Consider the following 57182-nt stretch of genomic DNA (forward strand, 5'->3'; position numbering starts at 1 on the left):
GGTGCGGGGGCGCGGGCGGGGCGGCGGGCCGCCCGCGGCGACCGTTGCGCCTAGTTCGCCATCCCGGAACCGGAGCGTCAGATGGCCCGCCTCCGCCGCCTGCGCGCGGCCGGTCAGGGTGCGGCCCGCATCGTCCATGACCCGTATGAAGCCCCGTTGCAGCACGGCGTCGGGGTTGAGCGAGCGCATCACCCGGGCGAGCGCGTCGAGGCGCTGCCTCCCTTGCGCCGCCTGGCGAAGCGCAAGGTCCGCGAGCGCCGGCTGCGCCGCCAGCTGCCCCCGGGCCTCGCGCAGGTGGCGCTGCAGATAGGCCGGCGAAAGGCGCTGGCGCGAGAGCCTGTCGCGCCCACTGGCCGCCCGGTCGAGCAAGCCGCGGCGCAACCGCTCTGCGAGATCGTCGAGCCTCTGGCGATGGCTTTGCAGCAGAGCATCGGGGCGCGGCAGACGTCCGGCGCGGGCATCAAGCCGCTCCCGCCCGGTGGCGACCGGGCGCAAGGCATAGCGGCGCTGGCGGTGGCGATAATCCGCCAGCGTCGCGGCAAGATCGGCCAGCACGGGAACCGCTATCTCGGCGGCGGCCGTCGGCGTCGGTGCGCGGTGGTCGGCGGCATGGTCTGCCAGGGTCGTATCGGTTTCGTGCCCGACGGCGGAAATTGTCGGGATGGAGCACGCCGCGATCGCGCGAACGACCGCTTCCTCGTTGAAGCTCCACAGATCCTCGATCGAGCCGCCCCCACGGGCGACGATGAGGAGGTCGGGCCGTTGAGGATGACCGGGGGGCAGGGCGCTGAACCCCTCGATCGCCGCAGTGACCTGGCCGGCCGCGCCGGGCCCCTGGACCAGCACCGGCCAGACGATGACCCTGCTCGGAAACCGGTCGGCCAAGCGGTGAAGGATGTCGCGGATGACCGCCCCTGTGGGTGACGTCACGACGCCGATGGTCGCCGGCAGATAGGGCAAGGGGCGTTTGCGCGAGCGATCGAACAGCCCTTCGGCGGCAAGCCGGGCACGGGTCTTTTCGAGCAACGCCAGCAACGCTCCTTCGCCGGCAAGCTCCATCCGGTCGATCACGATCTGGTATTTCGAGCGCCCGGGATAGGTCGTCAGCTTGCCGCTGGCGACGACCTCGAGCCCGTCCTCTGGCAGGAACGGCAGCACCTGCGCCGCGCTGCGCCACATGACCCCGTCGATCACCGCCGCATCGTCCTTGAGACAGGTGTAGAGGTGCCCGCTCGCCGCGCGTTTCACCCCCGACAATTCGCCGCGCAGCCGGACGAAGCCGAAGCGTTCCTCGACCGAGCGCTTGAGCAGGGCGGAAATCTCGCTGACCGTGAGCGGGGCGGCGTTGTCGCCGGGATAGCCCTTCGCTACCAATCCCTGATCTCGATCACCGGACGGACCATCGATTGCCATGAATATCCTTTTGCTGGGCGGGGGCGGACGCGAACATGCGCTTGCCTGGAAGCTGGCGCAATCGCCGCGTTGCGACAAATTGTGGGCCAGCCCGGGCAATCCGGGCATCGCCGAACACGCGGAAGTCGTGGCGCTGGACCTGGCCGATCACGCGGCGGTGACCGCCTTCTGCGGCGAACATGGCGTCGATCTCGTCGTCATCGGCCCGGAAGCCCCGCTGGTGGATGGCCTCGCCGACAGTCTGCGGGCGGCAGGCGTCGCTGTCTTCGGACCGTCGGCAGCGGCGGCGCGGCTCGAGGGGAGCAAGGGCTTCACCAAGGCTCTGTGCGAGCGGGCCGGCATTCCCACCGCGCGTTTCGTCCAGTGCCGCACGCTTGACGAGGCACAGCCCGCGCTGGCCGGCTTTGCGCCGCCCTATGTCCTCAAGGCCGACGGGCTTGCGGCGGGCAAGGGGGTGGTCATAGCCGAGAGCCGCGCGGAGGCGGAGCGCGCGTTGGTTGACATGTTCGGGGGCCAGTTCGGCGAGGCCGGCAGCGAGGTCGTCATCGAGGAGTTCCTGACCGGCGAGGAAGCCAGCCTGTTCGTGCTGACCGATGGCAAGGCCATCGTCCCGCTGGGCTCGGCGCAGGATCACAAGCGGGTGGGCGATGGCGATACCGGTCCCAACACCGGGGGGATGGGCGCCTATTCGCCCGCCCCGGTGCTGACCCCGGCGCTGACCGAAGAAGCGCTGCGCCGGATCGTCGAACCCACGGTGCGCACGATGCGCGAGGAGGGCATGCCCTATTCGGGCATCCTCTATGCCGGCCTCATGCTGACCGACAGCGGCCCCCAGCTGATCGAATACAATGCGCGGTTCGGCGATCCCGAATGCCAGGTCCTGATGATGCGGCTGGAAAGCGATCTTGCCGAGGTGATGCTCGCTTGTGCGCAGGGGCGGCTGGCCGAAGTGCCCGCCCCGGTCATGTCCGATGATGTCGCCCTCACCGTGGTGGTGGCAGCCAGGGGCTACCCTGGCACACCGGTTGCCGGCGGCGGGATCGAACTTCGCGGAGCGGAGGCGGACGGTGTCCGGGTCTTCCAGGCGGGAACCCGATCGGAAGGCGGCCGGTTGGTGGCGAGCGGCGGGCGGGTCCTCAACGTGACTGCACTGGGCGCCAGCGTCGGCGAAGCGCATCGCCGGGCCTATGTTGCCCTCGACGGAATCGACTTTGCCGACGGGTTTTGCCGCCGCGACATCGGCGCCCGCGAAATCCGCCGCGAACAGGGGTCGGCCTAGTCCACCCAGCGCCAGATCCCGGCAGGAATGCCGCCGGCCCGGATATGCCACCAGGTCATGCCGAGCCAACCCACCAGAGCGATCAGCCACAGCCCGATGCCGACGCCGCGAAATCCGGACAGCTGCGGCCAATAGGTGGTCCGCGCCTCCCAGCCGGACCAGTCCGCGCCCATCAGGACCTCCTTCTTGCGATCCTGCAGGCGTGCGCCGACCAGCGCAAGGACAAGCACGGCGAGTGCCACGATGGTCGTCCGCCAGCTCCACAGGAGCACGAGATGGGCCAGAGCCCACAAGGCAAAGCCCCACATCATCGGGTGACGGGTGATCCGGAACACGCCGTGCGGCTCGGCCGCGGCAAGCCTGCCCGCGCCCGGAGCAGGGAAGGCAGGGTTGCGGCGAAGCGAGCCTGCGAACAGCACCAGCGCCGGAATGGTCAGCAGGCTGGCGATGATCCACCCACCCTCGCCCGAACCCGGCAGATCGGCCGCCGGAGCCGCAGTAAAAGCAAGATACATCCAGGTGATACAGCCGAGCGCGACCAGGCTGTAGACCAAGGTAAAGCCCGTTTCACACAGGCTCCGCACCAGCGGGCTGCGCAAGGGATGCGACAGCGCGAAATGGGTGCCGACCAGCGCGATCGACGCCGCCGCGAGCGAAAGCAGGGCACTGTCCTCGGTCATCGCCGGACCCTTCAGCAGGCGTGCGAACCTGCGGCGTCAGTATCAGAGCGGCGCTGCCGCCACAATCAGTCTGCGCGCGGCCCGATCGCGATCAGCTGGACCTTGAACAGCAGGGTCGCGCCGCCCGGGATCGGCCCCTTGCCGACCGGACCATAGGCAAGGCCCGCCGGCGCGGCGATCTCGATCGTGTCGCCCACCCCCATTTGCGGAATGGCCAGTTGCCAGGCCTTGATCAGTCTGCCCAGCGGGAAGGTCGCCGGCTCACCCCGCTCGAACGAGCTGTCGAAGGTTTCGCCGTCGATGAAAGTTCCGGCGTAATGCACCGTTACCGTATCCTCGACACGCGGGTGCGGGCCCGCGCCATCGCCGGCCACGCGCCGCCATGCGCCGCCGCCGGGCAGGGGCTGCCACCCGGCTTCGCTCTTCAGCCCTGACAGGTAGGCTTGCTGCGCACTCATCCAGGCCAGATCCTGCGACCGGTCCGGCCCCCGCTCCTGGGCGGTTGCGGCGTAAAGGCCGACCGTGGCGAAGGCACCGAGAAGCGCAAGACCCGTCCCCCGCATCTCGCGTGCGAAACTCACCAGTCGTAGGCCTTGGGCAGTGTGCTTTCGTCAAGATCGCGGTAGCGTTCCTTGAGGCGGCTCTGATGGTTGTCGAGCGGCTGTTCGATGCCATCGATGAACACCCGCACCGGCATCGAGCCCGCCTCGAGCGGATCGCCGTCCCACAGCACGACGTCCCCGGCCGCCCCTGCTGCAAGCGATCCGGCCCGTCCACGAAGGCCGCTGATCTCGGCCGGGACCGAGGTGATCGTGGCGAACGCCTGCCCCCAGGTCAGCCCGTCTGCCCCGGGCAACCGGGCGAGAGCGACGAGATTGCCGGCGTACTGGTTGAGGTTGCGCGGGTTCTCCATCGCCGAAGCGTTGATGGCGACCTTGACGCCGGCCTTGACCATGCGGCCGATGTTGCTCTGCGTGGCGGCGAGCTGCTCGAAGCTTTGCGGCAGGTCGTCGAGCCCATCGGCGATAACCGGGATACCGGCGGCCGCGATTTCGTTCGCCACCAGCCAGCCTTCGCTGGCGCCGACAAGCACCATGTCCAGCCGGGGGAACTCCTGCTTCAGCGCCAGCACGCTGCGGATGTCCGAGGCGCGCTCCACCATGACATAGAGCCGCTGGGTCCCGCGCACGACCGGCACCAGCGCCGCGGCATCGAACCGGGTGAGCAGGACGTCAGTCCCGCGATCTTCCGGCCCGCGCAGGAGGCGGCTGTCGATGGCGATATCGTCACCAAGGCTGACATCGCCGCCGCGCATGCCGGCCCCGCTGATCGCCTGGTTGCGATCGTAGTCCAGCGCCTCGCGCAAGGCATTGCGGAACAGCGCATGGGCCGAAGCGCGGCTGCCGCCCGACAAGCGGGCACCATCCTCGCCGAGAGCGACGATCTGGAATGCCCGCGCCCGGGTGATCGGCTGGCCATCGGCGCCAAGGTCGATGATCGCCCCCTGCCCGCCGAAGATCGACGAGGACGGCATCGTCGCCGTCGCCGCGCGGGTGATCCCGGCCGCCCGGTGAACGAGAATATGCTGCGAGTTGGGATTGACCACCGGGGCGGCATCGAGCGCCGCGCTGAACGGCGAGCTGCCGGCCCGGATATCGTTGGATTCGCTCACGGCGGAGACATCGTAGAGGCCGAGCGAGGTGACGCTGGCGACCAGCCCCGGCGTCACCCACATGCCGGTGCCGTCGATCCGCTGGAGGCCTTCGGCGGCAACCGTGCTGCCGACGGCGGCGATCCGTCCGCCGCGCACGACCACGCTGGCGTTCTCGACCGGTTCGCTGCCATCGCCGGCGGCGACGGTGGCATTCTCGATGACGAAGTCCTGCGCGGCGACCGGCGCCGCGAGGGCACCGGCACCGATCATGCAGGCCATGGCGAAGAGGCGGCGGCGGGGCGCAGCGGGGCGGTTCATTTCACGTCTCCTTCGCCGGGCTGGCCGAGTTCGAAATCGCTGACCGGTCGCCGCTTGGGATCGAGCGCATCGAACAGCAGCGCGCCATCGACCCACACTTTCTCCGGACGGGAATAGACGCTCAGCGGATCGCCGTTCCACAGCACCACATCCGCCATCTTGCCCGGCTCGAGGCTGCCGGTCACGTCACCGATGCCCATAGCCTTGGCAGCGTTGAGCGTGAACCAGCTGACCACCTCGGCATCGGGAATGTTCATCCCCATGCGCTGGCCGGCGGCCTGTGCCTTGGCGGCTTCCTGGTTCAGGCGCTGGATCCCGTTGGCATCGTCGGAGTGGATGACGACGCAGGCGCCGGCCTTCTGCAAGAGCGCGGCGTTCTCAAGGATGCCATCATAGGATTCCATCTTGAAGCCGTACCAGTCGGCCCAGATCGCGCTGCACACGCCGTTTTCGCGCAGCAGGTCGCCAATCTTGTAAGCTTCGACCGCGTGGTGGAATGCGGCGACCTTGTAGCCGAACTCCTTCGCCATATCGAGGACCAGGGCCATCTCGTCGGCACGATAGCAATGGTTCTGGATCAGGATTTCACCGTCCAGCACGCCGGCCAGCGTTTCCTTGCCCAAATCGCGCTCGGAGCGGTCGCCGTCAGCATATTTGCGCGCGTCGAGCCAGGTCTGGCGATTGACCGCGAAGTTACCCATCCGGGTCGACGGCATCCGGCCCTTGCCGCCATAGACGCGCTTGGGGTTTTCGCCGCAGGCCATCTTGAGGCCATAGGGCGCACCGGGAAACTTCATTCCCTGAACCGTGCGTGAGGGCACGTTCTTGAGCGTGACCGAGCGCCCGCCCATGAGGTTGGCCGACCCGGGCAGGATCTGCAGTGCCGTTACCCCGCCGTTGGCAAGGGCGCGCGAAAAGCCGGGATCCTGCGGCCAGACCGAATGTTCGGCCCAGACTTCCGGCGTGGTCGGATCGGTCGCCTCGTTGCCGTCCTCATGCGCATCGACCGATGGCGTGGGATAATCGCCCAGGTGCGAGTGGATGTCGATCACCCCGGGGGTGACGAATTTGCCAGTACCGTCGACCCGGTCATAGCCGTCGGTCGAAAGGGCGGCGTCGCCGATGCCGACGATCTCGCCATCGCGAAACAGGACGGTGCCGTTGTCGATCCGCCCGCCCTTGCCGTCATAGACCGTCGCGCCGACCAGCGCGGTGGGGCGGCCGGGATAGCGCGTGTAGGTGGAGGCGTAGGGGGCATCGCTGCTGGCTGCGGCCGCGCTGCGCGGGCGTGCGTCCTCGTTCGCGGTCGAACATGCGGCAAGGGCGAGTGCGCCCACGCCGACCGTCAGTCTTGCCAATGCTCTCACGCTGATCTCCCCCGCTTGGCCCGCCTGCCGCGCGCACACATGCTAAGGGGCAGGACTTTCACAGCCCTGCCCCCGCGTAGTCAATGCCGTTCGTCGAAAACCCTCAACGGGTATGGTCGGTGCCGCCCGGTACCTGCGGGCTGGTGGCCGGATGCATGCCGGCCTCCTGCGGCTCGATGCCGGCCTGGCTCTGTCCTTCCAGATCGTCGCCGACATCGTCGTCACGCAGCGTGTCGAGATGCATCAGCCGCTTGATCAGCGGGCTGAGCACCATGACCGCCACACCGATGACGACGGCATACCAGCCGACGGTGGAGTAGACATCGAGGACTACCTGCTTGCCGGCTTCCTCGCCGACCCCTTCGGCACCGGTCGCCGCCGCGATCAGGCCGGCTGCGAAATTGCCGGTCGCCGAGGCGAAGAACCAGGTGCCCATGATCAGGCTGGCCATGTGTGCCGGGCTCAGCCGGTTCATGGCCGAAAGCCCGACAGGCGAGAGGCACAGTTCGCCGGTCGTGTGCAGCAGGTAGATGAGGAAGATGAATGCCACCGGCACGGCGACATTCACCCCGACCGATTCGGCGCCCCAGACCAGTACCAGGAAGCCCAGCCCGACCTGAACGATCGCAAGACCGAACTTGAGCGGGGTCGAAGGCTCCATGCCGCGCCGGCCGAGGAACTGCCACAGACCCGCGAACAGCGGCGCCAGCAACACGATGTAGATCGCATTGATCGACTGGAACATCGAGGCGTTGACGCCTTGCGTATCGACATGGCGATCGGTGAACAGGTTGAGGCTCGAGCCGGCCTGTTCGAACAGGGCCCAGAACACGATCGAGGCGAGGATCAGGAACATCGCCGAGAAAATCCGATCGCGCTCTTCGAATGCCTTGGCCATCGACTGCTGGATTAGAACTGCCACCAGCACGGCAAACCCGCCGAGCGCGACAGAAACCATAGGTTCGTTGCCAAGAGCGGCCAGTACGATACCTACGATCATCGTTACTGCCGCAGCCAGGTAGATCATGAACGGTCCCTGCGGGGCCGCTTTCCATGATCCGTAAGCCATCTTGAAGGTGACGATGGCAAGCACATAGGCAACTAGCGCCCCCCCAAACGCGCCAAGAACAGTTCCAACCAGCTCCTGGAACTGGATCGCCGCCCAGCACAACGCGACCATCGCGAGGCCGGCGCCGTAGATCGCGTACTCCTTGCCGCCGCGGATCTTTGCCGGATCCTTGGGCTCGCCCCGGCCGAGGAGGAGGGGCTTGCCGAGAACGAAGAAGACGAGGCCGATCAGCATGCCGAAACCGGCAAGGCCGAACCCGTACTGCCAGCCATAGGTCTGGCCGAGGTAGCCGCATATGATCGACGCGGTCGCCGCGCCGACGTTGATGCCCATGTAGAAGATCGTGTAGGCGGGATCGCGGCGGACGTCGGTGCGCGAATAGAGCTGGCCGACGATGACCGAGATGTTGGCCTTGAGGAAGCCCGAGCCGACGATGATCAGCGCCAGGGCCAGCCAGAAGACGTTGATGACGGGATCGGCCTGGCCGCCGCTGCCCTCGAACGCCATGAAGAAGTGACCGATCGTCAGCAGCACGGCCCCGAACAGCACCGCCTTGCGCTGGCCCAGATACTGGTCGGCCAGATAACCGCCGACCACCGGGGTAATGTAGACCAGCGCGGTGTAGGCACCGTAGATGATCGAGGCTTCGCTGTCGGAGAAAAGCCAGTGCTGAACCAGGTAGAAGATCAGCAGCGCGCGCATCCCGTAATAGGAGAAACGCTCCCACATTTCGGCCATGAACAGCAGGAAAAGGCCCTTGGGATGCCCGATCACTTCCGGCTGCGGCCGGGTTATCAGGACGACGCCGCCGATGAGAAACGCGGCCAGGGCAATCGCTGCGATGCGGAACGCCCACATCTCGAATGCCGAACCGAACGTGAAGAAAAGGCCCTCTACCATGGGACGCCGGTATCCTCTTTGCTATGCCCCGTGACGAGGCCCCCTTGCCGATTGGTGCCGCACCCTAGCGGCGAAAATCGTGCTGTGAAGCTTTTGTTGAGCGGCGTCCCCGGCGGCCCTTGCACGCCCGGCTGTGTTATGTCACTACAGCACTATGTCCGAAACGCGGCGCACCATCCATGCCTAGCCAGGCCCGCCCGGTTTATCTGCGGCTGCGCGAACAGATTGCCGCGGCGATCATGGACGGCGCCTATCCCGAAGGCGAAATGCTGCCCTCGGTCCGGGCCCTGGCGGCCGAACAATCGGCCAACCCGCTGACGGTCGCCAAGGCCTATCAGCAGTTTCAGGACGATGGCCTGATCGAGGTCCAGCGCGGGGTCGGCATGTATGTCGTGCCGGGCGCTGCGGCACGGCTCCGACAGCAGGAACGGCAGCTGTTTCTCAAGGAAGAATGGCCCCATATCCGTGCCCGGATCGCGCGGCTCGGGCTTGTACCCGACGATCTGCTGGCAGATGCGGGTTCCTGATGCGACGGCCCGGCCCCTCAATTGGCCGGGCAGCCTTTTCCGTTCATGATATTTGTTATACGGGCGGCGCATCACCACGGCCGCGTGGCCGCAGATCACGAACAGGGGTCCGCCCTGTCACCATGAAGGGCACCAGACGATGATCCGATCCGAACTGCTCGCTGCAATCGCGCTCGAGAACCCGGGATTGAGGGCCGAGGAGGTGGAACAGGTGGTCGACATCTTCTTCGAGGAGATCTCGCGCCGGCTGGCAGAAGGCGGGCGGGTGGAATTGCGCGGCTTCGGCGCCTTCTCGACCCGCGAGCGGGACCCGCGCGTCGGCCGCAATCCGCGCACCGGTGACGCAGTGGAGGTGCCGGCCAAGCGGGTGCCCTATTTCAAGCCCGGCAAGGAAATCCGCGACCGTCTCAACGATTGAGCGGCGGCTGCTTGGCGATTGCCGGGCGGATGCAGGAAGGGTAGACGCCTGCTCGCGCCGTGCGGGTGTGGCGGAATGGTAGACGCCGGGGACTTAAAATCCCCTGAGTTATGCTCGTGTGGGTTCGAGTCCCACCACCCGCACCATTCCCGGTCAAAGATGGGCACCGCGCCCTTTGACCGGGCAACTGCCGCGACCCCATGCGCCAGAGCGTCTTTCTCGCCGTGGATCGTGACCTGCCGAGGCTCCACCCGGACCTGCTTCACGAAGGCCCTTACGATCTGTTGCCGTTCGGGTTGGTCGCCACTGACAAGACGGTCACGGACAATATCGCCGAATTTCCTCACAGCCGTGGGAGTTATTCTGGCAGGCCCACGCTCGACCTGCTGGCGCAGCGTCTTTGCAGTCTGATTTAGAGCGTCGATCTCGGCACGGTGTGACTTGATCCTCGCGGCGATGTCGGGATCGCGCGCTGACAGGGTTTCGGCTTCGATACCATCATAAAGGAGGCAGAGACGCCGCCGTGCGCTGGCAATGCCATCCTCGCACTGCGTGATTTCTTCGAGCTTGCGACCTCGTGCTTCATCAGAGAAATCGAGAACGCGCTGAAGCAGGACTTCGAGGCGGTCGTCTACGAACAGTCGTTCCGCGAGCTCTCGCATAACGAGTTCGTCGAGCTGTTCGGCTCGAACGCTGGGACAATCGCATGATCCAGCGCCGCGGTTGGTCCTCGCATGGCAGGTGTAATAGCGGTAGCGCCCACCCTTGCCGGTCCGGATGGTCATCCCGCATCCGCAGCCTTCGATACCGCAGCGTGCAAGACCGACGAGCAGGGTGGGACCATTAACGATGCGCGGTGCGACGTTGCGCGGAGCGCGCTCCTCGCGAAGCGCCGCTACGCGGTCGAATTGCTCCTGCGATATGATCGAGGGGCAGGTGACCCAAGTCCATTCGTCTTCGGGCAGAAGCCTTCCATCGACCCCGAACCGGTTGCCAGCGAACCGCCCCGTGTAATGCGTTCGGGCCAGTATTCCTGCAACGTTGGAATTGAAGAACTTTCTGCCGCGAAACGTGTAACCATGCGCGTTCAGGTGATCGGCGATGGCACGGCCACCCATGGCCGAACCGCCTGCCCCTGAGGCCATATCGAAGATCAGTCGCACGACCTGTGCCTCATCGTCGCGAATGAAGAGCTTCTTCTTTTCTTTCTTGCCGCGTAGTTCGACCGTGCGGCTTTCGTAGCCAAGGGGGATCGGGCCTCCGGTCCAAAAGCCTTCCTCGGCAGTCCCTCTCAATCCGCGCCGCGTATTGGCGGCTGCCTTGATGATAGCATCCTCGTCCTGCCACGCGGTCAGTATCTGATGAAGCTGGCCCGAATGGCTGTCCTCGAACGTTTGATAGACTAGCTGCAGTTCCACGCCCGCGCGCTTGAGCTGGCTCCTCAACAGAATGGAGAATTCGAGATCGCGTGCGATGCGGGCAAGGTCGCAGGCAACGATGACATCGACGGGGTGTTCGTCGCTGCAAGCGTGTAACAGCATGCGTTCCAGGCTCGGTCGAGACCGGTCACTGCCCGAAATGCCGCCATCTTGGAAAACGTCGAGGACCGTGTAACCGCGATCTTCGCAATATTGCCGCGCATCGCGCTCCTGCTGGTCAAGCGAGGTGCGGTGCTCCGCCTGTTCCTGCGTGCTGACGCGGGTGTAGATGAAAGCGCGCTTGCTGCCGTCGTTGGGTCTATGCATCTTACGCATCACGCCTCCTTACATTCCGTGTCCTTTATCAGCTTCTCGACAAGCGCGATGCGCCTAAGTGCCGGCAGTGCGATGGCGCTCTCACGCTGTCGCCCCCAAATGACCGCATTCAGGGTGTCTGATGGACGAATTGCAGTTCGACGCCCGCCCGTTCGAGCTGTCCTTTCAAAACTATGGAAGATTCGAGATCGCGGGCGACCCGTGTGAGATCGCTTGCCACGATCACGTCGACTGGCTGGTCGTCGCTATTGGCAAGAAGCAGCATGCGCACCAATCCCGGCCGAGACCGATCACTGCCCGAGAAGCCGGCATCTCGGAACACCTCGGCAACAGACAGCCCGCGATCTTCGCAGTATTGCCGCGTGTCGTACTCTTGCTGGTCGAGCGCTTTGTGCTGCTCCGCCTGTTGGTCCTCGCTTACCCGCGCATAGATGTAGGCGCGCTTACAGCTGCCGTTCGGTTTTTGCTCACTCATTACGTGTCCTCGCGTTTCGTTTCTGGACCAAGCACCTCGGCGAGAGTTGTCTCACCGACTAAAGCCAATAGCAGTTGGGCGAGATCGTCGTCCGAAGGCTCGACCCAGTCGATCCAAACGACCGCTTTGCCCAGCCGGAGCGTATCGCCGCACTCTTGCGTGCGTACAATGCCACCGGGCGACAAGAGGCGCACGGGCCGGTTCACGGCTGTCCCGATCTGAATCGATCAGCAGCGTGATGTGCGATGGTGGCAATGGGAGGGCGAGGCCGATCATCACAGCCACATGCGGCCATCCCGAGCAAGCTTTGCCTTGGCGCGATAGCAGTAATGCGCGAATCGGATGGGACCACAGCCATGAGCCGGTCATGGTCATTTCAAAACGCACGTTCACTGGTGGTGCAATGGCCGACCAGATTTTGCGTGCGAGAATGAAAATCCTACAAGCACTTTATAATCCCTAACGGAGTGCTTGAAATGTGGGTCCTTGGTCTGTTTCTCGGCATCACCTCTTTCTGGAGGAGGCTGCTCTACCTGTCGCGCTATGGACGTCAGGACATACACCTCTTCGCCGCTTTCGCGGCAAGAGAGTTTGCCGCACCCACGGCCATAAAGCTCCACAAGCTTCCCAACGACTTCTACCTCTGGGTCAAGCGCGTCGAGAAGCAGCTGGCACTTGAAGCCTTTTTCCCGAGAGGTGCCCGGCTCGGGACATTCGCTCACTCTCCCGTCCTCCAACTTCGCGACCATTTCGACCAACCTCTGTCCGAGAGATCGTCCCCTTGGTCTGTAGAGGGTCTCGACGACCATTATCGCCAGGTTACTGGCCTGTCGGCCTCTATCGATACAGTCATGCAGAACGACGCGGGTTACTCGGTCGGCAGCTTTGCCAAGGAGTTATTCTCGCTTTTGCAAGTGGATGCGGTGCTGGCCTATTTGCTGCTCAACCGTGAAATCCAGCTCGCCGCTGCGCACCACGCCGGAAGGGTTCACAAGCTCTTCCTGCTCAAGACTTCGTTGATTGACCAATTTTCGCATCTGCGCGGTAACATCATCGCGCATGGTGCCGCGGTGGCGATGCACGAATACCTGTGGTCCATCGTGACCGAGATCAGGAAGGCCAAGGAGATCGACGATCAGCGCAGGGCCACAAAAAAAATTCTCAACGCCCTCAATCTGAAAGGGGCCGATCTCGCGCGGCGGTTGAACCCCGCGACGAAGGATCTCGACTACGACATGCCGATGGACGCGGTGTCGGTGAGTGTGGCGGCTCTTTACAGAGCGGCGAACGATGGCGAGATCGATCGGGAGAGAGGTCTCGACGAGGTCTATCTGGCACTAGGCCGTAAGGGCGGCAAAGGCGGCGACAGGACCGACCAGCCACTCGTGCATTATTACGGGCTGACCTGGGACCGTCTTCTCGCTCTGGGTACCTTCGAGATCGTCGTCGTCATGATCGGACTGCACAGGAAGCGGCGCACCCACGGGGTTCATCCGAAGGTCGAGAAGGTAGTGAGGCCTGCGGGGCGACTGACGAGGGATATCGTCTGGGCCGCGCCGAACAGTCTTAAATCGGAATGGGACTCCATCCAGCGTCGTCTGCACTTCCTGATGATGTGCTATCTTCCGCCAGCCCATAACAAGGGGGGTGGTGGCCGCTTCGACCCTTCGCTCCTGCTCGATCCGACCAAAGACTGGAAAGCATACGACAAGGGCGCCCGCAGGAACCCGTTACGCCGGATCGAGGTCGCCAGATCGTTCACCGAAATCGTCGACACGATCCGGTACAGGCTCACTCTGGCATCGCGAATGTTCGCGGTGGCCACGAAACTGGTGGTCGCAAGACCGAACGAACTCCCTCACCACACCGAACGGCGCAAGCGCGGAAGCAAAGTCGCGGCGCTGCTCGCATCCTCGCTCACCATGGTCACCTCGGATCCGCTGTTCATTCCGCTGTTGAAGAATGCGGTGGAGCGAGCGGGCTTCGAACAAACCAGAGGGACGAAGAGGAAGAAGCGAGGCGCTAAGACTGCCACTTCGAGAGCAGGGGCAGACGCTTCCGAAAGCTGTTTCGATGCTGGACTGGCCGACGCCGCTGGAAGCACGGCCTTTGTTGATGAGGTTAGAGAACCAGAGCCAGGCAGGCACTGGGGACGAAAAGTTCCAACCCGCCTTGCAACGAGAGGCGACGGTTCGGTTTCAGCGTAGATGTTCTAGTGACACGGCGGGGAGCGCCATCATGTCGGACAATTCACGTCAGATTTGCGCCCTAATTTCGGTCATTAGCATGGTTCGCCTCGCGACTTGAAAGCTGCCGTTTGCTCAACACGCCACTGTGGCGACACTGCTCGGGCTCGCAAAATGGCCCTGCCCTTGCCAATGGACCTCCACAAGCGCTCGATGCGTATGGCTTTGTCATGCCGTTCCAAAGTCATTCTGTATTCGCTAAACGCGCATCGTATGACCCGAGCCGACTTCCAGCGCCTGATCGACGACAAGACTAAGCCGATAGGGTCATTGGGAAGGCTCGAGAGCCTTGCAGTTCAGGCTGCTGCGATCCTTGGCGACATGACTCCGTCGAATGCTTCGGCATCGTTGACCATTTTCGCAGCTGATCATGGGATTGCCGCACAGCGTGTGTCCGCGTTCCCGCAGGAGGTTACCGGCCAAATGGTCGTCAACTTCCTTGCAGGCGGAGCCGCTGCGAATGTCATCGCGGCGCAATTCGACATACCGGTGACCGTCGTTGACTGCGGAATCGCGCATCCGCCGCGCCGACGTGATGGGCTTATCGATCTGTCGTTGGGAGGGGGAACGGCCGACAGTTCGACAGGGCCTGCGATGTCGCCCGAGACGGCAAGGAAGGCGATTGCGCAAGGGCGACATTTCGCATGCGGTATTGAAAGCAAGATCGTCTGTTTCGGCGAGATGGGCATCGCGAACACTTCCGCTGCAGCCCTGCTTGCGCACAAGCTGAGCGGCATTTCCGTGGCCGAACTCGTCGGGCGAGGGACGGGCCTCGACGATACCGCTCTCTCCCACAAGCAAGATGTTCTCGAACGCGCAGCTGCGCGGACTGGAGCGCTTGCGCCGATTGAAGCGCTGGCCGACCTCGGCGGCTTTGAGATCGGCACGATGGCGGGTGCAATGGTTGGCGCCGGGACATCGAATAAACTTGTGGTGGTCGATGGCTTTATAGCGACCGCTGCCGCCGCGCTTGCGCGGGCGATCGAGCCAGACTGTGAACGGGCCTTTGTCTATGCGCATCGCTCGGCAGAACACGGCCATCGGACGCTGCTCGACTGGCTAGAAGCCGAACCACTGCTTGACCTCGACATGCGGCTGGGCGAAGGGACCGGCGCGTTGTTGGCCGTGCCGATTATTCACGCCGCGCTCTCGCTTTTCGGCATGGCAAGCTTTTCTCAGGCAGGGGTGTCCGGCGCTCCCCCGATTTCATGAAGCGTCCATTCGCCGCCGCTTTGGCCGCGTGGGTGTTCCTAACGCGACTTCCTTTGCCCGCGGCGCAGCTCGACGAGAGCGATTTCGAGGCCGCGCCCGGCTTCTATCCGCTGGTCGGCGTGTTGATCGGCGTAATCGGCGCTGCCGCTTTCGCGCTCGGCTGGGCGATCGGCGGGGCCTTCATCGCAGCGATCTTCGGCACTGCGGCTACCTTGCTGGCAACCGGTGCATTTCACGAGGATGGCCTGGCGGACCTGTTTGATGGGCAAGGCGCGACAACGTCTGAGCGGATGATGGAGATCATGCGCGACAGCCGGCTCGGCACATTCGGAGCCGCAGCGCTGTTCATAGTTCTGCTGCTCAAGATCGCGGCACTGGCGCAACTCCCTTTCATGGTCGCACTCGCCGCCCTGCCCGTGGCGCACGGAGCCTCGCGCCTGTCGGCAGTGATCGTGATCGCGACAAGTCGTTACGCACGTGCCGAGGGGATCGCCAAGCCGGTTGCGAAGGGGATCGGAGCAGCGCCGCTGGTGGTGGCGACGCTCACCGGGATCGCTGCGGTCGCAATCGGTGCGACCATTCTTGGGCCCGGCGCAGCGCTATGCGGCTTGGCCGGCCTTGCCATCGGCCATATCTCGACGCGGCTGCTCTTCGAGCGTAAGCTTGGCGGCTATACTGGCGATTGCCTCGGCGCGGTGCAGCAGATCAGCGAAGTCGGTTTCTATCTTGGCACCCTCGCATGGCTCTGATCCTGCTCCGCCATGGCAAGCCGCAGATCGAAGCGGGCGTTTGCTACGGCCAGTCGGACGTTCCCGCCAAAGCCTTTGACCAGAAAGACCTTCATGCACTGGTGGCCGCGTTGCCCAGCCGCTTTGCACGGATCGACAGCAGCCCACTGATCCGATGCACTGCGGTGGCGGAGCAGTTGTCCGCGCATTTCGACCTTCCCGTCCACGCCGACCCGAGACTGATGGAGATCGATTTCGGGAACTGGGAAATGCAGGTGTGGGACGATATTTCTCGTCACGAGATCGATGAGTGGGCAGAAGATATCGAAGGTGCTCGCCCGCACGGAGGGGAGAGTGTCGCGCAAATGGCTGAGCGGGTTCGCACATATCTGCTCGATTCCGCGAGGATCGAGGGACATATCCTTGCCATCACGCATCTCGGCGTCGTCCGTTGCGTCGCCGCGGCCCTCGGTCGACCTAACCCATTTGAACTCGAACTCGGCTTCGGCCAGTTCCTCACCGTTGAACCAAGAGGGGGCGTATGAGCGAGACCGACAGCGATACACACAAGGAGAAGATGAAGGAGCTGCAGGCCGCGCAAGCGAAGCGGCGCCGGGAGCTCAAGGATCCAGAACGCGGCCTCGTGCTGGTCCACACCGGCGATGGGAAGGGCAAGTCGAGCTCGGCCTTCGGGGTCATCGCCCGCGCGCTGGGCTGGGGACAGAAGGTTGCCGTGGTGCAATTCATCAAGGGCAAGTGGAAGACGGGCGAGAAGAAGTTTTTCTCGCGCTTCCCGGATTTGGTGGACTGGCACGTCATGGGCGACGGTTTCACATGGGATACGCAGGACAGGGATCGCGATATCGAAGCCGCGGAAACGGCATTGGCCAAGGCCGGTGAGTTGATCGCGAGCGGCGACTACGCCTTGGTCGTGCTCGACGAAATCAATATCGCGTTGCGCTACGAATACCTGACGCCCGCGGCAGTGATCGAGGCGCTGGAACGCAGGGGTGATACCCGGATCATCCTTACCGGGCGGGACGCTAAGCCCGAACTGATCGATTATGCCGACACCGTCACCGAGATGGCCGAAATCAAGCACGCCTACCACGCCGGTATCCGCGCGCAGCAGGGCATCGACTTCTAGCAGGCAAGGATTGACAGCAACGGACGAGGCGAGCATTGGCGCGGACAGACGGTGCTGCAGGTGCGAAATCGCCTGAAGCTAAGAGGGAAGCCGGTGCGATACCGGCGCTGTGCCCGCAACTGTGAGCCAGGAGCCCCGAACCAACACGTCACTGGCCAAGCCCTGCACTGGGTGGCGCCGGGAAGACGGTTCGAAGGCGTTGATCGGCAAGCCAGGAGACCTGCCGTCGCGTCGTTCGTCCGGGGCCGGGTCCAGCCCAGTGGGACAGGAAAGTTCTTTTCCGAAGTAACGACAGCCAGGCCGGTTACCGGCGCTGCGGCTCTCGGCGAGCGGCAGCGGGCCATCTGTCGAGTTGACCATGCGGGCACCGGAGCCTCCGCGTGGGCTGGCTTTGGATTTTGCAATGAAAACCGTACTCTATCTGTCCGTCGCGGCATCGGCCGTGGCGCTGTGTTCGACCGGAGCATTCGCCCAGTCGGTCGATCGCCCCGAAGACGAGGAACTGGGCTCCGAAACGATCGTCGTCACCGCCAATCGCACCGAACGGGCGATCAGCCAGGTAGGTGAATCGGTCACCGTCGTCGAGGAAGAGGAAATAGTGAACCGTCAGCCGAGCGATGTGCTCGATGTGCTGCGCACCGTCCCCGGCGTCACCTTCAACCGTAATGGCGGCATCGGCACTAATGCTGGCGTCTCCATCCGCGGGGCCGAAAGCGACCAGACCGTTGTGCTGATCGACGGCGTGAAGCTGAACGATCCGGCGTCGCCCGGCGGCGGGTTCAATTTCGGACCGCTGCTGCTGGGCAATATCGCCCGGGTGGAAGTGGTGCGCGGTTCGCAGAGCGTGCTCTACGGCAGCCAGGCGATCGGCGGTGTCGTGAACCTAATCACGCGCGAACCGACCGAGGAACTCGGCATGTTTGCCCGTGCCGAATATGGCGCGCGCGATACGGCGGAACTGACCGGCAATGTTTCGGGTCGGTTCGGCCCGGTCGCGGCCAGCATCGGGGCAAGCTATCTGCATACCGACGGCATCTCTGCCTTCAGCGAAGCGCGGGGCGGGGCCGAGAGGGACGGTTTCGAAAGCCTTGGCGTCAATGGCAAGATCGACATAGCCCTGAGCGAAAACCTCTCCATCGATCTGCGCGGCTTCTACGCCGACGGCGAAGTGGGCATCGATGGCTTCCCGGCTCCCGATTACGTCTTCGCGGATGTCGATGAAGTTTCCTATCGCAACGATTTCGTTGGTTATGCGGGGCTGAATGCCGACTTCCTCGACGGTCGTTTCCGCAATCGGCTGGGCTTCGCCTACACCAATATCGATCGCCGCAACTTCAACTTCGATACCGATACCGAGACGTTCGACGCCAATGGCGAGAATCGTCGCTACGAGTATCAGGGCGTGTTCGACGCCGCCGAGTTTGTCGAACTGGTCTTCGGGGCCGAGCGCGAGGAATCCGATTTTCGCAGCGGCACCGATGAAGCCGACGTCTGGATCAACAGCGTCTACGGACAGGTCAACCTGAGCCCCGTGACAGGTCTCTCGTTGACCGGGGGCGTGCGCTACGACGATCACGAGACCTTCGGCGATGCAACGACTTTCGCGGCCAGCGGCGCCTACACTCCCAATAGCGGCGATACCGTGGTGCGGGCCAGCTATGGCGAAGGCTTCAAGGCCCCATCGCTCTATCAGATCTATAGCACCTACGGGAATCCGGCCCTTCTGCCGGAGGAATCGGAAAGCTGGGATGTCGGCATAACGCACAGCTTCCTCGATCGGCGTGCGCAGATCGGTGTCACCTATTTCGAGAGGGATTCGACCAATCTGATCGGCTTCGTCTCGACCGCGACACCGCCTTTCGGCTTCTACGACAACACCGAACTCGCATCGGCGAAAGGCTGGGAGTTCGGACTCGCGGTCCGTCCGGTCGACGGCTTCGATGTCGCGCTGAACTACACCGATATCGATGCGATCGACGAGACCACCGGCAACAAGCTTGCCCGGCGTGCCGAAGACAAGGCCGACTTGGTGGTCGATTACCGGATGAGTAACGGCATCGGCATCGGAGCCACCGTTCTCGTTGTCGGGGACAGCTTCGACAATGCAAGCAACACACGGCAACTGGGCGGCTATGTGGTGGCCGACCTTCGGGCCAGCTACGGTGTCACCGAGCAGCTGGAGATCTTCGGACGGGTCGAGAACCTGTTCGATGAGGAATACGAGACCGTTTATCGTTACGGCCAGCCCGGTCGCGCGGTATTCGGCGGCGTGCGCTTCCGGATGTAGTCGATGATGCGGGCGATCCTCTCGGCGCTGGTGTGCCTCTCGCTCTGTGCCTGTTCGCAGGTGCCCGAGCGGGGCACCGATGCGCCGCGACGGATCGTCAGCCTCGATTATTGCGCCGACCAATATGTGCTGAAATTCGCCGATCGCGAAGATATCCTCGCGCTGTCGCCCGATGCGGGGAAACGCTTTTCCTACATGCGCGCGGCGGCCGACGGTATCCCCACGGTGCGTCCGCGCACGGCGGATGTCCTCGCGCTACAGCCCGATCTGGTGGTGCGGACATATGGCGGCGGGCACGACATTGCGGACTTCATGAAAGAGCCGGGCGTGCCGGTCGTGCAGATCGGCTTCCCCCAATCGATTGACGAAGTGCGGGGCGAAGTGCTGCGCGTGGGGACCGAACTCGGCAAGCCCGAGGAGGCGGCGGAACTCGTCGCCGAGATGGATCGGCGCCTCTGGGCGCTCGCCGAAAGGCCCCGGCCTCGTCGCGAAGTTCTCTACATGACCCCCGCCGGTGTGACCGCTGGCGAGGGGACACTGGTGCACGAACTGTTCGTGGCGGCCGGCCTCGAGAATTTCCAGGATCGCCCCGGCTGGAATCCCCTTCCGCTCGAACGCCTCGCCTACGAGCGCCCCGACCTGATCGCGGCGGCGTTTTTCGAGAGCGCGACCAACCACGTCGACAACTGGAGCGCGGCGCGCCATCCGGTGGCGCAGGCGCAGCTGCGCGAACTGCCGGTCGTCCCGTTAGAAGGAGCATGGACGGCTTGCGGTGGGTGGTTCCTGCTAGACGCAGTCGAAGCGCTGGCGACATCGGGGGAGAACACGCGATGAATCGGGTGGTGTTCATCCTGCTGGCAGGTCTGGCGGGTGCGTTGGTTCTTTCGGTCGCGCTGGGTTCGGTGCCCTTGCCGCTCGACCGCGTGCTGGCTGCTCTCGCATTTCAATCGAGTCAGAGTGACGAGCTGGTGGTCTGGCAAATCCGCCTGCCTCGTGCGCTCGCTGCCGCGTTCGTCGGCGCGGCGCTGGGGATAAGCGGGGCGGCTCTTCAGGGCCTGCTGCGCAATCCGCTGGCAGAGCCGGGCATCCTCGGCGTTTCGGCTACCGCCGCGCTCTTCGCGACTTTCGTGCTTTATTTCGGTCTCGCGACTGCCGGTCCACTCGTCTTGCCATTGGCTGCGGTCGCGGGGGCGCTGATCGCCACCCTGCTGGTGGCGCTGGCCGCGATCCGCACCCGCTCCGTGGTCACGCTGATCCTGATTGGCGTCGGCCTTTCGAGTTTCTCGGCGGCGATCATGGCGCTGCTGATGAATCTCGCGCCCAACCCGTTCAGCCTTGCCGACATGGTCAACTGGATGCTCGGCACGGTGGACAATCGGAGCTTCGACGACCTGATCTTCGCGCTGCCCTTCATGGCGATCGGGGTGGTGGTGCTTCTTGCATCGCGCCGAGGCCTGTCCGCGCTCGCCTTGGGAGACGAGGCGGCCGAAGGAATGGGACTGGACCTCAGGCGGCAACGGCTGGCGGTCATCATCGGCGCCGGCCTGGCGACAGGTGCCGCTGTGGCGCTTGCTGGTGCGATCGGCTTTGTCGGGATCGTCGCGCCGCATCTGGTGCGGCCTTTCCTGCGCTACGATCCGGCACGGCTGCTGGTGCCATCGGCTATGCTCGGCGCTCTGATCCTTATGCTGGCGGACATCGGCGTGCGGGTTCTGCCGACCGATAGCGAGCTCAAGTTGGGCGTGGTCGCGTCACTGCTCGGTGCACCGGTATTCATCTGGATCGCTGCGCGACGGAGGCTGGCATGAGCATTCTGCAAGCTAGCGGTCTGAGCTACGCGGTGGACGGCAAGCCACTGGTCGTCGATGCTGGCTTTTCGCTGGAACCAGGGGAACTCACCGCGCTGATCGGCCCCAACGGGTCGGGCAAGACGACTCTGCTGCGCGTCGCGCTCGGCCTTCTCCAAGCAGAAGCCGGTTCGGCGTCAATCGATGGCGAGCCGGTCGCTCGGCTTTCGCCGGTCGAGCGGGCGCGCAAGATCGCCTACCTGCCGCAGGCCCGACCGCTGGTCTGGCCGCAACCGGTTCGCGACGTCGTTTCGCTCGGGCGGTTCGCCTATGGCGCAGCTTTGGGGCGGCTGTCAGCGGGCGATGAGGCGGCGGTTTCTCACGCGATCGGGGCCTGCCAGCTGGACGGTTTCGAAGAGCGGGCAGCCGATACCCTATCGGGCGGTGAATTGGCCCGTGTGCATCTCGCGCGTGCGCTCGCTGCCGAGACTCCGCTGGTCATTGCCGACGAGCCGGTCGCCGCGCTTGATCCGCGTTACCAGCACCAGACCATGCGGTTGTTTGCCTCGATGGCGCAGGGCGGGCACGGAGTGCTTACGGTCGTCCATGATCTCGATCTCGCGCTGCGTTACGCCAACCGCGTCCTTTGGATGCACGAAGGGCGGATTGTGGCGGATGGGACGCCAGAAGATACCTTTACCAGCGAGCGTCTGCGGCGCGTGTTCGGAATCCAGGCGGAGATTTCCCGCAATGGCGCAAGTTTCCGGCTCGACATCCTGGGCCCCGCGTAACGCAGGATGACCGGTCGCGCGATCATGCTGCAGGGCACCGGCTCGGACGTTGGCAAATCGCTGCTGGTGGCGGGGCTTTGCCGGATCGCTCGGCGACGCGGGATCGACGCGGCACCCTTCAAGCCGCAGAATATGTCGAACAATGCTGCCGCCTGTCCGGGTGGAGGCGAAATCGGTCGAGCGCAGGCGCTCCAGGCTCGCGCTGCGGGGCTGCAGCCGTCGACCGACATGAACCCCTTGCTCCTCAAGCCCGAAGGCGACCGGCGCGCGCAGGTCGTCCTGAACGGCAAGGCGCTGCGCAGTGAAGAAGCAGCAGCGTATATGGCAAATCGGGGAAGTCTGCTTCCCATCGTGATCGAGGCATTCGATCGGCTGAGATCGGCGCACGATCTCGTTATCGTCGAGGGCGCGGGCAGCCCGGCGGAGGTAAACCTGCGCAAGGGCGACATCGCCAATATGGGCTTTGCGCGCGCGACCGATGTTCCCGTAGTGCTCGTTGGTGACATCGATCGCGGCGGGATTATCGCATCGCTCGTCGGCACCCGAGCCGTAATCGACACCGAGGATGCCGAGATGATCGCAGGCTTCGCCATCAACCGCTTCCGAGGCGACCAGGCCCTGTTCGAAGATGGCGTGCGTTTCATCGAAGACCGCACCGGCTGGCGTAATTTCGGCATCGTGCCGTGGCTGGCCTGTGCTGCGCGGCTGCCCGCTGAAGACGCTGTGGTGCTGGGACAGGCGAAACCGAAAGACGGGGCCATTTTGATTGCCGTGCCAATGCTTTCGCGGATCAGCAATTTCGACGATCTCGATCCGCTTCGTGCCGAGCCGGATGTAGAGGTCCGCTTCATTCCTCCCGGCCAGCCCATTCCGCGCGAGGCCGGTGCAGTCATCCTCGCAGGCACCAAATCGACCTTGGCCGACTTGGCAATGCTGCGGAACGAGGGGTGGGACTACGACATCATCGCCGCCTGGCGCACAGGCGCGCACATCGTCGGCCTGTGCGGTGGCTTCCAGATGCTGGGCAATCGGATCGAGGATGCCGACGCCGCGGATGGATTGGCAGGGACTGCGGATGGTCTGGGCCTGTTCGACATGACGACGGTGATGACCCACAAGAAAGTGGTCCGCCCCATCAGCGGGACTACAATTGCCGATGATGACGCGGTGACAGGTTACGAGATTCATACCGGTCTTTCGCAGGGGCCTGCGCTGGAGAAGCCCTTCTCTCGCTTGGAAGACGGCGTCCTTGATGGCGCGGTCGCAGCGGGCGGACGTCTGATCGGCACCTATCTTCACGGTGTGTTTGCAAGCGACGCATTCCGTTCGCGCTGGCTTGAGAAATTGCGTAGCGGCCGGAGCAGCACGCTCAATTACGAAGATGGTGTCGACACAGCGCTGGACGAACTAGCCGAAGGGCTCGAGGAGGCCCTCGACGTTGACGCTTTGCTGGCGCTTGCGCGGTGACCGCGGCATGGATCATGGTGGCAGGGCTCGCGATCGAAGCCGTGGTCGGCTGGCCCGAAGCGGTGGACAAGCGGATCGGGCATCCTGTCCGCTGGTTCGGCTGGCTGGTCGAGCGGACAGAGCGTCTGGGCAATCGCCAATCACGGAGCAGATCGGCGCGGATCGCGACGGGCGGTCTTGTTACTCTGTTTCTAGTGGCGCTTGCGGGCTTGATCGGTCTGGCCATCCAGCTGCTTCTGCCAGCCGGATGGCTAGGCCTTGCCCTGATTGCCCTCGTCGCCTCCAGCCTGATCGCTGCGCGCTCACTGCGCGAACACGTTGCGGCGGTCGCCGAGGCGTTCGACACTACAGGGATCGAGGCTGCGCGGCATTCGCTCAGCCGCATCGTTGGACGTGCGACCGCTGAGCTGGATGAGCCCGCCATCGCCCGTGCCGCCATCGAGAGCTTGGCAGAGAACACTTCGGATGGCGTCACTGCACCCTTGTTCTGGGGTGCGCTTTTCGGCCTGCCGGGTCTGTTTGCCTACAAGGCAATCAACACGCTCGATTCGATGATCGGCCATCGCAATGCGCGCTACGAAGCTTTCGGTAAGATTGCCGCCCGGCTCGACGATCTCGCCAACCTGATCCCTGCACGCCTGACGGGTATTCTTTTCGCGCTATGTGCCGGTTCGGGCCGGGCTATACTAGTCATGTTTCGGGACGCCGGCAGGCACCGTTCTCCCAATGCAGGGTGGCCGGAGTCCGCGATGGCGGGCGCGCTCGGCATCAGACTGTCGGGGCCGCGGACTTATGGCGAAACGACGAGCAACGACCCTTGGCTCAATTCGGGAGCAAGAGACCCATCAGGAGCCGATATCCGCCGCGCCTTGGCTCTTTATCGGTGGGTAGTCATCGCCATGGCGATCATCTTGGCGCTCCTGGGCTGGATCAACGTGTCATGACCGATCTCGACCTTGTGTCAGGCCATGGCGGACGGATCGACGCGATGGCACGCGCGTTTCCCGGCGCGCCACTGCCATGGATCGACCTGTCGACCGGCATCAATCCGTATCCTTATCCGTTGCCCCCGATCGCACCCGATGCATGGGAGCGCTTACCGGGCGAGGTGGCCCGCGCATTCTGCGAAAGCACCATGGCGGAGTCGTTCCGATGCGATCCGTCTTTTTGCCGCGCGGTCGCCGGGACGGAAGTCGTCATCCGCCAGCTGCCGTCGATCCTGCGTGCTCAAAGAGTCGCCGTGCGCGCTCGAAGCTATGCCGATCATGCGGAAAGCTGGCGACTGGCGGGGGCGAAGGTGGTCACGCATTCCGATCCCTTGGCATTGGCCGGGGAGGCTGATGTCGTAGTAATCGTGAACCCCAACAACCCTGATGGGCATCGTTGGTCTATCGAAGCCATCGAGACAGCGCGCGCTACACTCGCCCATCGTGGTGGCTGGCTGATCGTCGACGAGGCCTATGCCGACCTCAATCCCTCGCTAAGTGCGGCTCCGTTTGCGGGACGCAAGGGGCTCATCCTCTTGCGATCCTTCGGCAAGTTTTTCGGGCTTGCGGGTGTGCGGTTGGGTGCCGTGCTCGCTACGCAGGAGATCTTGAGCAGCATCGAAGATCGCCTCGGCGGATGGGATGTGTCGGGCCCCGCGCTGGATATCGGTGCGGCAGCCTATGCTGATCATGACTGGCAGGCCGCTACGCGCGGACACCTTGCCGTGCGAATGCAGGAGATGCACGCCCTTTTCGCGACCTCGGCGTTGGAAGACCGTGGCGGAACCGATCTTTTCCGGTTCGTCCGTGGATCTGACGCAAATGCGCTCTGGCGGCGACTTGCTGAGCAAGGCATCGCCGTGCGCCGGTTCGTCGGGGAAGCGCATCACCTCCGCATCGGCTTGCCCGCCGACAAAATCGCGTTTTCACGGCTTGCACGAGCGCTCAACCCTTGAGACGAAGGGGGAGCCCAGCGACCACGAGTTCGACCGTGTCGGAAATCTCGGCCAGCCGCTGGTTCAGCCGTCCCTGTTCGTCGCGGAAATCGCGGCCTAGTCGATTTTCCGGGACAATGCCCGAGCCGACCTCGTTACTGACCAGCACGACATTTGCATTAGCCCGCGCAATACTCTCCACCAGCGCGTCGGCTTCCCTTCCGATGTCGAGTTCGGCAAGCATCACGTTCGAGAGCCACAAGGTGCAGCAATCGACGAGCACCGTGCCTGCGTTGACCGATGTAATCGCACGAGCGAGTTCGATCGGTGCCTCGATTGTGTGCCAGAAATTGGCACGTTCTTCACGGTGCTGACGGATTCGCTCGGTCATTTCATCGTCATACGCCTGCGCGGTGGCGATGAACTTGTGCGGCCCCCGCATGCGGCCGCATATCGAAAGAGCGTGGCGGCTCTTGCCCGATCGAGCACCGCCGAGGATCAAATGAACCAAGCTCATAGAGTGAAGCCCTCGACTCTTCGCCTCTCAGCAGCCTGGATTACGGCTCGCCTTTGGTCAGGCGACATTTCGGACCACTCTGCAATCTCATCGAGCGTTCGGCCACAGCCCGTGCAGACATTTCCATTTGCCGACAATCGACATATCTTCTGGCATGGCGATTGCGGGTCATCAATGGTCGTTGCAGGCATGAGAATGGCTCTAACTCGTGCTGGCGGGGCTGGCAAAGTGCACGGACCTTTGCGGTAAGCGAATGATGAAGCGACTTGTCAGCTACGAAAACCTTCTCTCCTGCATCACGCGAGATGAGAGCCATCATGTTGCCACGCTTGACTGGAAGGCGTTTCTGCACCTCTCTCCTATTCTCTGGCTGCGGCGTAGGGAAGCACGTGCGGCGCTGCGGAAATACCTGAGCGGGCTTCAGGGCGCCAAATGGGAAGTCGATACCGTTCGTTTTCCAATCGGAAGTCAGATCGACGAACAGGCACTGAACTCGATCACAGGCGATATCGCTGGCGCTCTAGACGCGATTGCAACGAAGGCCATGACACCGAAAGAGATCTGCGAGGCGCTCAACATTACGAAGCAGGAAAGATTGCGGTGGACCAAGGATGGTCGCCTCAAGACATCCGGGGTCGTGAGCTTCAGGAGGGCCAACACCGTAAGCATCTCGACTTACTCTGCACACGCGATTCACGAATTGATGAAAGACCATAGCGTAATTGAAGGTTGGCGACAGAAAGACCTCGATAGTCGAAAATCCTAGCCTCGAAGCTACAGCCATTGTGGTTCACAGGGGTGTAATTTGGTCAAAAACCGTGACCGACAGGGATGACGCAGATTTGCACTACAACGCGGTCGGCCGCTTTCACATGTAAGCCAATCAAAAGCGAACCGACGGCTAGCGGCCCATGATTTGTCATCGAGTGCAGGCGTGCTGACGGTCGAACTCGGGAAGTCAATATCGTATTGATGATGCCCGAAAATTAGCGTGGAACGCCGACGTCGCTGGACCTTAAATAGCCTTTCAGTGCAGCGGACAACATGGCCGCAACGCAACCCCCACGTGGGATAAGCTACGCCAGATTTCCTCCGCTTGGACAATTGGGCGCGATCGCCCAAGCAAGTTAGCTGTGGAACAGAAGCTGCAGCGTGCCCATATGCTAAGCCATGTTGAAGACCCTTCGTATCGCACGCCGGGACCGGAAGCGCTTGGAGGAACTATTCAGCGTCACTTCCCGCTATGGACTCGGCCTTCTGCTGGCGCGGATAGGGCTGGACCGGACGGGCAGCGACGATGCCGGCGACGGGTCGTCACATAGCCTGCCTCGGCGGACCCGCCTTGCCATGGAAGAGCTTGGGCCAACCTTCGTGAAGCTCGGCCAGATCCTGGCGACACGCGCCGATCTCCTATCTCCGGAATGGATCGCCGAACTCGAGCAATTGCATAGCAAGGCGCCGACGCTTCCCTTCGAGGAGTTGCGACCGATTGTCGAGGAGGCGCTTGGTGAGGCGCCCGAATGCACCTTTGCGGAATTCGATACAGAACCGCTGGCGGCGGCCTCCATGGCGCAGGTCCATCGTGCGACGCTGCACGACGGGCGCGCGGTGGTGATCAAAATCCGCCGGCCCGGCATTCGTCCGAGGGTGGAGGCTGATATCCGGCTCCTTGCGCATATTGCGACCCTTGCGGAACGCGGCAGCACCGAAGCCAAGCGCTTCGGACCGAGCCGGATGATGCGGCAGCTTGCGGACGCGATGGTCGAGGAACTCGACTTCACGAATGAAGCGCGCAATGCTGATCGTCTGCGGACGGATTTCGCGAACGAGCCCAGTGTCGTTGTGCCCGAAATCCACTGGGAATGGACGTCCGAGACGTTGCTCGTCATGGATTACATAAACGGTGTGCCGCCGAGCAATGCGCAGGCTCTGGTCGCTGCAGGGCTCGATCCGACCAGAATAGCAGCGCTGGGCGCCGACATGGTGCTCGACATGATATTGGTGAACGGCCGGTTCCACGGCGATCCGCACCCGGGGAACCTTCTCTGCCTGCCGGGCAACCATATAGCTCTGCTGGACCTGGGCATGGTTGGTTATGTATCTCCGCGCAGGAGAGAGGAATTCGTCAGCTTCGTGCAAGCGCTCAGCACTGGCAGCCCCGCGCAGCTCGCCGACGTGCTGACGCGGTGGTCAGTGGGCGACGACGTTCCGGCCGACCGCGTGCTCTCCGCATCCGAACGGCTGATCGCGCGCCATGGCAGCGGTCGATTGGTTCTGGGCGCCATGGTAACCGATTTCCTAGGGCTGATGCGCGACGAGCGCATGACGTTACCACCTGATCTTCTCCTGATCTTCAAGGCGCTGATCACGATGGACGGCGTGTTATCGAAAATTGAACCGGATTTCGACCTGACGCATGCCATGCGACGCTCTTCGTTTCGAATCGCGCAAGCGCGGTTGTCGCCCGAGCACTGGGCTCCCGTTCTGCAGGGCGTCGCCTGGGAATTGCTCAAGATCGGAGATGATGCGCCGCGCCTGATCCGGGCAGCGATCCGCCGGTTGGAGCAAGACAGAACGCCGCCGGCTTCATCGCCTTCGGATCGCAGCCGCGCGAGTGCCGACATTCGCTGGGTTGCAGCTGCAATCGTCTCAGGCGCCGTGATCATGGCGATAGCGCCCTGGTTTTATTAAGCCGTGGTCGGCGAGCCCGTCGAATTTCGGTTGGGTCATTAGCTGAATGGCAGCCTTGTGCGCTCACGCCGCTAACATCGGACAGTCGGCTTGCGGCCTCAATCCAGTCAATACCTGTCAGGACAGCGTTTTCGTCTGTTCGGCGATTTGGAGCATCACGGCAATGGCCCTCTCGATATCGGCCTGCGCCAAGAAGTGCTGATAGACTTCCAGGTTTTCGTCGTAAGCACGCTCCATGTCGTGCGCGATCCGCAAATGTCGGTGCGCACTCGCAGGATCTTCGGCTAAGACCCTTGCATAATTCCGCGCCATGTCGTGATACGCGGCCATAATCTGTCTGGCCTCTTTGTAGCTGGACACTGAAACCATCTCCCCGCGCACGGTGGTCATGGTCTTAGGCTGATCACTCATTCGTCGTCTCCTCGAAGCTGGGGGTGGGCAGTGCGCAGCTCCAACCAGTCGGCAGCTTGACCGCGGGTGGACAATTCGGGCGGTTCGATCCGCGCGGTCTGGCAGACGTTGGCGATCAGGAAACGCTGGTTGCGGGTGACAGGTCGCTTGCGCCAAGATGCGTTCGCACCCTTGTCGCCATTTGCATCCCAGCTCGCCCTTGCGGCACGATATGCAGCGCGGCGTCGCTCCAACTCGGCAGCCTTGCCCAAGACGTGGAGCTCCTCGGCGCGGGTGTCGATGATTTTGCGAATGAGTTCACCGATCGGCATGGTGGCGCGAAGGGGCTGCATCGCCTCGACGAACAGGTATTTTGTGTCCTTCGACAGCAGTGCATCAAGCGCGGGCGCATCGCCGCGCCGCAACCCGATCAGGGTCAGCACACCGCCAAGGGCATATTTGTCTGCATCGTCGTGATGCTGCTCGTGCGATGAAATGCGACTCGACATGCCATTGGCGTATGGCTTGGCGCATGTCCGTTCGACGGTGGCGCAATGATGACGGCATTAGCCGGGCGGATTTTCGAACCTCGCGCTGCTTGCCATGGAAGATGTCTGCCAACCATGCTGCGCGCATGATGGCCCCGACCAGCACACTCGGACAGCGGACTTGAGACAGGGTTAGTTTTCCGAGCGGACGCGCCTTCGTCCTCCAAACCCATTGCACCACCAGTGAAGGGTGTAAGTGGCGAAGATAGGGTTGGGGGGTGTCAGTCGAGAGAAACCTTTCCCGTTCGGGAAGGGGCCAGGAGCCCCGGACACCCCCCACTTCAGGCAAGGGCCAATTCCTGTTCGTCTTCGTCGACGGCGACTTTGTAGCTGTCGATCGGCAGGGCCTCAACGCGCTTTTCAAACGCCGCCAGAACGATGCGACCCAGGCCCGGCTGCGAGACGCGGCAGCACGCAAATGGGCAAGGGGCGAACGCAGCGCCGACCGGCGCGCTCGTCGTCGGCTCGAAAAGCAAATGCGCGAATGGAATCGGGCAGGAAATTGCCGGGTCCGCGTGCGCGCCCCTCGGTCCGATGCCGAAACCGAGCGGCTCGAACGACAACGCCAGCGGCAACGCGCTAAGCTGGCGCCCGTAACTTCCCTCACCAGGCCGCTACGCGGGCTTCCCAGGTATCGCGCCGTCATCGTCGACAAGGCCGGCCGGCGCGGGATCTTCGTCGACTTCGTCTACGATTCCGCCAAGGACAACCGCTTCGGTGTGGCCAGGCGACGGGTCGAATACATGTTCAAGGATGGCCACGCCGAACTGGTAGACGGGCAGATCATCTTCCGCTCGAATTTGGGCGAGAGTTACGGCGAGATCATCGCGGCGGTGACCGTGATCGAGACCGCCAACAGGTCGGCCCGCAAGAACGCCAAGGTCGGAACGAACGCCATCTACCAGTTCGCCGCCGATCTCGACCAGGCGGGACGGCTTCGCGCGATGAAGCTGCTCGCCGCCAAGTACGAAGCGCTCGGGCTTGCCTATGTGATGGTGCCGCATGTGCCGTCCCCCGGCTCGGACCAGCGCAATTTCCATGTCCACGTATGGTCGACGATCCGGCCAATGGAGCGGGTTGGCCCTTACGAATGGAATATTGGGCAGCAACTGCGCACCGATTGCGACGGGCCCGATGCTCTTTACGACCTGCGCCGGACATGGGCCGAGATTTGCACCAAGGTCAGCCACGAGCGAGGGGAGCGCTATCGCTACACCCATCTCGGCAACGCCGAACGCGGCCTCCCGCACCGAGCGCAGGAGCGTCTGGGAAAGCTTCAGGTGGACAACTGGCGCAAGGGCAAGCACGAGGAGGCGGTCGCCGCAATGGGGGCGACGATCGCCGCCAACGAAGCTCTTGTCGCGGAGATCGACCAGCGCAAAGCGCACGAGAAGGACGAGGCGGCACGAACATCCTCCGATGACCTCGAACGTCTCGCAGCCACCAAACATGGGTCGCGACCGGCACCGGCCCGGCGGATCGAGTCCGGGAAGGAGATGCAAGACGTTCCCGTCGCGGCGACGGAGACCGGCTCATCGTCCGGTCGTTCGCTCGCGCCCACCGATCTTGCAAAGTCCGTCCCCGGTCCAGCGGCGGGTCCAGTTCCAGCTGCAGCAGTCAGCCCGCCAACTGGCCCAAGCATGCCGCCCGAGAAGGAAAAGCGGCCGCAATTATTGCGAGCGCCTCCAGCGACACCGGTGCCGAGACTGAAACCGACGCCCGATCACCCGCACCCGATTCCGCTCGCACCGACGCCTTCACCGACAGCGCCTATGCAGCTTTCACCGGTTGGCACATGGCCGACGCCGCCTGCATTGTCGGCTTTTGCCGGTGAGCGGCCACCGCGCCTGACCGCGACGCCTGAACGACAATCAGCGCCGAAGCTCGGACCCACCCGGGTTTCTGCTGTAGTCCGGCTTACGCCGATCACCGTGCCCCGACCCATCGCGCTGAAACCCATCCCACCGATGCCATCGCCACCGAAGCTGTCAGCAGCGCCGAAGAGTATCGTTCCGCTTCCACTCAAGCCTACGAGCAATATTCGAATCGTCGAACTCGCTCCGGTATCGCGTCCAGGCATTCCGGTCCTTACGCCCGTAATCCGTCCGCCAAACCCTGTTCTCACGCCGACCCCGAAGCCGCTCGAATGCCCCGTTCTAACCGCGACATCGAGCGTGACGATCCCGCGCCTGCAGCCGACAGCGTCCACGCCCGTGCCCCGGCTTTATCCGGTTGGCAGACCGCCAGTTCCTTTCCTCACCCCGACGATGCCCGACCCGGAGCGCGAGCAGCGCGACGATTTCACGAAGCGCTTGCTGTTCGGGCGCCTCTCGCTCGGCCTTGCCATCCAGGGCGCGCAGCTGTCCATGACGGGCGAGCGTCTCGCGCATGGCCGTGCTGCGACGGGCGAGGAAGAGGCTTTGCTCGATCGGGCAAGCCTGGAAGTATTCGCGGTCAATCGTGCGGTCGCGTTGCGTGCGAAGGCCACGATTGGCCGGCTCGTGGCTCTTTACATCGAGCGCGAGGACCGGTCGGACCCTCATACCCCGGCGATTGCATCATTCGCATCCGGCAACCGTTCCATCGGCATTTTGCCGCACGCTCAGGAGGCGGTTGCCGAGGCTCATCCATCAGAGGTCCAGCCCGGTAAGGCAATGCGCGCCCCACCCCCTACTGGTGCGTCCGATACCTCGGCAAGCGGTGGCGGGTTGGGGATTTCGCCCTCGCGCTCCTCCGATGTCGAGCAGTCCGGTGAAGACCTGGTTGATGAGACAGATTGGCGTCGCAGTGGTCGGGCTGTCGATCCACTGGAGCGGATACAGTGGTGGTTCGCCGACATGCGCCGCCAGCAACGAAAACGCCTGGTGCGGTTCCGAGGAAGCATGCTTGCGCTGCCGCAGGATGTCCTTGCGCAGCTCGAGCTCACGGTTAACGAATTTGCTACCCCCGAAATGCAAAATGCGCTGCGAGCAGAACACATCCAACAGATCGATGATATCGGGCGCATCGTCGAGCACTTCGCCGCCAAGCCCGGAGACCTATACGCTGTCACCGGAGGAAGGCGGGCGCATCAGGACGTGCCGCGCGACATACGCGAAGAGGTCGACCGGTGGCTGATGGAACCCATTGTTCAATCGGCACTGTGCGAGCTGTCCGCGATGCACGATGTAGTTGCCGACAGCCCTCAATATCAGCGCCGCATCGACCTGCTCCACGACATCATCTATCCTCGCGCACGCGTTCAAGCGCGGCCGTTGGATGACACGCAAACCGGGCCTCGAGGAGCAGCTGTATCTCCCGTCGAAACCGACACTGGCGTGGCGATTAAGAACGATCATGAATCGCCTGCCGACGAGACAGCGCCCCGCCCGGTTGGATGGCCATTTCCCGGGTCAGATTCGGGCCGCGGGGGCGCTTAGAACAGAATGGTGAAGTGGCCGGGGTGAGCCCGGTTGAAGGAATGGAAAAGGGAGCAGGACGCTCGCTTGCGTTCCGCCGGGTTCAGGCCGGAGGCCGTACCCATGAAGTATCAGAAATTCGACTATCCCGAATGCTACCAGACCGATCACGTCCAGGTGCTCGATATCGAGACGCTTGCGCCGGTAAACGAGGGCGGTTCATTCCCGCCCTGGCCGCTCCACGAGCCTGTGTGCGCCAGCGTCCTCACACAGAAGAAGGTCGGCGACGATTATGCGTTCGACATCGAGACGGTCGACTTCGCCAACGAACGCGCGGGCCTTCGCCGGCTGTTCGAATTGCTCGATCCGGGAGCGACGTTGGTCAGCTGGAATGGGCGGGGCTTCGACGTCCCCGTCCTCCAGCTTGCCGCCGCGCGGCAGCGGCTATTCGAGGACAACGCTCTGCGCACAGCCTGGATGGCACCGCGCTGGGCGATCACCCACGCCGACCTCGCCGAACTTTACGGACGTTTCGGCGGAGCAGGACGACCGAGCCTGGCGAACGTGTGCAAGGCGCTTGGCATCGACGCGAAGACCCAAGGCAGCGGCGACAGCGTCGCGGCGATGATCGCCGACGGTCGCGAGCAGCAGGTGTTCCGCTACTGCGAGGAAGATATCACCATCACCTGGCTGGCGTGGCTCCATTACGCCGCCGCGCGATATGCTGATGGCGGCAAGCTCGCACAGCCACTCGCCGCCTTCGACCGCTGGCTCGCCGACGATACCGAGGGGCGTTTTGCCCACCTCAGGCACCTGCGCAATCTCCCGCTCTTCCGTCACGCTCGCGAGGCGGAACCTGTCTTCCGCCTCGATCGGCTTATCGAGCGGACCGACAGGCGCGTGAACATCGCCAACATGCGCCCCAGCGCGATGTGAGCTGACTTTCCTTGCCGAGACAGAAGGCAGGGATGGGAATTGAAAGGAAAATTCGAAATGACTGACACGTTCACCGCGTGCTGCCTGCGCACGCGTCCTGCCGACGCAAACGACCGAGGCGACACGATCTACATCCACGCAGCCGGCGCAGCCCGCTTCGTTTTCGATAACGGGCACTGGACCGTCCATACATCAAGCTGGGTGTGCGGCGGGCACTCCGATCCGGATGGCAGTGCCCTGCAGTGGATCGCGAACCAGGCCGTCATGCAGCCGCTCGTGTTCTGGTCCATGCCGGAGTTCGTTGGGCAGGCGATTGCGCTGGTCGATCAGGTCGACATCTCGGGCAACAACGATCCCACCGACGATCTGAAGGCGATACGCATGGCTGTCTGCCGGAGCGCCATTCCCTCGGTACAAGCATACTATCCGCGTACCGAGATCCTAACGGGTCTTTCGCCTAATGATGAGCGCAACCGCGAGCTCCTGACCACAATGCTGGGGACGGGCGACACGTCGCTCATCTCCCTGCACCGCTCGGTCATTGCCGAGGCCGAGTTCATCGGGCGCCTAGCAATCAACGCACTCGGACGCGGAGCCGAGCTCGACTGACCATGACAGCGAACACTCACCGCCAGCGCGCCCCGCCTTGGGGTATAGTTGCCTCACCAATGACATTCTTCCGCCCGCTGCATGCGGGCTTTTTATTGCCCGGAGTAAATCAACATGACCGACCAGACTTCCGATCTGCTGCCCGTCGAGCAGCAAGCCGACCTGCGCCAGAACACCCACACGCTTGGCGAGGAGGCAGCGCTGTTCCTCGCCGACCGATCCGCCACCAGTCCATGGCACCGGATAATCGTCTGCGACTTCGAGTTCCTCTACGATATGGACGCCTTCAAGCGTTATCAGGTCGCCGAAAACGATGCCACGCAAGGCTTCGTCCGCTGGCCGTTCCACCGGATCGTCGCGGGCGCATGGTGCATGCTGACTATATCGCCGGACATGGATCGACCTGTCGTCACCAATGTCGAAGCGATTACGAACCAGCCCGAAGAGGACATCGTCGGCGCGTTCTTCGCCCTGTGCTCGGCGTTTCAGGACGCCAGGATCATCAGCTGGGGAGGAGAAGCCAAGGACTTTCTCTGCCTTAAGCGCGCAGCGATGGAACGCGGCATGATCTTGCCGCCGCAACTGCGCGATCCCGCACCTTTCGCGCGCACGCGCCTGGACCTCTCGAGCGCGGTGCGCTCGCTCGGTCATTACGTCCATCTCCCGGAGTTCTGCGAGGCCATCGGCGTTGCCTCGAAGCCGATGCCCTCGAAGGACATCTCGCTCGCGGTCAGGCATGGCGCATGGGACCATGTGGAGACGCAGGTCGTGGCTGACGTCTGCACGATCGCACAGGTGGCCTGGCGCTATTTTCTTGCGACCGGGGCGGCCTCTGGTGCGCCTGATGCTGGTGACGACGCAGTCCTTGCGGCGCTCGCCGAGAGGTTTCCAAATGATGCTTGGCTTGCAAGACTAGCGAAACCGCTTCAGCTGGCAGCGTGAACTAAGGGCCCCGGCGACAACGTCGGGGCCCTCGTGGCGCAACGGCGATAGACCGAATATCCCAAGCAGCATTAGCATTCTGCGGGTTCGGCCGCGCAAAATGCGGTGAAGGCATGAACAATGCTCCCTTTTTTTGCCGCTAGCTTCGCATGCGCTCTCTAGCTGCGACCGGTTCCGCGCCGTAGAGCATCATGCGCCGCCTTCGTCATTCGTCGTCGACGAATGTGAACTCGGCAGTATCCAGCGGAAAGGCATCGTGGTCGTCGTCGAACCTGTTCCCCGTATCGTCTGACCGTGCGTTGACCGCAGGGATATTCACCGCCACCTTGTGTTCTTCCATTAGTCCATCTCTGCTGTCTCCTGCTGCTGTGGATTGCGCAGCCGGCTCGGCGACAATTCGGCTCAGAAGCAGCGCGAGTGTTTCGGTTGTTCGGCGTGCTTCCTCCAGCGCAGCTTCGGTTCCGGTTAGTCGGCCCTGGAGATCTTCGAGACTTTCGCGCGGGGTCGCTTCTTGGTCTAGCGCCTCCTCGAGACGCTGCTCCGTTTCAGCTGCGACGTCCTCGAGGTCGGTAATCTTTGCCTCGAGTGCCTTGATCTGCGCGCGCGCCTTCTACGACCTCGATCTCTGTCTTCTCGCGGTCCGTGGCGATGTGCCGAGCTACGACTTCGTTCACGATCGTCCGAACCCGAGCGATGTCATCATCAGTGACGTATTGCTCGGGCTCCGGCTCCTCGAGTTTCTCCTTGTACCTGTCGCGGTGCTTGAGCAGGGTCTTGAGACTGCCCCTGTCCCCCACAGCTGTTCGGATCTCCCGTGCTGGGATCTGCTCGATGGCTTTCCCTGTCGCTCGGATGGTGTCGACCGCCTCGACTACCTCATCGTAGGTCACGGGGTTTGTTCCGTGTGACATCTTGTACACTCCTGTACGCCGTACGGGGTGTACGTACGGCTTATTGAAACAGGCGCGTCTGGGTGAAGTCGCGCCGCCCGGCGGAAAATGCGCAAGGCGACATCCCTAATAGGACGGTATCCCTATTCCGTGGCAAGTGCCTCCGGGCGGAAATGCGACGGAATGCGAAATTTTTTTCACCAGCGTCGCGACGATGGCCTCGCGGCGCCGATTTTGTGTCGAAGCGGAACAGATCTTGTGTTGGCGGAGGAGTTCTCGGACCGACGAGTTGATGAGAGCTGGTCTTAACTTCGCCTTTATCTTTGAGCGCTAACGTGCCGGATGAGCGTGTCCATATGTGCGGTATCGCCCGTACAAGTTGTAGCCTTTTGTGGGCGCTCCGGTCGTGAGTGGACAAGCCACGGATACGACATCCCGACATCCATGAACGACAGGACAGGTGCGCCCGGCGCGCATCGGATCGTCGTTTCGTCCACAAAAGGCTCGCCATGACGAAAACTTCCCCTTCCACCACGACAATGCGCCGTTCGAAAAAAATTCGGACATCGTGTCCGAAAAAATCCGGTGCGGCGCATGATCATGTGGAAGCCGAAATCCATGCCTTCGATCCTGCCTCGCCGCAAGCACGCGAACTCGAGGCGCGCTACCGCAGCAGCGACTTCAACGCGGCGGCGGCTCTCAACGCTCGCAAATGCCGCGGGAACGCAGACGATCTGCTCAGTGCGGCGATGGTGCATGCCCTTCGTCGGCCCAACTGGGCCGAAGGCGTTCAGGGCCGTATCGAAGGCATCCTGTCCAGCCATGCGTACACCATCAACCGCACGCGCAAGCGGATGCAGCTGAAAGGTGTCGAGCTGATGTCGGATAACGACGGCGCCATCGTCGACAGGCATTGGCCCAGCCATCGCGACCCAGCCACCGAGATCGAGCGCGAGCGGCGACGCGCGGGGGCGACAAGGGCGCTCGAAATTATCGCCGGCGACGACCCGGAGATGCGCGCCTTGATAGACGGCATCTGCCAGCGTGAACGAGGGCGCAAGCTGCGCGGCATGCTCGGCATCAGCGAACTCGAACTCGCAGCGTTGCGTCGCCGGCTCAAGCGCACTGCGCAGACGGTGTGCCGGCCGCTATGTGTCGATGGCGAGATCGACCCGGACCTTCTACAGGACTTCGCGGCCTAGCACGATCGGCATGCCCTTCGCCCACCGCGTCGTTTTGCCGGTGCGGCGGGGGTGAGGCTGGCTACCCATCGCTCAAGCTCGGCCAGTTCGCTTGTCGATAGCTCGCTGACGCGGTGGCCGCGACCTGCGGCGGCGAGATGCGCCAAACTGGCGGGCAGCGGCGCGGGCTGGCCGTTTAGATAGACCGACACCGTACGATCAAACAGCAGGACCGGCTCGCGCACGTCTCTGTCCATCTCAGCCTGCGTAGGATGGTAAGCCGGATCGAGACGCTCGTAATCGCCGTCCTTGCCCATGCGGTACACAGCATCCGAGCGGTTACTGTGTCGTTGCTGGTAGTCGCCGTGCGACATCTTCTCCGCGACCTTTCCTGCCCAGAGCATCAGGCCGCGCTCCATCGAGCCGGAGCGGAAGCCCAAGATCCAGTCGCCAGGCCGCGCGATGCGGCGTATCACCGGCTTGCAGGTGGCGAGCGAGATCAGGCCGCCGTCGGGGCAGGGCGCCATGCCGCTGTCGTGGGTCAGGATGTAGCGATAGGCGCGGGTCATATGCGGATTGCCTCGATCATGGCGTCGATCCAGTCGCGCGCTTCGGCATCGTCACCGATGGCGCAGACGAACTCCTGTCCGCGCGAGACGAGCTGCAGGTAACCCGGCTCCGCCCAGCGCCATGGCTTGGCGTGGTAGCTGAGGCCGTTCGCTTCGATCCAGGGCGGCACGCACCACTGCGACAAGGGGCCGCCCGGGCGCGTCATGCGCAAGCTGTCGTGCGCCTGCCGTGCGGCAACGCCCTCGCCGCGATAGATGACATCGTTGGTGACGCGCCGGTCGAGCACGTGCGGGTGTTGCAGCGCGACCAGCTCGGCGCGCTCCCCGGCTGACAGTGCATCGACCGGAGTGGCCGTGCGGACCTTGCAGTAGCCGAAAATGCGGTGGTGCCGCTCTCCAGTGTGCGGATCGGCGAAGAGGCCGAAGAACAGGAACACATCGCCCGGGCCGACGTCATGGCGGGCGAGGTGCGACTGCGCTGCGCCGCATTGGCCCAGCAGGCATTCGCCGTCGTGAAACATTGGATCGTGGTGGCAAAGCTAGTCGGCGCTAATGCGACCGCGCGTGATCCGCTCAACAACCTCACCCAGGCCGAGGTCAGCGTAGGTTGTCGTGGAACTGGTCGAAGCGGGGATCGGAATGCTGACGGGGCGACCGTCGATGATCGGCGAGGGGCATTTGCCGGCCGCTGAATCGAAGCCCTTGCGGCTGAGGATCAGCTTCATCGTATCGCGCCCTCGTGGTCAGGCGACTTCGAGGGCGTTGTGCAAAACAGTCACGAGCAGGCGGGAGCGGGTCTCTTCGCCTGCGGTGAGGCTGGCTTCGAGTTGGTCGCACAGGGTCATGAGCTCGTCAACTTTAGCAACGATCTGGTGCTGATCATTTTCACTTGGGATCATAATTGCATGTTCTGCCAGCGCCTTCATGCTGAGGGCAGGAACCGCCGTTCCGGCTTGGTACTTCGACATATCGATTGTGCTAAGGACGAGATAAAGCCAATCCACACTAATGCCATCTTTGGGAACCTGTCCTGCGCAATTATTGTCTATTGCCGATGCGCAGCTTAATACTCGCCTCTTGTTTGTCGCAATAGCCCCCCCAATCTTAGGGAAAATTACCGTGCCCGCAGGATAGGTCGTCGCCCGCATAGAATGCAAATCATCTTCTGAAACATAATTATTAGCATGAACTATACGTCGCTCGTTTCCTAAAATATTCATGTCGGAAACTTTTAAAAAAGGAAAACCTCCTTCGCACTTACCTTGAAAATGCTTTGGAAAACCATTCCCGCTAACAAAATCTCCGATGTCCTTAAGCACGCCGGGTGTCATCGGAGTTCCGGAATTAACTAATTGCCCCTGCACGGCAAGATTGAGGACAGTCTGGCGCAGTTGCTTGATCTGGTCGGGACGGGTGGTGAGGGGGGTGAGGTTGTCGAGCGCGAAGCGGGCGTCGGCGGAGAATGTTTCGGGATCGGGCGCGTTGAGGCGCGCCAGCGTCGCAGCCGTCAGCATGTCGCGCCCAGCCTCCCGCTCCGCCCGCGCAGCCTCAAGCTGGTCGCACAGCACCATGAATGCATCAAGCTGGCCTTGAACTTCGGGACTGATCAAGGGAACGGGCACCTCGGCAATTCTGCCGATGGTGAGGGTCACGTTTGCCGTTCCGGTCATACGCGAGACGAGTAGCTCGTCTTTGAACGTAGAGAGGTATTCAAAGAGGAAGCGTGCTGAGATGATCTCTGGCGCGTAAGGAAATACAGCGGCCAAGATCGTGCCCAAAGCAAACTTGCCCTCCTGATAATGCAGCCGATTGATGCTGGCATTCCCGTGTCCTGTCGCCGAGACAAGTGGGATCACCGCAGCCGCGCCTTCAAAATCAAAATGATCGCACGACGATCTCTTCGCTGCGGTGACCACGAGGGGATAGTCACCGGGGACCGCTTGCTTGATGCCGGTCTGACCTTTCTCAATTCGGGCAATCTGACCGAGTGGCACGAAGGTCGAGGAATTTTTGAAGACGTCAGGTAGGTCGTCAGGACGGACGGGTAGATATGTTTTGGGCTTCGAAATTGCGCCAGCGCCAACGAGGCTCGCTTTCTCAGCCTCGATCGCGCCGGCAAGATCGGCAGCGCAGCGCATATCGGCACCCGCCTTCCAATGCCCTGCTATCGCCAATCCGACAGCTACTTTTCGCAGTTCGGCGATACGGTCCGGGTGATCCCCAAACCTGCATAGGCCTTCGCGAAAGTTCTCCGGCATCATCGAACAAGAGCTTCCGACAGGATCGCCTTAAGCTGGTCCCGAAGCTTTGCCGTGATTAATTCAGCGTCAGCAACAGCCTTCAACAGCGATGCCGGATCACCGAGATCGGCCTCCTCGCTGTGCGGGTTCTTGAAATCGAGGTTGTAGCCGCGCGCCTTGACCTCATCGGCGGTGACCTTCCACGCGTGTGGCCCCTCTTCACGGCCTTGCCGGTCCGCACCGCCCCACCAAGCGATGCAGTCGGCGAAGTGCTCCGTACGGATCGGTTTGGTCATCGAATAGGCCTTCTGGCCCTCTGGCACGCGGTGTTCGTAGAACCAGATGTCCTGAGTCGGTTCGCCCTTCTCGAAGAACAGCAGGTTGGTACCGATCGAGGCGTAGGGCTTGAACACGCTGTTGGGCAGGCGGACGATGGTGTGGAGGTTGCATTCCTCCAGCAAGGCCTCCTTGAGCCGGGTCTTCACGCCTTCGCCGAACAGGCTGCCGTCGGGCAGGACGATCGCGGCGGCCCCGCCCTTGCGCAACAGGCGGATGAACAGCGCCAAGAACAGGTCCGCAGTTTCGCGCGTGCGATAATGCTGGGGGAAGTTGCTTTCGATCCCGTCCTCTTCCTTGCCGCCGAAGGGAGGGTTGGTAAGGATGACGTCGACGCGGTCCTTCTGCTCCCAACTGATGTAGGGGCGGGCCAGCGTGTTATCGTGGCGCACGAAGCTCGGATCCTCGACCCCGTGCAGCAGCATGTTCGTGACGCACAGCATATGCGGCAGCGGCTTCTTTTCCACCGCGCGGAACGACTGCTGCATCAGCAGTTCGTCCTCGGGCCGCTTCACGTAGCGTTCGCGCATGTGGCTCATCGCGCAGGTGAGAAAGCCGCCCGTGCCGCAGGAGGGATCGAAGATGATCTCGCCGGGCTTGGGGTCGATGCGGTCGACCATGAAGGCGGTGACGGCGCGTGGGGTGTAGTACTCACCCGCATTGCCGGCCGACTGCAGATCATTGAGCAGCTGCTCGTAAACGTCGCCGAAGTGCTGGCGCTCGGTCAGGTTGTTGAAGTCGATGTCGTTGATCTTGTTTACCACCTGCCGGAGCAGCTGACCGGACTTCATGTAGTTGTAGGCATCCTCGAACACATCGCGGACGACGCGGCGCCGATCGCCTGGCTGGCCGGTGGGCTTGAGGCCCTTCAATGCGGGGAACAGCTCGTCGTTCACGAAGGCCAGCAGGGCTTCTCCGGTCAATCCTTCGGGGTCGGCTGCCCAGTTGCGCCACTGGAACTGCGCGGGCACGGGCGACTCATACCCGTCGCGCATCAACTCCAGTTCCTGATCCTGATCGTCGATGATCTTCAGGAAGAATAGCCAGCACAGCTGGCTGATGCGCTGGGCGTCGCCATCGACGCCCGCGTCCTTGCGCATGATATCCTGGATCGACTTGACGAGCGTACGCACGGACATGGGTTAGGCGACATCCTGATAGAGTTCGTTCTGGAGGGCGTGGACGGCATCCTCGAAACCGGCCTTGCCACCGAAGGCGTTGATCAACTGGACAGGGGTGCCCAGCGTGTTCAAGGGCGGTATACGGAGCACGTTGGTATCGTCGAGGTTAAGTACCCCCTCATCGGCATACTTCTCGAGCAGCGCGGTCAGAACGGCACGCGCCTGTTCGCGGTATTTGGCGAAGACGTCGCGCTTCTGGACGTTGGCTGCCCGCTCGCGCCTGGTGAGCGGTTTGCGATCGAAAGCGATGTGGCAGATCAGGTCGAAGGGGTCGAGGCCCTTGCCCAGTTCCTCGGCAATGACGTCGAGGTCTAGTCCTTCTGCTTCGAGTTCGTCGACCAGCGCCTGCTTGCGGTCGGATGAGTTCCATCGCGAGAGGAAGTCGTCGAGGCTGACGAAGTGCTTGCGCAGTCGGCGCTTGGTGAAATCCCGCAGGCTCTCGGTGACCAACTTGCCGCTCTCGTCGAGGTATTCGACACGCTCGGCGACGATCGCGACCTGTACGCCATCGACATATATCTTGCCTTGCTTGGTGGGACTGCCCTTGATCGAGATGTCGGGGGTTTCGCCGTCGACGATGACCTCTTCGTCGTCAGCCTCACCGCTGTCGCTATTTTCGTCCGCCGACCCGTCATCATCTTCCGGATCGGGCTCCGGCGGGACGATCGGGTCATCTTCGCCCGGTTCGTAGATCTGCACAGGCTCGCCGTCGAAATCCGGATCAGCGAAATGGTTGGTGGCGCCGCGGAAATCCATCAGCGTGAAGTAATACTTCCGGGTATCTTCATGCACCCGAGTGCCGCGACCGACGATCTGCTTGAACTCGGTCATCGAACCAACCTCGCGGTCGAGGACGATCAGCCGGCAGGTTTGGGCATCCACGCCGGTCGACAACAAGCGCGAGGTCGTGACAAGAACCGGATAGCGGCTTTCCGGATCGATGAAGTTGCCGAGCTGCGCCTGACCTTCGGGATCGTTACCGGTGATACGCATGACGTAGCGCGAGTTCTCGGCAACAAGGTCGGCGTTTTCGTTGACCAAGGCTTGCCTCATGCGTGCAGCGTGTTCCTGGTCGACGCAGAAGACGATCGTCTTCTGGTAGCGGTCGCCGCTTTCCTTCAGGAACTGAGTAACCTTGCGGGCGACGACCTTGGTCCGGTCGTCCAGCACGATGTTACGATCGAAATCCTTGGTGTTGTAGATGCGGTCGGCGACTTCGTTGCCTTCACGGTCCAGCTGGCCCTTCTCCGGTCGGTAGCCTTGCACATCCCGGTCAATGTGAACCTTGATGACCTTGTAGGGCGCGAGAAAGCCGTCGCGAATGCCCTGTTTGAGCGTGTAGCTGTACACCGGCTCGCCGAAGTAGTGGATGTTCGACGCGTACTCTGTTTCCTTGGGCGTGGCAGTGAGACCGATCTGCGTCGCGCCGCTGAAGTGGTTGAGAATGTCCCGCCAGGCGCTGTCCTCGGCCGCGCTTCCGCGATGGCACTCGTCGATGACGATGAGGTCGAAGAAACCAGGCGAGAACTCCTTGAACAGCTTTTGCCGCTCTTCGGGGCCGGTAATCGCTTGGTAAAGGCCAAGGTAGATCTCGTAGGCCGTATCGACGCGCCGTTTCTTGTCCATGGCGATGGTAAGGTCGATCGACGTCCCGTCGTCGCGCTCGATGGTCTTCGCATTGGCTGACAGCTTGGCCATCGCCGCGCCGAATGGCCGGAAATCGTTGACCATGGTCTGATCGACGAGGACATTGCGATCAGCGAGGAACAGGACGCGCTTCTTGTGCCCGCCCTTCCACAATCGCCAGATGATCTGGAACGCGGTATACGTTTTACCTGTGCCGGTCGCCATGACCAACAGGATGCGGTCTTGCCCCTTGGCAATCGCTTCCATCGTCGAATTGATGGCGTTGACCTGATAATAACGAGGTTGTTTACCACTGCCATCGTCGTAGTAATCTTGGAGAACAAGATCTTCGCCCGCGGAGGTCAGGCCTTTCCATTTAGCGTACCTCTGCCAAAGCTCCCCCGGACTTGGAAATTCATCGAGCGAGAGGTTCGTTTCGGTTTCGATTGCCTGTCCAGTGCGATCGTGGAATACAAAGCCATCGCCGTTGGACGAGAAGACAAACGGGATGCTTAAAACCTCAGCATACTCAAGGCCCTGCTGGAGGCCTTCCCCGATGCCTCGCTTGTTGTCCTTCGCCTCGATGAGCGCAATCGGTATGTTGGGTTTGTAGTATAGGACGTAGTCCGCGCGTTTGCCCTTGCCCCGCGCTACCAGCTTACCGCGAACGATAATCCGCCCCTTTGTAAAGCTGACTTCCTCTCGGATTTGAGTCAGTTTATCCCAACCTGCATCTACGAGTGCCGGCGTGATGTACTTTGTGCAAATGTCCCTTTCGCTCAGATGCTTCTTGTTCACTCAAAGTCCCTCCGCGCACTTTAGCCCTACGGCACGAACGGCTTTGTCGCTAGAGGCAACGGGAGAGTCTTCAAATATCCGCGAGCGGACTGGTGGCCTACGGGAAGCAATCACGTCAAATTAGACGTAAATTCTCGAATCTTTCGGTATGATGTCACCATTCTGGATCGTTCTTGGGTTCCCGCGCTGGTTGCGCGAAAGTCGACATCGGTCCACCATCGAACAAGCGGCTTATCGGGAATGGCATAGTCGCGCGCTGGCGAGGGGATACATGAAGTTCATCTATGTCGACGAGAGCGGAGCCCGTGACCAAGGCGACGTATTCGTGATGTCGGGGCTGATGGTTGACGCCTACAAGCTACGCAAGAAGACGGCCGACTTCGACGCGAAGCTCGAGGCCATCTTTGCCCAGCACCCCGGAACACGCGGCGACCTCAAGACGAAGCGCTTCATCAACGGTGCCGGCGCGTGGAACCAGGTGCCCGCGCAGCAGCGCAAGAACTTCCTGCGCGAGATCTGCGAACTCGCCGTCGCCAACGGCGGCAAGGTCTACGGCATCGCCCTCTCCTACGACCGGTTCGATGTCGCGCTCGCAGCAGGTCACGGCCATCCATTTGCGAACAGCTACTGGATCGCGGGCGCAATGTTTGTCTCTTCGCTGGTGCAGAAGAAGATGCAGGGCGTGGCCAATTCTAAGGGCCTCACTGTCTTGATCATGGACGACAACAAGCAGGAGATGGCAAACCTTTCCGATGGTATCTACAAGTGCAGCGAATGGTATGACGGGCTTTACCAGCGCCGAGGCAGGAGGCGCGGCAAGAGCGTCTGGCTGGACCGGAGACCGAAGGATCGCTTCGACCAAATCATCAACACCGCGTTCGCGATTAAGTCGGATCATTCTTCGCTGGTACAGGTCGCCGATGCGCTGAGTTGGGTCTTCCGCCGCCACCTCGAACTAGAAACTCAGCCAGAGGCTTATGTCGGCGAGCAGGCCTATTACAAAGATCTGATCGACATTCTCGAACCGCAGCGCGAGAAGCTGGGGCACTGTCCGCAGGAACCGTGCGTCGCATTCTATCAAGCCGCCCGTCACGAAGGGTGGGCTGTCTGACGAGCCGGGTTGGCGATACGGGAGATTGGCCCTCGGCCAACTTATCGCTGGCGTGTCACGTCGTCCTCAGTTGGTGGGCTGACGTGCTGAGCGACATCCTCACAGGCTCGAATGATGGCGTCCAGCACCAGCTCAAGTCCGGACGCGTCATAGCTGGCCGGCAATTCGTTGAACTTCAGGAAGCGGCGATAATAGCGTTCCTTGCTTATCAACTCACCCTGGTACACCCCCTCGGCCGAGCGGTAGCTCGTCCAGCGAATCACAGGCCTCTCCGCTTCCCCATAACCGAGGTCTAAGTAGCATTCGATGGCCGCCGCTCGGCCGTTGATGTCGGAAATGCCAGAGCCCTCCGGACCTTCCGTGCAGAACGCGCGAAGCCGGTCGTTTGCTGGTAGACAGATGGCTCGCATGTTTGGCGGAAGGCGCAATGAAAGCGTGTCGCGATGGCGCGCCGCGCCCTCTGCATCGTTGTCGTACACGACCAGCACCCTGTTTTCGATGCCGATGCTGACCAAACCCTGACAGAACCTGTGAAGATTGCCCGTCCCGGTGAACGGATATCCTTCCTCCATGTCGACGAATGAGAAGAAGTCGGCGACGTCGGGTCGGAGGAGGCGGAAACCCTGTCCGATGATCCTCGCATCCGAACTTCCCTCAGTAACGATCAGGAATCGTCGCACGCGGCCGAGGCTGCCGAAGATACCCTCTCGGTTGACCCAGCCCCCTTCAATCACGTCCGCGAATTGCCACGTCACGGGCTCATCAAGGTTTCTGGGATTCAGCCCCAAGAGCACCATAACCGAAGCCGGCGAAAGATTCTCTAGTGCGTAACCCAGATCCCAGGCCGCCCTGCGCTCGCCGCCGAACCTGTCGAGCCCCAATCGAACGTAGATCTCGCGCGCGAAGAATTCCCCAAAGTCGTGGTCTCCGCTCTCGTCCATGATCGGTGAGCTTACATCGAAGTCGCCCAGCGCTTCCGCCAGCTGGTCGAACGTGATCGGCAGTGACTCTCCGTACTGCTGCTCGATGCTGGCGAACTCGGCTTCCGCTGTCGTGATCGAATGGCCAAGAAGCGCTAGACGGGGGAGTACCCGGCGGAGGGAACGACTTGTGCCTTCTTTGAGCTCGTCGATGACCCCTTCGGCGTCCTCATCCCAGTAGGCGTAAGGCACGAGACCGACATCATCCGGCTGGAAGAGTTCTCCATGCATCCTGAACATGTTGTTCTTGCCCCAGTCGACTTCAAAGCGGCCGACCGCGAGGTGGATGAGGGAGCCCATCTGGCGATTCTTGCACGCGCGGCGAGGCTGTCCAATCTTAATTTAGTGTTTGTGGCTACGGTACTGCGCAGCGCCTGCTTTTGAGATCGCCGTTGGCCGCGGCGACTGTCCGGAATTAGGGCGTAAGGCGGACGTCAGCGAGGCAGACTGACGGAAATTCTCCAATGATCTGAGTGCCCATCTTTATCGTCTATGGGGCACCAGCGGCCGGCTTTAGCCCGGTATTAACCCCTAGTTCCTATCTCCGAAATCCTTGACGGATGCGGTGCCATCCCAGCCGGGTCGACGCGGCGCAGGACATTTCGGAGAACTGTCGAGCGATGGATTATCAGGCTGGCACAAGCGGCACCCAGAGTGCGGGGCGCGATGATCAGCGTGGGGCGCCGCGTTACCTTTCGCTGATCCGTTCGGCAAAGCTTATCTCGCCCGCGGGCGAATTCCTGTGCGTCATCCGCGACGTTTCGGCCACCGGCATCGGGCTGCGCGGCTTTCATCGCCTGCCGTCTGACAGCGCGGTCGCGCTTGAACTCCAGAATGGCGAGACGTTCGAACTGCACGCCGTCCGGCGGCAGGGGGTCGACGGCAGTTACAGGTTCGAACGCCCGATCGAGGTCGACCGGCTGATCCGCGAAGTCTGGAACTACCCCAAGCGTCAGCTGCGGCTCAACCTGTGCGTGCCGCTGACCCTCACCACGCTGACCCAGCGGGCGGAGGCGGTTACCCTCAACCTGTCGCAGCAGGGTGCCCGGATCGAATGCGACGCTGCCTTCGCCATCGATCAGAACGTACGCGTCAGAGGGCAAGGGATGAACGACATAAGGGCCAAGGTTCGCTGGCGGCGCGACGCGCATTACGGCCTGGTGTTCGACAATACCTTTTCGCTGCGGGAACTGGCGCTGCATGCCGCTGCGCTTCAATGCCCGCAACTCCTGGAGGAGACGGGCTGACCGCAGGGGCGCCCGGCGGCGTCAGGCCGGGCGGAAAGCCAGTGCAATGCCGTTGATGCAGTGCCGCTTGCCGGTGGGCCGGGGTCCGTCGTTGAAGATATGGCCCAGATGCCCGCCGCAATCTGCGCAGTGGACTTCGGTACGCGGATAGCCGAGGGCGAAGTCCCGCGCCGTGCCGACCGCCCCGTCGAGAGCCTGCCAGAAGCTCGGCCAGCCGGTCCCCGAATCGAACTTGGTCCTCGACGAATAGAGCGCATTGCCGCACCCGGCGCAGTGAAACGTGCCCGCTCGTTTCTCCTTGTCGAGCGCAGAGCTGAACGGTCGCTCGGTCCCCTGCTCGCGCAGTACATGGAACTGCGCGCGGGTCAGCTTGCGGCGCCATTTGCCTTCGCTGAGGGACACCGGGAAACTCTTGGCCGAGGCATCGCCGGCCCCGCGGGCCGCCAGGGCCACGCAGCCCGCGCCCGCCCCCAGCAATCCGAGGAAATCGCGCCGTGTCCTGGCCATCAGAACTGTGTCACTTCGACTTCGAGCTTGCGGAAGCCATGGACGAAATTGGCACGCACCCGCTCCACATCGCCCGCCACATGCACCCGCAGCCGCCGCCGGTGCATTTCTTCCAGCAGTACCCGCAGCTGCAATTCCGCCAGCCGCGCGCCCACGCAGCGGTGGATGCCGTAGCCGAAGGCGAGATGGCGGCGGGCATTTTCACGGGTGATGTCCAGCTTGTCCGCGGCCTCGAAGACCGTTTCGTCGCGATTGGCGGAAAGATACCACAGGATGACCTTGTCGCCCTTGCGGATATGCTGGCCGAACTGCTCGGTATCCTCGGTGCAGGTGCGCCGCATATGGGCAAGGGGCGTCTGATAGCGGATGCATTCCTGTACCGCATTGGGGATGAGGTCGGGCCGGGTCTCGAACAGCTTGCGTTGATCGGGGAACCTGTCGAAGGCATGGATGATGCCGCTCATCGTGTTGCGGGTGGTATCGTTGCCCCCGACGATCAGCAGCACCAGATTGCCCATGAATTCTTCCGGGCTTTGCTGGTTCATCGCGTCGGAATGGATCATCATCGAGATAAGATCGTCGCCGCCCTCGCCGCGTGCCCGTTCGCCCCACAGGCTCATGAAATAGGCGGCCATTTCGCGCAGGACCGCCCGGCGCGTCGGATCGAGATCGCGCACTGTCGCCAGTTCGGTATCGCCGGCCCAGTCCGACCAGAAGGTCAGCAGGCGGCGGTCCTCCCAAGGGAAGCCGAACAGGATCGCGAGCATTCCGGTGGTCAGTTCGATCGAAACCGTTTCGACCCAGTCGAACACCTCGCCCCGCGGCAGCCGGTCGAGCACCTCGCCGGTGCGTGCACGGATTTCGGCCTCCATGTCGTCCATCGCGGACGGGGTGAACTTGGGTGCCACGGTACGGCGCTGCCCGGTATGCTTGGGCCGGTCCATGGCGATGAACATCGGCAGCTCGAACCGCTCGAGCCCGGCGGCGGCCAGTTCGTCGTCGCTCATCCGGTTGATGATGGTAATCCCGCCATGCTCCCAGCTCGACGAGAAGAGCTCGGGCAGGGCCTCGATGTGCTGGATCGCCTTGTGCTGGACGACCGCCCAGTAGGGACCGAAGGGGCTGTCGTCGATGTAATGCAAGGGGCCGGCGGCGCGCATATCGGCGAAGATCGGCTGCCAGCGATCCTCGGCATAGATGTCCGAGCGGCTGACGTCCCATTTGTGCGGATGCAAAGGGTGGGCGTCGGGATGCTCGGCGAAATGGCGCTTCAACGCCTCGTAGGCGGTCGGCTCGGTGCGGCAGGGCGGGCGCACGGCGAGGGTGGTGGCCATCGTCTCTCCTCAGGCACCGCGCGTGGGGCCGGGGCCGGGCGGTATCCTGCGCCCAGCGCCGCCAGTGTCAAGCATGGTTTCATTTGCGAACATGTGCGCCGCCGGGGCGTTCTCAGCGCGCGGTTGCCGGGCGCCGGGCGGGCCCGGATTTCATGACCTTGCGCCGGAACAAGGTGGCACCGATGCGGACGAACAGGGTGACCCACACGGCCTGCCAGGCAAGCGCCAGAAGGTGCGGCCACAGCGCGTCCGACTGCGCCGCGCGGGCGACCATCGCATAGGGCGAGGACAGCGGGAAGATGGCCGAGAACAGTTCGACCGGCGATCCGGGCGAACCGAGCGCAAAGGTCGAGAGGAAAAACACCGCCAGTTGCAGGATCGTGGCCGGCATCGACAGTGTCTGGACGTCGCGCACCGTTGGCGCCATCGAGCCGATCGTCAGGAATACCGAGCCGATCAGCAGATAGCCCATCGAAAAATACAGCACGAACAAAGTCACGAACAAGGGCCAGCCTACCGCCGGGTCCGGCACCTCGGGCACGGCTGCCCCGCCTGCACCGATGATCAGGAGGGCCAGCGAACCCCATACCGCAATACCGAGGAAGCTCAGCGCCAGCATGGCGAACAGCTTGCCGATGAAGACCGCATCCATCGGAATGGCGGCGGCGAGGATCTCGATGATCTTGTTGGCCTTTTCCTCCACTAGATTGGACAGGACCATGCCCGCCAGCAGCATGGTCAGGAGGAACAGCAGGGTCACCGCCCCGGTCGCGGTCGCCACGCGCGAACTGCGGGTGTTGGCGACGCTGGACCGGGTCGGTTCGAGGGCGATGGCCGGAAGGGTTCCCGAGGCATCGCCGCGCGCCTGCGCTGCGATGAGGGCGACCTCGCCCTGCCAGGCCTCGATCCGCTCGGCCGTTCCGACGAGGCGCGGTGCGGCCAGGCTGCCCGCCAGCACGGCCCCGTAATTGGCGCTATCGTCGGCCAGCAGCGCGGCGGTATCGCGCGTCCCGTCTGCCGGAACCTGCCGGATCGGGGGCAGCTCCACCGCGTCTTCGAGATAGGCATGGGCGGCGGTAAAGCGCGCCGCCTCTTGGGCCGGCAGCGCCACGGCGAGCCGGGCGGGCGCCGCGCTTGTTGCCGCCTTCGCGCCGAGCGACCCTGCCACCACGCTGATGCCGAGGAAGAACAGCGGGCCGAGGAGGAACAGCACGAAGGCCTTGGAAAAGAGGATGGCGCGAAAATCGCGCCGGGCGACGACATAGGCGGCGCGGATCAGGCCGAGGCGCGCGGTGGCGATGGTCATGCCGGCATCTCCCCATTGCCTTCGGCCATTGCCCGGGCCGCCGCGGCGCCGGCGATCTCGACGAAGGCGTCATGCAGCCCCGCCCGCTCGACCGAGAAGGAGAGGACCCCTGCATTGCCTTCGATGAGATCGCGCATCAGTGCTTCGATCCCGCTATCGGGCAAGGGAAAATACCAGAAATGGCTGCCGCCGGGCTTGCTTTCCTGCCGCGTCGACGGGGGCAGCGCCCGGCGCCACGGCCCGTCGCCGGCGCGGGTTTCGAGCCGCACCTGGGCCGGGATCCGGTCCCGCGCCTCGTCGACCGACCCGGCGTAGGGAACCTGCCCGCCGGCGATGATCGCGACATCGTTGCACAATCGCTCGGCATGGTGGATCACATGGGTCGAGAAGATCACCGTGGCCCCGTCCGCGGCGAGGTTGCGGATGGTCGTCTCGAGCTTGCCCTGATTGAGAGCGTCGAGCCCGCTGAAGGGTTCATCCAGCACCACCAGCCGCGGACGATGGACCAGCGTGCCGAGGAGCTGCACCGTCTGCGCCATGCCCTTCGACAGTTCGCGGATCCTGCGCGTCACCGCATGGCCGAGACCGTGCTGTTCCAGCAGTTCGCGTCCACGCCTCTGCCCTTCGGCCACCGGCAGTCCGCGCAGCGCACCCATGAAGCCGATCGCCTCGTCGCAGCGCATGGAGGGATAGAGGCCGCGCTCTTCCGGCAGATAGCCGATCAGCCGCGCGATGTCCTGCGGACGGTCATGCCCGAACACGCGGCGCACGCCTGCATCGGGATCGATGATGCCGAGCAGCATCCTCAGCGTCGTCGTCTTGCCCGCCCCGTTGGGGCCGAGGATGCCGTAGATCGCCCCTTCCGGAACCGCGATGTCGACCCCGTCGACCGCGAGGGTTTTGCCGAAGCGCTTGACCAGCCCCTGCGCCTCGATCGCCAGCACGGGCTTGCTGTCATGCATGTCAGGCGACATGGCGGAAGTCGGAGCGACGGCAGTGGCGATCATTCCTCCGATTAGGCGCGGGCGATGAAACGGAGCAACAGCAGAATTGGTTAATGCCGCATCACTTGCCGGCCTGCAGGTTGACCTGAAGGAGCAGGCGCGCGCCTTGGGGTTCGCTGCCTGCGGTTTCGCGCCGGCGGCCATGGACCCGTTGCGGACGGAGAGGCTCGAACGCTGGCTGGGTGACGGCGCGCATGGCGACATGGAATGGATGGTGGCGCGCAAGGACCAGCGGGCCAGCCCGCAAGGCCTGTGGCCCGCGGCGCAAAGCGTCATCGCGCTGGGCATGAGTTATGCCCCCGATGGCGATCCGCTGGCGCTTGCCGAGGCGGGCGAGATCGGTCGCATATCGGTGTATGCGCAGGGGCGCGATTATCACGACGTCGTCAAGAAGGCGCTCAAGGCCCTTGCCCGCTGGCTGATCGACCGTGCGCCGGAAAGCGAGCTCAAGGTGTTCGTCGATACCGCGCCGGTGATGGAAAAGCCGCTCGGCCAGGCGGCGGGGATCGGGTGGCAGGGCAAGCACACCAACCTCGTGAGCACCCGGCACGGCAGCTGGCTGTTCCTCGGCGCGATCTATTCGACGCTGCCGTTCGTCCCCGATGCGCCGCATCCCGATCGCTGCGGCTCGTGCGATGCATGTCAGCGCGCCTGCCCGACCGATGCCTTCCCCGCGCCCTACCGCCTCGATGCGCGGCGCTGCATTTCCTACCTCACGATCGAGCACAAGGGGCCGATCCCGCACGAGTTCCGGGCAGCTCTCGGCAACCGCATCTACGGCTGCGACGATTGCCTCGCGGTCTGCCCGTGGAACAAGTTCGCCGATACCGCGCACCGGCACATGAAGCTGGCCCCGCGCGCCGACCTGTCCGCCCCCCGGCTGGCCGATTTCCTCGCGTTCGACGATGCCGGCTTCCGCGCGTTCTTCTCCGGTTCGCCGATAAAGCGGGTGGGCCGTGACCGGTTCGTGCGCAATTGCCTGTATGCCGCGGGCAACAACGGAGCGGCGATGCTGATCCCGCAGGTCGAGCGGCTGTGCAGCGATCCCGATCCGGCGGTGGCGGACGCGGCGCACTGGGCGCTGGCCCGGCTGACTAGAGCATATCCTTGAGCGGCACTTCGGCATCGGCGAGCAGGTCCGGCGCGATGACCGCGCGTGCCTCGACCAGCTTGCGACCCTGCGCGTAATCACGGGTGTTGTTCACGCAATCGAGCGCGATGACCCGCCCCTCCTTGAGGTAGATCACGCTGAACTTGCGCTCCGCCGGGTCGCCGCGAAGCACGGTCGCATCATGCCCGGCAGAGAGGCCCGCGGTCTGCAGGCGCAGATCGTACTGGTTCGACCAGAACCACGGGACGGCGGCGTAGGGTGTCCGCTCGCCCATGATTTCCCGCGCCGCGACATTGGCCATGTCGTTGGCGTTCTGCACCGATTCGAGACGGATGACCTGACTGTCGGCAAAGGCATTGGCATGCGCCGCGCAGTCCCCGATGGCATAGACATCGTCGAGCGAGGTGCGGCAGAACTCGTCGACATCGACCCCGTTGCTGCCGGCTGCACCGGCTGCGATCAGCGGTCCGACCGCGGGCACGATCCCGATTCCGGCGATGACGACGTCCGCCGGCAGCACGGTCCCGCTGGACAGGACGACGCGGGCAACGCGCCCGCCCTCGCCCTCGATCCGTTCGATGCTGGTGCCGAACCTGAGGTCGACCCCGTGGGCGCGGTGTTCGGCAGCGAAGAAATCCGACAGTTCCGGCCCGGCAACCCGCGCCATCGCACGCTCCAGCGCCTCGACGACGGTCACTTCGCAGCCGAGCTTGGTGAGGGATGCCGCCGCCTCCAGTCCGATATATCCGGCGCCGGCGATCACCACCTGCCGCGCGCCTGCCGCCAGCTCCTCGCGCAGGGTATCGACATCGCGCCGGCTGCGGACCGCGTGAATCCCCGCAAGGTCCGCCCCGCTGCACGACAGGCGGCGGGGGTCGCCGCCGCCGGCCCAGATCAGCTTGCGGTAGGTGACGGTGCCGCCATCGGAGAGTATGAGGCTGTGCGCCTCGGCATCGAGCGTGTCGGCATTGCAGCCGAGCCGCAGGGTGATGCCACGTTCGTTCCAGAAGGCTTCCGGTCGGATCAGGATCCGCTCGAAGGGCTTCTCGCCGCTGAGGTAGTCCTTCGACAGCGGCGGACGCTCGTACGGAGGATTGCGATCGCGGCTCAGCAGCAGGATCGGTTCGGCGTGCCCCGCCTGGCGCAGCGATAGCGCGGCCTGCGCCCCGCCGTGGCCCGATCCCACGATCACGACATCGAAATGTTCCATATGAGCCAAGGCTGGCGGCAAACCCCTGCCCGGTCAACCCGGGCGAGGGTCAGCGCACCAGGAGGTTGCGTGCCATGCTGGCGATCTGAGCCAGCATCGCAGGCGCGACGATCGTCTGGTTCTGTGCCCTTGCGACCAGCTGCCGGAACTGGCGCACGGCCCGGCGATGATCCTCCAGCCAGGCGACCACCGCCGCCTCGATGTCCACCTTGCCGGTGGCATCGCGCGAGAGGCGCCGAAGCAGTTCGAGGCGCATCTGCTGGAAATCCCGCGCGAGGCCCGATACCAGCAACCGCTCCCATACGTCCGAAGGGTTCATCAGTGCCGCGGTGCTCTGCGCCCAGTCGAGCCCGAGTTCTCCGCCCACGCGCACGAAGCTGTTGGTCAGCGCGGCCCCGTCGAGCCCGGTTTCGCGGGACAGCTGCGCAAGGCCGACCGTCCCGTCGAGATCGAACAGGTGGGTGACCTTGCGCGCCAGATCCTCGCTCGCGCCGATTTCGATCAGGCTGGTGCGGAGCCGGTTCGACTGTGCCTGGATCTCGGGGCTGAGGAAATTGGCCAGGGCATGGTCAAGCTGCGAGACGCCATCACGCAGGTCGGCCACCAGGGCGGCGGGACGGACCCTGCCGCCTGCGCTGCGCAATACGTCCGACATCAGGTTGGCGATGGCTGCCGCCAGCCGGTCGAACAGCTCCAGCCGGGCGCGTTCCGCGATCGGCGCGCGGTCGAGATCGTCCCACAGCGTCCCCAAGTCGAACAGGTGTACCGCCGCGACGAAGGCCGCGGCCACCTGCGCCAGATCGACGCCCTCTTCCTCGGCAAGTTCGGCGGCATGGACGATGCCCATCCGGTTGACGAGCAGATTGGCAAGCTTGGTGGCGATGATCTCGCGGCGCAGGCGATGCTCGGCGATCTCCTTGCCGAAGCGGTCCTGCATGGGTGAGGGAAAGCTCCTCAACAGCAGCGGTTCGAGCAGCGGATCGTCGGGCAGCGCACTGTGTTCGATCGCCTCCTGCAGGACCAGTTTGGTCGAGGAGAGGAGGATCGCCAGCTCGGGCCGGGTCAGCCCGGTGCCATCGGCCGCGCGGCGCAGCAGCGCCTGGCTTTCGGCCAGCCCTTCGGTTTGCCGATCGAGATTGCCGCCGGCCTCGAGCGTATCGATCAATTGCAGCTGCGCCGCCATGGCCGCGGGGCCGCCGGCCTCGGCAATCGAAAGCGCCAGCGCCTGCAGGCGATTGTCCTCCAGCACCAGAGCCGCGACCTCGTCGGTCATTTCGCCCAGCAGGGCGACGCGATCGGGCTCGGTCAGCTTTCCCGAACGCTTGGCAGCGGCGAGGGCGATCTTGATGTTTACCTCGTTGTCCGAACAATCGACCCCGGCGGAATTGTCGATGAAGTCGGTGTTGATCCGCCCGCCGGCGAGCGCGAATTCGATCCGTCCCTGCTGCGTCACCCCGAGGTTGGCGCCTTCGCCCACCACCTTGGCGCGTACGCTCGCAGCATCGACGCGCAGACCGTCATTGGCGGGATCGCCGACCTGCACGTTGTTCTCCGCCGCGGCCTTGATGTAGGTACCGATGCCACCGAACCACAACAGGTCGACCGGTGCCTTGAGGATCGCGGAGATGAGGGCCTCGGGCTCGAACTCGGCCTGATCGACACCCAGCGCCGCCTGCGCTTCGGGGCTGAGCTGGATGACCTTGGCATCGCGCGGAAACACCCCGCCGCCGGGAGAGATGAGGCTGGCGTCATAATCCCCCCAGCTCGACCGCGGCAACTCGAACATTCGCTTGCGTTCGGCCCAGCTGGTCTGCGGCGCGGGATCGGGGTCAATGAAGATGTGCCGGTGATCGAAGGCCGCGACCAGCTTGATCGCCTGCGATAGCAGCATGCCGTTGCCGAACACGTCGCCCGACATGTCGCCGCAGCCGGCCACGCGCACCGGCTTGGTCTGGACGTCGATCCCCTGCTCAAGAAAATGCCGCTGGACCGATACCCACGCCCCGCGCGCGGTGATCCCCATCGCCTTGTGATCGTAACCCTTCGAACCGCCGCTGGCGAAGGCATCGTCGAGCCAGAAATCGCGGGCTTCGGCGATCGCATTGGCGACATCGGAAAACTTGGCCGTCCCCTTGTCCGCGGCGACGACGAAATAGGGGTCCTCGCCATCGGTGACGACCACGCCTTGCGGATGGACCACCTTGTCGTCGACGATGTTGTCGGTGACGGAAAGCAGGGTGCGGATGAAGGTCTCGTAGCTCGCCTGTCCTTCCGCTGCCCAGCCTTCGCGGTCGAGCGCGGGATCGGGAAGCTGCTTGGGATAGAAGCCGCCCTTCGCACCGGTCGGCACGATGACCGCGTTCTTGACCCGCTGCGCCTTCATCAGGCCGAGGATTTCGGTGCGGAAGTCGTCCCGCCGGTCCGACCAGCGCAGGCCCCCGCGCGCGACCGGTCCGGCGCGCAGGTGAATCCCCTCGACCTGCCGCGAATAGACGAAGATCTCGCGCCACGGCACCGGCTTGGGAAGCCCGGGAACGAGCTTGCTGTCGATCTTGAAGGCGAGCGCCTCTGCCGCGGCCGGTGCGAAAGCGTTGGTGCGCAGGATCGCCTCGATCAGCGACTGGTACAGCCGCAGCAACCGGTCGTCGTTGATCGCCTTGACGTTGGCGAGGCCGCGGCGGATGGTTTCGCGCGCGTCCCTCATTGCGGCCTCGCGCGCGTCGGCCGGGCCGAATTCGGGGTCGTGGCGGGCGGTGAACAGGGCGATCAGCGCCCGGGTGAGGGCCGGCGCCTTGGCCAGCGCGTCGACCACCGTGTAGATGGTGAAGCTCACCCCGGTCTGGCGCAGATAGCGGTAGAAGGCCCGCAGCCAGTTGGCTTCGCGTTCGGTCAGGTCGGCCTCGGCGACCAGCCGGTTGAAGGGATCGTTTTCGGAACCGCCGTTCAGCACCGAGGCGACGGCGCATTCGATCATGTCGGCACGCCCGGCCAGGGCATCCGCATCGAGCCCGGGCGCAAGGCGCAGGGCGAAATCGTGGATCGTGCCCAGCCGCCCCTCGTCGAGCATTGTGGGCACTTCG

51 protein-coding genes, 1 tRNA gene, 2 pseudogenes and 1 riboswitch (1 of these 55 running past the window's edge) are annotated in these 57182 nt (G+C 63.4%); of the genes and pseudogenes, 27 read left to right on the forward strand and 27 right to left on the reverse strand.

Features of this window, described 5'->3' with window-relative positions:
* Positions 1-1413, reverse strand: a 1413-nt coding sequence (xseA, locus tag ACHFFA_RS04755) for an exodeoxyribonuclease VII large subunit (RefSeq protein WP_394269701.1), incomplete at its 3' end; no start/stop codon positions are given.
* Here xseA and purD point away from each other — a divergent pair.
* Complete coding sequence (gene purD / locus ACHFFA_RS04760) at positions 1412-2692, forward strand: phosphoribosylamine--glycine ligase (protein WP_394269702.1); 1281 nt, start codon at positions 1412-1414, stop codon at positions 2690-2692. The two genes, xseA and purD, sit on opposite strands and share 2 nt — an antisense overlap.
* Here the strand turns inward: purD and ACHFFA_RS04765 are convergent.
* The 5 genes from ACHFFA_RS04765 to ACHFFA_RS04785 all read right to left on the reverse strand — a co-directional run bounded on the left by ACHFFA_RS04765 (position 2689) and on the right by ACHFFA_RS04785 (position 8680).
* The gene (locus ACHFFA_RS04765) at positions 2689-3372 is read right to left on the reverse strand and encodes an NnrU family protein (protein WP_394269703.1); all 684 of its coding nucleotides are present in this window, start codon (positions 3370-3372) and stop codon (positions 2689-2691) included. The genes purD and ACHFFA_RS04765 overlap by 4 nt on opposite strands.
* 65 nt (positions 3373-3437) lie before the next feature.
* Positions 3438-3953, reverse strand: coding sequence for an FKBP-type peptidyl-prolyl cis-trans isomerase (locus ACHFFA_RS04770; protein ID WP_394269704.1), 516 nt, complete (start codon positions 3951-3953; stop codon positions 3438-3440).
* On the reverse strand, positions 3950-5305 hold the full coding sequence (locus tag ACHFFA_RS04775) for an amidohydrolase family protein (RefSeq protein ID WP_394269770.1): 1356 nt from the start codon (positions 5303-5305) through the stop codon (positions 3950-3952). The genes ACHFFA_RS04770 and ACHFFA_RS04775 overlap by 4 nt, the downstream gene beginning before the upstream one ends.
* Before the next feature lie 35 nt (positions 5306-5340).
* A complete protein-coding gene (locus ACHFFA_RS04780) occupies positions 5341-6711 on the reverse strand; it encodes an amidohydrolase (protein WP_394269705.1) in 1371 nt (456 codons plus the stop codon).
* A gap of 103 nt (positions 6712-6814) precedes the next feature.
* Complete coding sequence (locus tag ACHFFA_RS04785) at positions 6815-8680, reverse strand: peptide MFS transporter (protein WP_394269706.1); 1866 nt, start codon at positions 8678-8680, stop codon at positions 6815-6817.
* 179 nt (positions 8681-8859) lie between these two features.
* Between ACHFFA_RS04785 and ACHFFA_RS04790 the strand changes: the two genes are divergently transcribed.
* The 4 genes from ACHFFA_RS04790 (at position 8860) to ACHFFA_RS04805 (ending at position 10041) form a co-directional block, all read left to right on the forward strand.
* Positions 8860-9207: a GntR family transcriptional regulator gene (locus ACHFFA_RS04790; protein ID WP_394269707.1), complete on the forward strand. Its 348-nt coding sequence runs from the start codon at positions 8860-8862 to the stop codon at positions 9205-9207.
* A gap of 139 nt (positions 9208-9346) precedes the next feature.
* Positions 9347-9625, forward strand: coding sequence for an integration host factor subunit beta (ihfB, locus tag ACHFFA_RS04795; RefSeq protein WP_394269708.1), 279 nt, complete (start codon positions 9347-9349; stop codon positions 9623-9625).
* A 61-nt stretch (positions 9626-9686) separates the two neighbouring features.
* A tRNA-Leu gene (locus ACHFFA_RS04800) sits at positions 9687-9771 on the forward strand.
* Positions 9772-9825: 54 nt separating this feature from the next.
* Positions 9826-10041, forward strand: coding sequence for a hypothetical protein (locus ACHFFA_RS04805; protein WP_394269709.1), 216 nt, complete (start codon positions 9826-9828; stop codon positions 10039-10041).
* A gap of 246 nt (positions 10042-10287) precedes the next feature.
* On the opposite strand, the pseudogene ACHFFA_RS04810 reads toward ACHFFA_RS04805, so the two are convergent.
* A pseudogene (locus tag ACHFFA_RS04810) lies at positions 10288-11379 on the reverse strand (recombinase family protein); the annotation flags it as partial.
* Positions 11380-11488: 109 nt separating this feature from the next.
* Positions 11489-11854 (reverse strand): recombinase family protein, encoded by a 366-nt coding sequence (locus ACHFFA_RS04815; RefSeq protein ID WP_394269710.1) that lies wholly within the window; start codon positions 11852-11854, stop codon positions 11489-11491.
* A gap of 467 nt (positions 11855-12321) precedes the next feature.
* Between ACHFFA_RS04815 and ACHFFA_RS04820 the strand changes: the two genes are divergently transcribed.
* From ACHFFA_RS04820 to cobD, 12 genes are all read left to right on the forward strand, one after another.
* A complete protein-coding gene (locus tag ACHFFA_RS04820; protein ID WP_394269711.1) occupies positions 12322-14061 on the forward strand; it encodes a hypothetical protein in 1740 nt (579 codons plus the stop codon).
* A 171-nt stretch (positions 14062-14232) separates the two neighbouring features.
* Positions 14233-15312 carry a nicotinate-nucleotide--dimethylbenzimidazole phosphoribosyltransferase gene (gene cobT, locus ACHFFA_RS04825; RefSeq protein WP_394269712.1) on the forward strand — a complete coding sequence of 360 codons (1080 nt, stop codon included), beginning with the start codon at positions 14233-14235 and terminating at the stop codon, positions 15310-15312.
* On the forward strand, positions 15309-16061 hold the full coding sequence (cobS, locus tag ACHFFA_RS04830; protein ID WP_038283353.1) for an adenosylcobinamide-GDP ribazoletransferase: 753 nt from the start codon (positions 15309-15311) through the stop codon (positions 16059-16061). The genes cobT and cobS overlap by 4 nt, the downstream gene beginning before the upstream one ends.
* Positions 16052-16585 (forward strand): histidine phosphatase family protein, encoded by a 534-nt coding sequence (locus ACHFFA_RS04835; RefSeq protein ID WP_394269713.1) that lies wholly within the window; start codon positions 16052-16054, stop codon positions 16583-16585. The genes cobS and ACHFFA_RS04835 overlap by 10 nt, the downstream gene beginning before the upstream one ends.
* A complete protein-coding gene (gene cobO / locus ACHFFA_RS04840) occupies positions 16582-17187 on the forward strand; it encodes a cob(I)yrinic acid a,c-diamide adenosyltransferase (protein WP_008603669.1) in 606 nt (201 codons plus the stop codon). The genes ACHFFA_RS04835 and cobO overlap by 4 nt, the downstream gene beginning before the upstream one ends.
* A gap of 32 nt (positions 17188-17219) precedes the next feature.
* Positions 17220-17430: riboswitch (cobalamin riboswitch) on the forward strand.
* Between the two features lie 160 nt (positions 17431-17590).
* Positions 17591-19474: a TonB-dependent receptor plug domain-containing protein gene (locus ACHFFA_RS04845; RefSeq protein WP_394269714.1), complete on the forward strand. Its 1884-nt coding sequence runs from the start codon at positions 17591-17593 to the stop codon at positions 19472-19474.
* 3 nt (positions 19475-19477) lie between these two features.
* Positions 19478-20308, forward strand: a complete 831-nt coding sequence (locus ACHFFA_RS04850; RefSeq protein ID WP_394269715.1) for an ABC transporter substrate-binding protein — start codon at positions 19478-19480, stop codon at positions 20306-20308.
* Positions 20305-21282, forward strand: coding sequence for a FecCD family ABC transporter permease (locus ACHFFA_RS04855; protein ID WP_394269716.1), 978 nt, complete (start codon positions 20305-20307; stop codon positions 21280-21282). The genes ACHFFA_RS04850 and ACHFFA_RS04855 overlap by 4 nt, the downstream gene beginning before the upstream one ends.
* Positions 21279-22052 carry an ABC transporter ATP-binding protein gene (locus tag ACHFFA_RS04860; protein ID WP_394269717.1) on the forward strand — a complete coding sequence of 258 codons (774 nt, stop codon included), beginning with the start codon at positions 21279-21281 and terminating at the stop codon, positions 22050-22052. Before ACHFFA_RS04855 ends, ACHFFA_RS04860 begins: the two co-directional genes overlap by 4 nt.
* Positions 22053-22058: 6 nt before the next feature.
* Positions 22059-23519 carry a cobyric acid synthase gene (locus ACHFFA_RS04865; RefSeq protein WP_394269718.1) on the forward strand — a complete coding sequence of 487 codons (1461 nt, stop codon included), beginning with the start codon at positions 22059-22061 and terminating at the stop codon, positions 23517-23519.
* A gap of 14 nt (positions 23520-23533) precedes the next feature.
* On the forward strand, positions 23534-24463 hold the full coding sequence (gene cbiB, locus ACHFFA_RS04870) for an adenosylcobinamide-phosphate synthase CbiB (RefSeq protein ID WP_063511969.1): 930 nt from the start codon (positions 23534-23536) through the stop codon (positions 24461-24463).
* Positions 24460-25461 carry a threonine-phosphate decarboxylase CobD gene (cobD, locus tag ACHFFA_RS04875; protein WP_151884688.1) on the forward strand — a complete coding sequence of 334 codons (1002 nt, stop codon included), beginning with the start codon at positions 24460-24462 and terminating at the stop codon, positions 25459-25461. Before cbiB ends, cobD begins: the two co-directional genes overlap by 4 nt.
* On the opposite strand, the gene cobU is transcribed toward cobD, so the two are convergent.
* Together cobU and ACHFFA_RS04885 are read right to left on the reverse strand one after the other, a co-directional pair.
* Positions 25451-25957, reverse strand: coding sequence for a bifunctional adenosylcobinamide kinase/adenosylcobinamide-phosphate guanylyltransferase (cobU, locus tag ACHFFA_RS04880; RefSeq protein WP_394269719.1), 507 nt, complete (start codon positions 25955-25957; stop codon positions 25451-25453). The two genes, cobD and cobU, sit on opposite strands and share 11 nt — an antisense overlap.
* The gene (locus ACHFFA_RS04885) at positions 25954-26148 is read right to left on the reverse strand and encodes a DUF1289 domain-containing protein (RefSeq protein WP_082837365.1); all 195 of its coding nucleotides are present in this window, start codon (positions 26146-26148) and stop codon (positions 25954-25956) included. The genes cobU and ACHFFA_RS04885 overlap by 4 nt, the downstream gene beginning before the upstream one ends.
* Positions 26149-26213: 65 nt before the next feature.
* Between ACHFFA_RS04885 and ACHFFA_RS04890 the strand changes: the two genes are divergently transcribed.
* Complete coding sequence (locus ACHFFA_RS04890) at positions 26214-26723, forward strand: hypothetical protein (RefSeq protein WP_394269720.1); 510 nt, start codon at positions 26214-26216, stop codon at positions 26721-26723.
* 404 nt (positions 26724-27127) lie between these two features.
* Positions 27128-28648: an AarF/ABC1/UbiB kinase family protein gene (locus tag ACHFFA_RS04895; RefSeq protein WP_011415083.1), complete on the forward strand. Its 1521-nt coding sequence runs from the start codon at positions 27128-27130 to the stop codon at positions 28646-28648.
* Positions 28649-28765: 117 nt separating this feature from the next.
* Here the strand turns inward: ACHFFA_RS04895 and ACHFFA_RS04900 are convergent, their stop codons facing one another.
* The 3 genes from ACHFFA_RS04900 to ACHFFA_RS04910 all read right to left on the reverse strand — a co-directional run bounded on the left by ACHFFA_RS04900 (position 28766) and on the right by ACHFFA_RS04910 (position 30062).
* Positions 28766-29059, reverse strand: coding sequence for a hypothetical protein (locus ACHFFA_RS04900; RefSeq protein WP_394269721.1), 294 nt, complete (start codon positions 29057-29059; stop codon positions 28766-28768).
* Positions 29056-29547: a hypothetical protein gene (locus ACHFFA_RS04905; RefSeq protein ID WP_394269722.1), complete on the reverse strand. Its 492-nt coding sequence runs from the start codon at positions 29545-29547 to the stop codon at positions 29056-29058. Before ACHFFA_RS04905 ends, ACHFFA_RS04900 begins: the two co-directional genes overlap by 4 nt.
* 320 nt (positions 29548-29867) lie before the next feature.
* Positions 29868-30062, reverse strand: coding sequence for a hypothetical protein (locus tag ACHFFA_RS04910; protein WP_394269723.1), 195 nt, complete (start codon positions 30060-30062; stop codon positions 29868-29870).
* On the opposite strand from ACHFFA_RS04910, the gene ACHFFA_RS04915 reads away from it, so the two are divergent.
* From ACHFFA_RS04915 to ACHFFA_RS04930, 4 genes are all read left to right on the forward strand, one after another.
* Positions 30063-33005, forward strand: coding sequence for a hypothetical protein (locus ACHFFA_RS04915; protein ID WP_394269724.1), 2943 nt, complete (start codon positions 30063-30065; stop codon positions 33003-33005). It begins immediately after the preceding gene.
* Between the two features lie 102 nt (positions 33006-33107).
* Positions 33108-33920: a ribonuclease H-like domain-containing protein gene (locus ACHFFA_RS04920; RefSeq protein ID WP_394269725.1), complete on the forward strand. Its 813-nt coding sequence runs from the start codon at positions 33108-33110 to the stop codon at positions 33918-33920.
* 57 nt (positions 33921-33977) lie between these two features.
* Positions 33978-34529, forward strand: a complete 552-nt coding sequence (locus ACHFFA_RS04925) for a hypothetical protein (RefSeq protein ID WP_394269726.1) — start codon at positions 33978-33980, stop codon at positions 34527-34529.
* 114 nt (positions 34530-34643) lie between these two features.
* Positions 34644-35471, forward strand: a complete 828-nt coding sequence (locus ACHFFA_RS04930; protein ID WP_394269727.1) for a hypothetical protein — start codon at positions 34644-34646, stop codon at positions 35469-35471.
* 205 nt (positions 35472-35676) lie between these two features.
* On the opposite strand, the gene ACHFFA_RS04935 is transcribed toward ACHFFA_RS04930, so the two are convergent.
* Positions 35677-35811 carry a hypothetical protein gene (locus ACHFFA_RS04935; RefSeq protein WP_394269728.1) on the reverse strand — a complete coding sequence of 45 codons (135 nt, stop codon included), beginning with the start codon at positions 35809-35811 and terminating at the stop codon, positions 35677-35679.
* 205 nt (positions 35812-36016) lie between these two features.
* Positions 36017-36361 carry a hypothetical protein gene (locus ACHFFA_RS04940; protein WP_394269729.1) on the reverse strand — a complete coding sequence of 115 codons (345 nt, stop codon included), beginning with the start codon at positions 36359-36361 and terminating at the stop codon, positions 36017-36019.
* Between the two features lie 410 nt (positions 36362-36771).
* Here ACHFFA_RS04940 and ACHFFA_RS04945 point away from each other — a divergent pair, with 410 nt between their 5' ends.
* The gene (locus ACHFFA_RS04945) at positions 36772-37563 is read left to right on the forward strand and encodes a hypothetical protein (protein WP_394269730.1); all 792 of its coding nucleotides are present in this window, start codon (positions 36772-36774) and stop codon (positions 37561-37563) included.
* On the opposite strand, the gene ACHFFA_RS04950 is transcribed toward ACHFFA_RS04945, so the two are convergent.
* From ACHFFA_RS04950 to hsdR, 5 genes and pseudogenes are all read right to left on the reverse strand, one after another.
* A complete protein-coding gene (locus ACHFFA_RS04950) occupies positions 37560-38111 on the reverse strand; it encodes a hypothetical protein (protein WP_394269731.1) in 552 nt (183 codons plus the stop codon). The genes ACHFFA_RS04945 and ACHFFA_RS04950 overlap by 4 nt on opposite strands.
* A pseudogene (locus tag ACHFFA_RS04955) lies at positions 38108-38836 on the reverse strand (hypothetical protein). The gene ACHFFA_RS04950 and the pseudogene ACHFFA_RS04955 overlap by 4 nt, the downstream one beginning before the upstream one ends.
* A gap of 18 nt (positions 38837-38854) precedes the next feature.
* A complete protein-coding gene (locus ACHFFA_RS04960) occupies positions 38855-40372 on the reverse strand; it encodes a restriction endonuclease subunit S (protein ID WP_394269732.1) in 1518 nt (505 codons plus the stop codon).
* A complete protein-coding gene (locus tag ACHFFA_RS04965; protein WP_394269733.1) occupies positions 40369-41826 on the reverse strand; it encodes an N-6 DNA methylase in 1458 nt (485 codons plus the stop codon). The genes ACHFFA_RS04960 and ACHFFA_RS04965 overlap by 4 nt, the downstream gene beginning before the upstream one ends.
* Before the next feature lie 3 nt (positions 41827-41829).
* Positions 41830-44292 (reverse strand): EcoAI/FtnUII family type I restriction enzme subunit R, encoded by a 2463-nt coding sequence (gene hsdR / locus ACHFFA_RS04970; RefSeq protein WP_394269734.1) that lies wholly within the window; start codon positions 44290-44292, stop codon positions 41830-41832.
* Positions 44293-44563: 271 nt separating this feature from the next.
* On the opposite strand from hsdR, the gene ACHFFA_RS04975 reads away from it, so the two are divergent.
* On the forward strand, positions 44564-45403 hold the full coding sequence (locus ACHFFA_RS04975) for a DUF3800 domain-containing protein (protein WP_394269735.1): 840 nt from the start codon (positions 44564-44566) through the stop codon (positions 45401-45403).
* A 41-nt stretch (positions 45404-45444) separates the two neighbouring features.
* Here the strand turns inward: ACHFFA_RS04975 and ACHFFA_RS04980 are convergent, their stop codons facing one another.
* A complete protein-coding gene (locus tag ACHFFA_RS04980; protein ID WP_394269736.1) occupies positions 45445-46683 on the reverse strand; it encodes a HEPN/Toprim-associated domain-containing protein in 1239 nt (412 codons plus the stop codon).
* A gap of 260 nt (positions 46684-46943) precedes the next feature.
* Here ACHFFA_RS04980 and ACHFFA_RS04985 point away from each other — a divergent pair, with 260 nt between their 5' ends.
* Positions 46944-47630 (forward strand): PilZ domain-containing protein, encoded by a 687-nt coding sequence (locus tag ACHFFA_RS04985; RefSeq protein ID WP_394269737.1) that lies wholly within the window; start codon positions 46944-46946, stop codon positions 47628-47630.
* A gap of 21 nt (positions 47631-47651) precedes the next feature.
* On the opposite strand, the gene msrB is transcribed toward ACHFFA_RS04985, so the two are convergent.
* From msrB to ACHFFA_RS05005, 4 genes are all read right to left on the reverse strand, one after another.
* Complete coding sequence (gene msrB, locus ACHFFA_RS04990) at positions 47652-48137, reverse strand: peptide-methionine (R)-S-oxide reductase MsrB (protein ID WP_394269738.1); 486 nt, start codon at positions 48135-48137, stop codon at positions 47652-47654.
* Positions 48137-49471: a cytochrome P450 gene (locus tag ACHFFA_RS04995; RefSeq protein WP_394269739.1), complete on the reverse strand. Its 1335-nt coding sequence runs from the start codon at positions 49469-49471 to the stop codon at positions 48137-48139. Before ACHFFA_RS04995 ends, msrB begins: the two co-directional genes overlap by 1 nt.
* A gap of 112 nt (positions 49472-49583) precedes the next feature.
* Positions 49584-50777, reverse strand: coding sequence for an ABC transporter permease (locus ACHFFA_RS05000; RefSeq protein WP_394269740.1), 1194 nt, complete (start codon positions 50775-50777; stop codon positions 49584-49586).
* A complete protein-coding gene (locus tag ACHFFA_RS05005) occupies positions 50774-51751 on the reverse strand; it encodes an ABC transporter ATP-binding protein (protein WP_394269771.1) in 978 nt (325 codons plus the stop codon). Before ACHFFA_RS05005 ends, ACHFFA_RS05000 begins: the two co-directional genes overlap by 4 nt.
* A 76-nt stretch (positions 51752-51827) precedes the next feature.
* Between ACHFFA_RS05005 and queG the strand changes: the two genes are divergently transcribed.
* Positions 51828-52892 (forward strand): tRNA epoxyqueuosine(34) reductase QueG, encoded by a 1065-nt coding sequence (gene queG, locus ACHFFA_RS05010; protein ID WP_394269741.1) that lies wholly within the window; start codon positions 51828-51830, stop codon positions 52890-52892.
* On the opposite strand, the gene ACHFFA_RS05015 is transcribed toward queG, so the two are convergent.
* Positions 52876-54102 (reverse strand): NAD(P)/FAD-dependent oxidoreductase, encoded by a 1227-nt coding sequence (locus ACHFFA_RS05015; protein ID WP_394269742.1) that lies wholly within the window; start codon positions 54100-54102, stop codon positions 52876-52878. The genes queG and ACHFFA_RS05015 overlap by 17 nt on opposite strands.
* Before the next feature lie 49 nt (positions 54103-54151).
* A protein-coding gene (locus ACHFFA_RS05020; RefSeq protein ID WP_394269743.1) for an NAD-glutamate dehydrogenase domain-containing protein crosses the window boundary here: on the reverse strand, positions 54152-57182 show its 3' portion. Its footprint extends 1685 nt past the window's final position; only the last 3031 of its 4716 coding nucleotides appear in the window; its start codon lies beyond the right edge, outside the window; it ends in the stop codon at positions 54152-54154.

Origin of the sequence: Qipengyuania sp. (assembly GCF_043423005.1) — a bacterium.
Classification (GTDB): domain Bacteria; phylum Pseudomonadota; class Alphaproteobacteria; order Sphingomonadales; family Sphingomonadaceae; genus Qipengyuania.

Excerpts from the sequence above, each read along its gene's own strand:
- purD (WP_394269702.1), top strand. The coding sequence starts at position 1,412 with ATGAATATCCTTTTGCTGGGCGGGGGCGGACGCGAACATGCGCTTGCC.
- ACHFFA_RS04765 (WP_394269703.1), bottom strand. The coding sequence starts at position 3,372 with ATGACCGAGGACAGTGCCCTGCTTTCGCTCGCGGCGGCGTCGATCGCG.
- ACHFFA_RS04775 (WP_394269770.1), bottom strand. The coding sequence starts at position 5,305 with ATGGCCTGCATGATCGGTGCCGGTGCCCTCGCGGCGCCGGTCGCCGCG.
- ACHFFA_RS04785 (WP_394269706.1), bottom strand. The coding sequence starts at position 8,680 with ATGGTAGAGGGCCTTTTCTTCACGTTCGGTTCGGCATTCGAGATGTGG.
- ACHFFA_RS04790 (WP_394269707.1), top strand. The coding sequence starts at position 8,860 with ATGCCTAGCCAGGCCCGCCCGGTTTATCTGCGGCTGCGCGAACAGATT.
- ihfB (WP_394269708.1), top strand. The coding sequence starts at position 9,347 with ATGATCCGATCCGAACTGCTCGCTGCAATCGCGCTCGAGAACCCGGGA.
- ACHFFA_RS04805 (WP_394269709.1), top strand. The coding sequence starts at position 9,826 with ATGCGCCAGAGCGTCTTTCTCGCCGTGGATCGTGACCTGCCGAGGCTC.
- ACHFFA_RS04815 (WP_394269710.1), bottom strand. The coding sequence starts at position 11,854 with ATGAGTGAGCAAAAACCGAACGGCAGCTGTAAGCGCGCCTACATCTAT.
- cobT (WP_394269712.1), top strand. The coding sequence starts at position 14,233 with ATGGACCTCCACAAGCGCTCGATGCGTATGGCTTTGTCATGCCGTTCC.
- cobS (WP_038283353.1), top strand. The coding sequence starts at position 15,309 with ATGAAGCGTCCATTCGCCGCCGCTTTGGCCGCGTGGGTGTTCCTAACG.
- ACHFFA_RS04835 (WP_394269713.1), top strand. The coding sequence starts at position 16,052 with ATGGCTCTGATCCTGCTCCGCCATGGCAAGCCGCAGATCGAAGCGGGC.
- cobO (WP_008603669.1), top strand. The coding sequence starts at position 16,582 with ATGAGCGAGACCGACAGCGATACACACAAGGAGAAGATGAAGGAGCTG.
- ACHFFA_RS04845 (WP_394269714.1), top strand. The coding sequence starts at position 17,591 with ATGAAAACCGTACTCTATCTGTCCGTCGCGGCATCGGCCGTGGCGCTG.
- ACHFFA_RS04850 (WP_394269715.1), top strand. The coding sequence starts at position 19,478 with ATGATGCGGGCGATCCTCTCGGCGCTGGTGTGCCTCTCGCTCTGTGCC.
- ACHFFA_RS04855 (WP_394269716.1), top strand. The coding sequence starts at position 20,305 with ATGAATCGGGTGGTGTTCATCCTGCTGGCAGGTCTGGCGGGTGCGTTG.
- ACHFFA_RS04860 (WP_394269717.1), top strand. The coding sequence starts at position 21,279 with ATGAGCATTCTGCAAGCTAGCGGTCTGAGCTACGCGGTGGACGGCAAG.
- ACHFFA_RS04865 (WP_394269718.1), top strand. The coding sequence starts at position 22,059 with ATGACCGGTCGCGCGATCATGCTGCAGGGCACCGGCTCGGACGTTGGC.
- cbiB (WP_063511969.1), top strand. The coding sequence starts at position 23,534 with ATGGTGGCAGGGCTCGCGATCGAAGCCGTGGTCGGCTGGCCCGAAGCG.
- cobD (WP_151884688.1), top strand. The coding sequence starts at position 24,460 with ATGACCGATCTCGACCTTGTGTCAGGCCATGGCGGACGGATCGACGCG.
- cobU (WP_394269719.1), bottom strand. The coding sequence starts at position 25,957 with ATGAGCTTGGTTCATTTGATCCTCGGCGGTGCTCGATCGGGCAAGAGC.
- ACHFFA_RS04885 (WP_082837365.1), bottom strand. The coding sequence starts at position 26,148 with ATGCCTGCAACGACCATTGATGACCCGCAATCGCCATGCCAGAAGATA.
- ACHFFA_RS04890 (WP_394269720.1), top strand. The coding sequence starts at position 26,214 with ATGAAGCGACTTGTCAGCTACGAAAACCTTCTCTCCTGCATCACGCGA.
- ACHFFA_RS04895 (WP_011415083.1), top strand. The coding sequence starts at position 27,128 with ATGTTGAAGACCCTTCGTATCGCACGCCGGGACCGGAAGCGCTTGGAG.
- ACHFFA_RS04900 (WP_394269721.1), bottom strand. The coding sequence starts at position 29,059 with ATGAGTGATCAGCCTAAGACCATGACCACCGTGCGCGGGGAGATGGTT.
- ACHFFA_RS04905 (WP_394269722.1), bottom strand. The coding sequence starts at position 29,547 with ATGTCGAGTCGCATTTCATCGCACGAGCAGCATCACGACGATGCAGAC.
- ACHFFA_RS04915 (WP_394269724.1), top strand. The coding sequence starts at position 30,063 with ATGCGCGAATGGAATCGGGCAGGAAATTGCCGGGTCCGCGTGCGCGCC.
- ACHFFA_RS04920 (WP_394269725.1), top strand. The coding sequence starts at position 33,108 with ATGAAGTATCAGAAATTCGACTATCCCGAATGCTACCAGACCGATCAC.
- ACHFFA_RS04925 (WP_394269726.1), top strand. The coding sequence starts at position 33,978 with ATGACTGACACGTTCACCGCGTGCTGCCTGCGCACGCGTCCTGCCGAC.
- ACHFFA_RS04930 (WP_394269727.1), top strand. The coding sequence starts at position 34,644 with ATGACCGACCAGACTTCCGATCTGCTGCCCGTCGAGCAGCAAGCCGAC.
- ACHFFA_RS04935 (WP_394269728.1), bottom strand. The coding sequence starts at position 35,811 with ATGGAAGAACACAAGGTGGCGGTGAATATCCCTGCGGTCAACGCACGG.
- ACHFFA_RS04950 (WP_394269731.1), bottom strand. The coding sequence starts at position 38,111 with ATGACCCGCGCCTATCGCTACATCCTGACCCACGACAGCGGCATGGCG.
- ACHFFA_RS04960 (WP_394269732.1), bottom strand. The coding sequence starts at position 40,372 with ATGATGCCGGAGAACTTTCGCGAAGGCCTATGCAGGTTTGGGGATCAC.
- ACHFFA_RS04965 (WP_394269733.1), bottom strand. The coding sequence starts at position 41,826 with ATGTCCGTGCGTACGCTCGTCAAGTCGATCCAGGATATCATGCGCAAG.
- ACHFFA_RS04975 (WP_394269735.1), top strand. The coding sequence starts at position 44,564 with ATGAAGTTCATCTATGTCGACGAGAGCGGAGCCCGTGACCAAGGCGAC.
- ACHFFA_RS04980 (WP_394269736.1), bottom strand. The coding sequence starts at position 46,683 with ATGGGCTCCCTCATCCACCTCGCGGTCGGCCGCTTTGAAGTCGACTGG.
- ACHFFA_RS04985 (WP_394269737.1), top strand. The coding sequence starts at position 46,944 with ATGCGGTGCCATCCCAGCCGGGTCGACGCGGCGCAGGACATTTCGGAG.
- msrB (WP_394269738.1), bottom strand. The coding sequence starts at position 48,137 with ATGGCCAGGACACGGCGCGATTTCCTCGGATTGCTGGGGGCGGGCGCG.
- ACHFFA_RS04995 (WP_394269739.1), bottom strand. The coding sequence starts at position 49,471 with ATGGCCACCACCCTCGCCGTGCGCCCGCCCTGCCGCACCGAGCCGACC.
- ACHFFA_RS05000 (WP_394269740.1), bottom strand. The coding sequence starts at position 50,777 with ATGACCATCGCCACCGCGCGCCTCGGCCTGATCCGCGCCGCCTATGTC.
- ACHFFA_RS05005 (WP_394269771.1), bottom strand. The coding sequence starts at position 51,751 with ATGTCGCCTGACATGCATGACAGCAAGCCCGTGCTGGCGATCGAGGCG.
- ACHFFA_RS05015 (WP_394269742.1), bottom strand. The coding sequence starts at position 54,102 with ATGGAACATTTCGATGTCGTGATCGTGGGATCGGGCCACGGCGGGGCG.